The 56,633-nt window shown below is 71.8% G+C and carries 49 protein-coding genes and 1 tRNA gene (2 of these 50 cut by a window edge); 19 read left to right on the top strand and 31 right to left on the bottom strand.

Translation table 11 applies throughout. The annotated features are described in order from the left end of the window. Positions 1 to 308, top strand: partial view of a MarR family winged helix-turn-helix transcriptional regulator gene (locus ACIBCT_RS14065; protein WP_399188280.1) — the 3' portion only. It extends 187 nt beyond the left edge of the window; the window shows 308 of its 495 coding nt (coding positions 188-495); the start codon falls outside the window, past its left edge; its stop codon occupies positions 306 to 308. A 135-nt stretch (positions 309 to 443) separates the two neighbouring features. Here ACIBCT_RS14065 and ACIBCT_RS14060 read toward each other — a convergent pair whose 3' ends face one another. Beyond that, the gene (locus ACIBCT_RS14060) at positions 444 to 1,958 is read right to left on the bottom strand and encodes a ricin-type beta-trefoil lectin domain protein (protein WP_399188278.1); all 1,515 of its coding nucleotides are present in this window, start codon (positions 1,956 to 1,958) and stop codon (positions 444 to 446) included. Positions 1,959 to 2,166: 208 nt separating this feature from the next. On the opposite strand from ACIBCT_RS14060, the gene ACIBCT_RS14055 reads away from it, so the two are divergent. Then, a complete protein-coding gene (locus ACIBCT_RS14055) occupies positions 2,167 to 2,754 on the top strand; it encodes a helix-turn-helix domain-containing protein (protein WP_399188276.1) in 588 nt (195 codons plus the stop codon). Here ACIBCT_RS14055 and ACIBCT_RS14050 read toward each other — a convergent pair. From ACIBCT_RS14050 to ACIBCT_RS14035, 4 genes are all read right to left on the bottom strand, one after another. Then, positions 2,723 to 3,706, bottom strand: coding sequence for a hypothetical protein (locus tag ACIBCT_RS14050; protein ID WP_399188274.1), 984 nt, complete (start codon positions 3,704 to 3,706; stop codon positions 2,723 to 2,725). The two genes, ACIBCT_RS14055 and ACIBCT_RS14050, sit on opposite strands and share 32 nt — an antisense overlap. After that, positions 3,703 to 4,455 (bottom strand): MerR family transcriptional regulator, encoded by a 753-nt coding sequence (locus tag ACIBCT_RS14045; protein WP_399188272.1) that lies wholly within the window; start codon positions 4,453 to 4,455, stop codon positions 3,703 to 3,705. The genes ACIBCT_RS14050 and ACIBCT_RS14045 overlap by 4 nt, the downstream gene beginning before the upstream one ends. A 181-nt stretch (positions 4,456 to 4,636) precedes the next feature. Next, positions 4,637 to 5,281 (bottom strand): hypothetical protein, encoded by a 645-nt coding sequence (locus ACIBCT_RS14040; RefSeq protein WP_399188270.1) that lies wholly within the window; start codon positions 5,279 to 5,281, stop codon positions 4,637 to 4,639. Positions 5,282 to 5,559: 278 nt separating this feature from the next. Next, a complete protein-coding gene (locus ACIBCT_RS14035; protein WP_399188268.1) occupies positions 5,560 to 6,792 on the bottom strand; it encodes an AI-2E family transporter in 1,233 nt (410 codons plus the stop codon). Positions 6,793 to 7,026: 234 nt separating this feature from the next. On the opposite strand from ACIBCT_RS14035, the gene ACIBCT_RS14030 reads away from it, so the two are divergent. After that, positions 7,027 to 7,206: a hypothetical protein gene (locus tag ACIBCT_RS14030; protein WP_399188266.1), complete on the top strand. Its 180-nt coding sequence runs from the start codon at positions 7,027 to 7,029 to the stop codon at positions 7,204 to 7,206. On the opposite strand, the gene ACIBCT_RS14025 is transcribed toward ACIBCT_RS14030, so the two are convergent. Together ACIBCT_RS14025 and ACIBCT_RS14020 are read right to left on the bottom strand one after the other, a co-directional pair. Beyond that, a complete protein-coding gene (locus ACIBCT_RS14025; protein ID WP_399188264.1) occupies positions 7,193 to 8,428 on the bottom strand; it encodes a hypothetical protein in 1,236 nt (411 codons plus the stop codon). The two genes, ACIBCT_RS14030 and ACIBCT_RS14025, sit on opposite strands and share 14 nt — an antisense overlap. A 110-nt stretch (positions 8,429 to 8,538) precedes the next feature. Next, entirely contained in the window at positions 8,539 to 10,185 is a 1,647-nt protein-coding gene (locus tag ACIBCT_RS14020) for a dolichyl-phosphate-mannose--protein mannosyltransferase (RefSeq protein ID WP_399188262.1), read from the bottom strand. A 67-nt stretch (positions 10,186 to 10,252) separates the two neighbouring features. Here ACIBCT_RS14020 and rsmI point away from each other — a divergent pair, with 67 nt between their 5' ends. After that, positions 10,253 to 11,107 carry a 16S rRNA (cytidine(1402)-2'-O)-methyltransferase gene (gene rsmI / locus ACIBCT_RS14015; protein WP_399188260.1) on the top strand — a complete coding sequence of 285 codons (855 nt, stop codon included), beginning with the start codon at positions 10,253 to 10,255 and terminating at the stop codon, positions 11,105 to 11,107. Positions 11,108 to 11,161: 54 nt separating this feature from the next. Beyond that, positions 11,162 to 12,691, top strand: coding sequence for a dolichyl-phosphate-mannose--protein mannosyltransferase (locus tag ACIBCT_RS14010; protein ID WP_399188259.1), 1,530 nt, complete (start codon positions 11,162 to 11,164; stop codon positions 12,689 to 12,691). Between the two features lie 45 nt (positions 12,692 to 12,736). Here ACIBCT_RS14010 and ACIBCT_RS14005 read toward each other — a convergent pair whose 3' ends face one another. Further along, a complete protein-coding gene (locus ACIBCT_RS14005) occupies positions 12,737 to 14,338 on the bottom strand; it encodes a hypothetical protein (protein ID WP_399188257.1) in 1,602 nt (533 codons plus the stop codon). 101 nt (positions 14,339 to 14,439) lie between these two features. On the opposite strand from ACIBCT_RS14005, the gene ACIBCT_RS14000 reads away from it, so the two are divergent. From ACIBCT_RS14000 to ACIBCT_RS13990, 3 genes are all read left to right on the top strand, one after another. After that, a complete protein-coding gene (locus ACIBCT_RS14000; RefSeq protein ID WP_399188255.1) occupies positions 14,440 to 15,816 on the top strand; it encodes a glycosyltransferase in 1,377 nt (458 codons plus the stop codon). A 36-nt stretch (positions 15,817 to 15,852) separates the two neighbouring features. Continuing rightward, on the top strand, positions 15,853 to 17,634 hold the full coding sequence (gene metG / locus ACIBCT_RS13995; RefSeq protein ID WP_399188253.1) for a methionine--tRNA ligase: 1,782 nt from the start codon (positions 15,853 to 15,855) through the stop codon (positions 17,632 to 17,634). Between the two features lie 106 nt (positions 17,635 to 17,740). Next, positions 17,741 to 18,601: a TatD family hydrolase gene (locus tag ACIBCT_RS13990; RefSeq protein WP_399188251.1), complete on the top strand. Its 861-nt coding sequence runs from the start codon at positions 17,741 to 17,743 to the stop codon at positions 18,599 to 18,601. Between the two features lie 122 nt (positions 18,602 to 18,723). Here ACIBCT_RS13990 and ACIBCT_RS13985 read toward each other — a convergent pair whose 3' ends face one another. Further along, a complete protein-coding gene (locus ACIBCT_RS13985) occupies positions 18,724 to 20,118 on the bottom strand; it encodes an FG-GAP-like repeat-containing protein (protein WP_399188249.1) in 1,395 nt (464 codons plus the stop codon). Continuing rightward, positions 20,115 to 22,190: a serine/threonine-protein kinase gene (locus tag ACIBCT_RS13980; protein ID WP_399188247.1), complete on the bottom strand. Its 2,076-nt coding sequence runs from the start codon at positions 22,188 to 22,190 to the stop codon at positions 20,115 to 20,117. The genes ACIBCT_RS13985 and ACIBCT_RS13980 overlap by 4 nt, the downstream gene beginning before the upstream one ends. A gap of 225 nt (positions 22,191 to 22,415) precedes the next feature. Between ACIBCT_RS13980 and rsmA the strand changes: the two genes are divergently transcribed. The 3 genes from rsmA (at position 22,416) to ACIBCT_RS13965 (ending at position 26,307) form a co-directional block, all read left to right on the top strand. Then, positions 22,416 to 23,336, top strand: coding sequence for a 16S rRNA (adenine(1518)-N(6)/adenine(1519)-N(6))-dimethyltransferase RsmA (gene rsmA, locus ACIBCT_RS13975; RefSeq protein ID WP_399188245.1), 921 nt, complete (start codon positions 22,416 to 22,418; stop codon positions 23,334 to 23,336). A gap of 102 nt (positions 23,337 to 23,438) precedes the next feature. Then, complete coding sequence (locus tag ACIBCT_RS13970) at positions 23,439 to 24,341, top strand: 4-(cytidine 5'-diphospho)-2-C-methyl-D-erythritol kinase (RefSeq protein WP_399188243.1); 903 nt, start codon at positions 23,439 to 23,441, stop codon at positions 24,339 to 24,341. Between the two features lie 154 nt (positions 24,342 to 24,495). Beyond that, positions 24,496 to 26,307 (top strand): ABC-F family ATP-binding cassette domain-containing protein, encoded by a 1,812-nt coding sequence (locus ACIBCT_RS13965; RefSeq protein WP_399188240.1) that lies wholly within the window; start codon positions 24,496 to 24,498, stop codon positions 26,305 to 26,307. 157 nt (positions 26,308 to 26,464) lie between these two features. Here ACIBCT_RS13965 and ACIBCT_RS13960 read toward each other — a convergent pair whose 3' ends face one another. Further along, positions 26,465 to 27,016, bottom strand: coding sequence for a MarR family winged helix-turn-helix transcriptional regulator (locus ACIBCT_RS13960; RefSeq protein ID WP_399188238.1), 552 nt, complete (start codon positions 27,014 to 27,016; stop codon positions 26,465 to 26,467). 57 nt (positions 27,017 to 27,073) lie between these two features. Here ACIBCT_RS13960 and ACIBCT_RS13955 point away from each other — a divergent pair, with 57 nt between their 5' ends. Together ACIBCT_RS13955 and ACIBCT_RS13950 are read left to right on the top strand one after the other, a co-directional pair. Next, positions 27,074 to 27,838 (top strand): trans-aconitate 2-methyltransferase, encoded by a 765-nt coding sequence (locus ACIBCT_RS13955; protein ID WP_399188236.1) that lies wholly within the window; start codon positions 27,074 to 27,076, stop codon positions 27,836 to 27,838. A 315-nt stretch (positions 27,839 to 28,153) separates the two neighbouring features. Further along, a complete protein-coding gene (locus ACIBCT_RS13950) occupies positions 28,154 to 29,626 on the top strand; it encodes a CHAD domain-containing protein (RefSeq protein ID WP_399188360.1) in 1,473 nt (490 codons plus the stop codon). Positions 29,627 to 29,744: 118 nt separating this feature from the next. On the opposite strand, the gene ACIBCT_RS13945 is transcribed toward ACIBCT_RS13950, so the two are convergent. From ACIBCT_RS13945 to ACIBCT_RS13865, 17 genes are all read right to left on the bottom strand, one after another. Further along, complete coding sequence (locus tag ACIBCT_RS13945; RefSeq protein WP_399188234.1) at positions 29,745 to 30,761, bottom strand: NAD-dependent epimerase/dehydratase family protein; 1,017 nt, start codon at positions 30,759 to 30,761, stop codon at positions 29,745 to 29,747. Continuing rightward, entirely contained in the window at positions 30,758 to 32,230 is a 1,473-nt protein-coding gene (locus tag ACIBCT_RS13940) for a cation:proton antiporter (RefSeq protein WP_399188232.1), read from the bottom strand. Before ACIBCT_RS13940 ends, ACIBCT_RS13945 begins: the two co-directional genes overlap by 4 nt. A gap of 2 nt (positions 32,231 to 32,232) precedes the next feature. Next, the gene (locus ACIBCT_RS13935; RefSeq protein ID WP_399188230.1) at positions 32,233 to 33,492 is read right to left on the bottom strand and encodes a hypothetical protein; all 1,260 of its coding nucleotides are present in this window, start codon (positions 33,490 to 33,492) and stop codon (positions 32,233 to 32,235) included. Continuing rightward, positions 33,489 to 34,775 (bottom strand): phenylacetate--CoA ligase family protein, encoded by a 1,287-nt coding sequence (locus ACIBCT_RS13930; protein ID WP_399188228.1) that lies wholly within the window; start codon positions 34,773 to 34,775, stop codon positions 33,489 to 33,491. Before ACIBCT_RS13930 ends, ACIBCT_RS13935 begins: the two co-directional genes overlap by 4 nt. A gap of 3 nt (positions 34,776 to 34,778) precedes the next feature. Continuing rightward, on the bottom strand, positions 34,779 to 35,591 hold the full coding sequence (locus ACIBCT_RS13925; RefSeq protein WP_399188226.1) for a hypothetical protein: 813 nt from the start codon (positions 35,589 to 35,591) through the stop codon (positions 34,779 to 34,781). Further along, positions 35,588 to 36,802: an ATP-grasp domain-containing protein gene (locus ACIBCT_RS13920; protein ID WP_399188223.1), complete on the bottom strand. Its 1,215-nt coding sequence runs from the start codon at positions 36,800 to 36,802 to the stop codon at positions 35,588 to 35,590. Before ACIBCT_RS13920 ends, ACIBCT_RS13925 begins: the two co-directional genes overlap by 4 nt. Next, positions 36,799 to 37,755 carry a glycosyltransferase family 2 protein gene (locus tag ACIBCT_RS13915; RefSeq protein WP_399188221.1) on the bottom strand — a complete coding sequence of 319 codons (957 nt, stop codon included), beginning with the start codon at positions 37,753 to 37,755 and terminating at the stop codon, positions 36,799 to 36,801. The genes ACIBCT_RS13920 and ACIBCT_RS13915 overlap by 4 nt, the downstream gene beginning before the upstream one ends. A 94-nt stretch (positions 37,756 to 37,849) precedes the next feature. Next, the gene (locus tag ACIBCT_RS13910) at positions 37,850 to 38,602 is read right to left on the bottom strand and encodes a hypothetical protein (RefSeq protein WP_399188219.1); all 753 of its coding nucleotides are present in this window, start codon (positions 38,600 to 38,602) and stop codon (positions 37,850 to 37,852) included. Between the two features lie 136 nt (positions 38,603 to 38,738). Further along, the gene (locus tag ACIBCT_RS13905) at positions 38,739 to 39,611 is read right to left on the bottom strand and encodes a hypothetical protein (RefSeq protein WP_399188217.1); all 873 of its coding nucleotides are present in this window, start codon (positions 39,609 to 39,611) and stop codon (positions 38,739 to 38,741) included. Positions 39,612 to 39,680: 69 nt separating this feature from the next. Continuing rightward, a complete protein-coding gene (locus ACIBCT_RS13900; protein WP_399188215.1) occupies positions 39,681 to 40,043 on the bottom strand; it encodes a YybH family protein in 363 nt (120 codons plus the stop codon). A gap of 20 nt (positions 40,044 to 40,063) precedes the next feature. Next, entirely contained in the window at positions 40,064 to 41,053 is a 990-nt protein-coding gene (locus ACIBCT_RS13895) for a hypothetical protein (protein WP_399188213.1), read from the bottom strand. Further along, a complete protein-coding gene (locus ACIBCT_RS13890) occupies positions 41,043 to 42,596 on the bottom strand; it encodes a hypothetical protein (protein ID WP_399188211.1) in 1,554 nt (517 codons plus the stop codon). The genes ACIBCT_RS13895 and ACIBCT_RS13890 overlap by 11 nt, the downstream gene beginning before the upstream one ends. Positions 42,597 to 42,604: 8 nt before the next feature. Continuing rightward, a complete protein-coding gene (locus ACIBCT_RS13885) occupies positions 42,605 to 43,633 on the bottom strand; it encodes a UDP-glucuronic acid decarboxylase family protein (RefSeq protein ID WP_399188209.1) in 1,029 nt (342 codons plus the stop codon). A 753-nt stretch (positions 43,634 to 44,386) separates the two neighbouring features. Then, positions 44,387 to 45,298, bottom strand: a complete 912-nt coding sequence (locus ACIBCT_RS13880) for an NUDIX domain-containing protein (protein WP_399188207.1) — start codon at positions 45,296 to 45,298, stop codon at positions 44,387 to 44,389. Then, positions 45,291 to 47,354: an RNA degradosome polyphosphate kinase gene (locus ACIBCT_RS13875; protein ID WP_399188205.1), complete on the bottom strand. Its 2,064-nt coding sequence runs from the start codon at positions 47,352 to 47,354 to the stop codon at positions 45,291 to 45,293. Before ACIBCT_RS13875 ends, ACIBCT_RS13880 begins: the two co-directional genes overlap by 8 nt. 62 nt (positions 47,355 to 47,416) lie before the next feature. Beyond that, positions 47,417 to 48,505 (bottom strand): TetR family transcriptional regulator, encoded by a 1,089-nt coding sequence (locus tag ACIBCT_RS13870; RefSeq protein ID WP_399188203.1) that lies wholly within the window; start codon positions 48,503 to 48,505, stop codon positions 47,417 to 47,419. 264 nt (positions 48,506 to 48,769) lie between these two features. Beyond that, entirely contained in the window at positions 48,770 to 49,714 is a 945-nt protein-coding gene (locus tag ACIBCT_RS13865; protein WP_399188201.1) for an acyl-CoA desaturase, read from the bottom strand. A gap of 322 nt (positions 49,715 to 50,036) precedes the next feature. On the opposite strand from ACIBCT_RS13865, the gene ACIBCT_RS13860 reads away from it, so the two are divergent. From ACIBCT_RS13860 to pth, 5 genes are all read left to right on the top strand, one after another. Continuing rightward, positions 50,037 to 50,111: transfer RNA gene (locus ACIBCT_RS13860), tRNA-Gln, on the top strand. A 163-nt stretch (positions 50,112 to 50,274) separates the two neighbouring features. Continuing rightward, positions 50,275 to 51,729 carry a bifunctional UDP-N-acetylglucosamine diphosphorylase/glucosamine-1-phosphate N-acetyltransferase GlmU gene (gene glmU / locus ACIBCT_RS13855; protein WP_399188200.1) on the top strand — a complete coding sequence of 485 codons (1,455 nt, stop codon included), beginning with the start codon at positions 50,275 to 50,277 and terminating at the stop codon, positions 51,727 to 51,729. Positions 51,730 to 51,804: 75 nt separating this feature from the next. Then, positions 51,805 to 52,782, top strand: coding sequence for a ribose-phosphate diphosphokinase (locus ACIBCT_RS13850; protein WP_399188198.1), 978 nt, complete (start codon positions 51,805 to 51,807; stop codon positions 52,780 to 52,782). A 369-nt stretch (positions 52,783 to 53,151) separates the two neighbouring features. Then, the gene (locus ACIBCT_RS13845) at positions 53,152 to 53,766 is read left to right on the top strand and encodes a 50S ribosomal protein L25/general stress protein Ctc (protein ID WP_399188196.1); all 615 of its coding nucleotides are present in this window, start codon (positions 53,152 to 53,154) and stop codon (positions 53,764 to 53,766) included. A 72-nt stretch (positions 53,767 to 53,838) separates the two neighbouring features. Then, positions 53,839 to 54,435, top strand: coding sequence for an aminoacyl-tRNA hydrolase (gene pth, locus ACIBCT_RS13840; RefSeq protein ID WP_399188193.1), 597 nt, complete (start codon positions 53,839 to 53,841; stop codon positions 54,433 to 54,435). 195 nt (positions 54,436 to 54,630) lie between these two features. Here pth and ACIBCT_RS13835 read toward each other — a convergent pair whose 3' ends face one another. The 3 genes from ACIBCT_RS13835 to ACIBCT_RS13825 all read right to left on the bottom strand — a co-directional run bounded on the left by ACIBCT_RS13835 (position 54,631) and on the right by ACIBCT_RS13825 (position 56,209). Then, positions 54,631 to 55,122 carry a hypothetical protein gene (locus tag ACIBCT_RS13835; RefSeq protein ID WP_399188191.1) on the bottom strand — a complete coding sequence of 164 codons (492 nt, stop codon included), beginning with the start codon at positions 55,120 to 55,122 and terminating at the stop codon, positions 54,631 to 54,633. A 128-nt stretch (positions 55,123 to 55,250) separates the two neighbouring features. Further along, positions 55,251 to 55,697, bottom strand: coding sequence for a MarR family winged helix-turn-helix transcriptional regulator (locus tag ACIBCT_RS13830; RefSeq protein ID WP_399188189.1), 447 nt, complete (start codon positions 55,695 to 55,697; stop codon positions 55,251 to 55,253). Then, the gene (locus ACIBCT_RS13825; protein WP_399188187.1) at positions 55,694 to 56,209 is read right to left on the bottom strand and encodes an exonuclease; all 516 of its coding nucleotides are present in this window, start codon (positions 56,207 to 56,209) and stop codon (positions 55,694 to 55,696) included. Before ACIBCT_RS13825 ends, ACIBCT_RS13830 begins: the two co-directional genes overlap by 4 nt. A gap of 99 nt (positions 56,210 to 56,308) precedes the next feature. Between ACIBCT_RS13825 and ACIBCT_RS13820 the strand changes: the two genes are divergently transcribed. Then, positions 56,309 to 56,633, top strand: partial view of a sugar transferase gene (locus ACIBCT_RS13820; protein WP_399188185.1) — the 5' portion only. 1,172 nt of this gene lie beyond the right edge of the window; 325 of the gene's 1,497 nt are visible here — the first part of the coding sequence; it begins with the start codon at positions 56,309 to 56,311; the stop codon falls past the right edge of the window.

Below are 56,633 nucleotides of genomic sequence, written 5' to 3'. Positions count from 1 at the left end.
CCACCCTCTACCGGGGAGGCGGGGAGCTGTCCCCGGGCGAGCTGGCACCGGCGCTGCTGCTCTCACCGGCGGCGGTCACCAACCGCATCGACCGGCTGGAACGATCGGGCCACCTGCGACGGGAACCCGACCCGCAGGACGGCCGGGGCGTCCGCGTCCGGCTCACCGACACCGGGCGGGAACTGCTGGAGAGGGCGCTGGCCGACCACGTGGCCGGTCTGGCGAGGCTGGCCGCCGGGATCACCGAGGCCGAGCGCGCCCGGCTGGACGCGCTGCTGGAGAAGCTGGCCGGGAGCATGGAGGGGTGACGGGACGGCCACCGGGCCGCCCCGCCACACCGTGTCACCGGCCGCGAACGTCGCCGCTCGCGAACGTCGCCGCTCGCGAACGTCATCGGCCGAGAACGTCATCGGCGGTGAACGTCATCGGCCGCGACCACGGGGTCAGCCGCGACGCCACTTCTGGTTGGCGCCGCCGAGGCAGTCCCACTGCTGCAGTTCCGTGCCGTTGCCGCCCCAGCTCGTGACGTCCACGCACTTGTTGGACTGCGGGTTGACCAGGTCGCCGGCCGCGGTCAGGACGAACTGCTGGGCGGGGTTGCCGCTGCAGTTGGCGAGCTGGATGGCGGCGCCGTTGGCGGTGGAGCCCCAGGCCACGTCCATGCACATCCCCATGGCACGCACGGTGCCGTCACCGGGGAAGGTCCAGCTCTGGGCGGGGGTGGTGTTGCAGTCCCACACCCGCAGGCGCTTGCCGTCGGCGGGGATGCCGTCGGGGATGTCGATGCACCTGTCCTGCCAGCCGATGAGCCGGCTGCCGCCCCCGCCGCCGGTGGTGGTCAGGGTCAGCCCGTACACGCTCAGGATCTCGTTGAGCGGCTGGTAGAAGGTGTGGCCGCCGTTGGAGCAGTTGCCGGCGCCGCCGGAGGTCACGCCCTGGGCCTGGTCACCGGTGATGTAGGCACCGCCCGAGTCGCCGCCCTCGGCGCAGGCGCTGGTCTGGGTGAGCCCGTGCACCAGGGAGCCGGAGTAGTTGACGGTCACGTTCTTGGCCTGGATGACGCCGCAGCGCCAGCCGGTGGTCCGCCCGGAGCGGCAGATCGAGGCGCCGACCACGGCCTCCTGGGAACCGGCCACCGGCACGGTGCCGCCGCCGTAGTTGTTCACCCACGGGCGGGGCGTCCAGTTGCCGTTGGTGCGCACCCAGGCGTAGTCGTTGCCCGGGAACGACGAGCCCGCGAAGGTGCCCTGGGAGACGTTGTTGTGGCCCAGGGTGGGGCTGCCCGTGCCGCCGCAGTGCCCGGCGGTGACGAAGCCGCCGTTGTTGACGGAGAAGCCCACCGAGCACAGCGTGTTGCCGTTGATGACGTACTGGTCGCCGCCGCGGATGTCGTAGAGGGTCCTGGGCGCCTCGCTGACGGCGACGCGCACCGCGCCGGCGTCGACGGCACCGGCCTTGACGAAGCGCTCGGCCGCCGAGCGCTCGGCCGCCGAGACCACCACGGTGTTCGCGGCCACGTCCACGTACCAGGTGTGCACGTCCTTGCCCGCGCGGCCTGCGGCCCGGTCGAGCGCGTCCTTGGTGGCGGTCAGCTGCCGCTCGCTGCGCGGCACGGGCACCGGCACCGCGCCGGCGGCGCGGACCACGGCGGCGTCGGCGTCGTTCACGACTCCGACGGCCAGCCGTGCCTCACCGGGGGCGAACCAGGCACCGGCGAACCGGTCGGCCAGGCGGGCGCGAAGCCGCCGCTCCACCACGGAGGCCGCGGCCTCGTGCGCCTGGCGGACGCGGACCTCGGTGGCGGTCAGCCCGAGGTCGCGCTGCAGCGCCTGCTCGGCGGTGGCCGCCCTGGACGGGTCCGGGCCGGGTCCGGGCACCGTGACGGCCTGCGCCGGCACGGGCGGGAGGACGAGCGCGGCGGCGAGTACCGCCACGCCGGTCAGCATGCTGAATCTCACGACGGGTCCTTCGAGTGGGGGGTGGACGAGGCGTGAGAGCGCTCTCAGGAAAGAAACTTTTCATTTCTTACAGATGAAGTCAATAAGGGTCGGGGGTGCAATGCGATCAGCGCGCGGCCCGCCCGTGCGGGGGCGTGTCACGTCGTACGCCCCCGCACGGGCGGGCCGTCCGCGGGCGGGCCGATGAGGGATGCAGCACTATGGAGGAGTGGACGACCTCGACGACGTACTGCACGCGGTGGGCCCCCGGCTGCGGTCGTTACGGCAGAGCAGGGGGGTCACCCTCGCCCAGCTCTCCACGACGACCGGGATCTCGGTGAGCACGCTCTCGCGGCTGGAGGCCGGGCAGCGCAGGCCGACGCTGGAGCTGCTGCTGCCGCTGGCACGGGCCCACCAGGTGCCGCTCGACGAGCTGGTCGGCGCGCCCGTGACGGGCGACCCGCGGGTCCACCCGCGCCCCTTCCAGCGGCACGGCATGACGTTCATCCCGCTGACGCGCCGCCCCGGCGGCCTGCAGGCCTACAAGATGGTGGTCCCGGTGAACTGGCCCTCGCACGAGCCTGAGCTCCAGGTCCACGAGGGGTACGAGTGGATGTACCTGCTGTCCGGCAGGCTACGGCTGCGGCTCAACGACCGGGACGTGCTGCTCACCGCCGGAGAGGTGGCCGAGTTCGACACCCGGATCCCGCACTTCTTCGCCAACCCCGGGCCCGGGGTGGCCGAGATGCTCAGCCTGTTCGGGCCCCAGGGCGAACGGGTGCACGTCAGGGCCCGGCCGCGGCGGGACGCTCACTGAGGGGCGGCCGGCCCGCGGCCCGGCCGGTCGCGGTGCCGCCCGTCCCGGTGGTCCCGCCGGTTCCCGTGCCCGCGGTGTTCCCGCCGGTCCCACCGGTCCTGCCGGTTCCCGGGGGCACCGCGTGCTCGCCGGAGCGCAGCGCGCTCACCAGGACGCCGGGGGTGTCGGTGAAGAGGCGGATCACGGTCGCCTCGGCGAGCCCTCCGAGCGGGCGGACGACGGTGACCGGTTCGCTCAGCTCGACGACCACGTTGGTCTGCGACCCTACCGCCAGGCCCAGCCGGCCGTCCTTCACGGTGACCATGCCGCTCTCGTTGTAGCAGGGGGAGACCCGTACCGAGGAGATCAGGGCGCGCGGGACGCGCAGGTCGAGGTAGGCGCCGTAGCGCAGGCGCAGTTCCGTGGGGGTCACCACGTGCGGCCGGGTCACGCAGGCGGCGGCGAACGCCAGCACGTACACGATCCCGGACAGGTCGATCACCAGCACCGCGAGGCGCGGTGCGGCAGGGACGCCGGTCGAGAGCAGCACCAGGTCCACCACGGCGGTCTCCACGGCCATCGCGAAGACCAGCAGCAGCAGCGTCGAGGACTGTCCCCCGGAGTAGGGCACGGCGACGGCTCCGGGCGGCACGCCGTCGCGGCGGCGCGCGGCCCAGAGCACGAGGCTCACCGCGCCCTTCAGCTCGAACCCCATGATCCGGCGCACCCGTGAGGGCACCAGCCGCTCCACGGTGGCCCGCAGCGCGGCGCGCCGGTCCGCGCCGGCCCGCCGCCCGGCCCGGAACAGCCGGTAGGCGACCGTCGTCTCCAGGACGAGCACCGCCGCCACGGCCACCTCGGCCCCGACCAGCACCGGAACGGGCAGGGAGACCCCCGCCACGAGCAGGACCACCAGCAGCAGTTCCGCGGGGAGCACGGCGAACATCGCGGCACGCGCGATCCGGAGCATCATGCCCGCTCCCTCAGCATGGCCACGACCAGCCGGAACGTCTCGACCTGCGCGGGGGGCAGCATGTCGCCCATCGCCTCCGTCCACGTCTCGGCCTCCGGCTTCTCCAGTTCGGTGAGTATCGTCTCGGCCATCTCCGCGGGCAGGTGCGCGACCAGGTCGGCGGCGAGCACGGCCACCCGGGGGTCGCCGGGGTCCGCGTCGGCCAGCTCGTCGAGCCGCGCGTACAGGGCGTGCCCGCGCGCGAGCGCCTCGGGCTCGGTGAGCGGCCGGAGCAGGTCGAACAGCCGGGCGCGGCCGGCCGGGTCGGTCGCGGTGTCCATCAGCGCCAGCAGCTCGCGGTCGGCCGCGGCGAACGCCGAGCCCTCGACGGACAGGTCGCGCAGCACCGACGCCATCTGCGGGGAGACCGCCGAGTCGGGGTGCGGGTCCGCCTCCGCGAGCAGCGCGGCCAGCCGTTCCCGCCGGGCGCCGATCGCCCGCTGCTGCGCGGCCAGGTCGGCGTCCAGTTCCTCCAGCACCTCGCGCAGCTCCCGGCCCCGGTCGTCGGCCAGCACGTCGCGGATCTCGTCCAGCGACAGGCCCAGCTCGGCCAGCCGCCGTACGCGGGCCAGGACGACCGCGTCGCGCAGCCGGTAGGTCCGGTAGCCGTTGGCCCGGCGTACCGGCTCGGGAAGGAGTCCCAGGTGGTGGTAGTGGCGCACCGTCCGGGTGGACACCCCGGCCAACGCGGCGAGCTCGCCGATCCTCATGCCCTCATTAGAAACGTTGACGTCGCGGCAAGGTCAACCGCGTCCGCGCCGGTACGCCCTCCCGGGACGCGCGACGGCCGGGACGCGCGACGGGGCGCGGTCCCGGCCGAGGGCTCAGGGGTTCACGTGAGGGCCGGACGGCCCGGGACGAGGTCGAGGGGACGGACGTCCCGGGAAGGGGTCAGAGGTCGTGGTTCTCGATGGCCTGCTTCAGGGCGGCCTGCGTCGCCTGGTGGGAGGCGACCCCGTTCGCGACGGCGAAGTCGATCATCGAGGTGTCCGCCTCGAAGGTGAGGTACTCGGTGACCTGGGTCTTCGTGCCGGACAGCCTCGTGAAGACGATCCTCTGGTGGGTGACGACGCCCGGGAACGTCCAGCTGTCCGTCTCGTAGTAGTGGCCCTGGTAGTTGATGCGCTGCTGGGCGTGCGTGTTGATGGTGACGATCGTGCCCTGGTACGGGAGCTCCTCGACGGCCGTCAGGTCGATGTGGCGCTCGGCCCCCACGAACCGGTCCCTGTGGGTGACGACCCGCTTCAGGAAGGAGTGCTTGCCGATGTGGTTGCTGAAGTCGATGTACGCCGGGAACACCCGGGCGATCGGGGCGTCGATCGTGATGGAGATGCTGTCCTCGGCCTGGCTCCGGCCCGAGCCCGGTGCGGGCGGGGTGTTCTCGTAGAACCGGTGGGTGTCCCACGCGGCCTGCCATTCGGCGGCGATCTGGGCGTCGTCCACGGGGGTGTCGGCGCGGGCGGGGCCGGAGAGAGCGGTGAGGACGAGGGCGGCGGCGAACAGCTGGGCCGCAAGAAGTCGGAGGTGCTTCTTCACGTATACCCCAAGAGGAGACAGTAGTTACAAACGATCTTTTATCGCATGTTGTCGTGATCTACCGGCTTTTTGGGATTAAGAAGGGAAAAATCTTTGCGACACGGTCCCGGGCCGCCACCGCCCTCCGCCCGTCTCCGGCCCCCGACACGGCTCGGCGCGGCTCGACACGGCTCGACGCGGCCCTTTTCCTGCCCGGTCCGGCCCACCTGGTCCGACCGGTACCGGTTCGTCCAGGACCGGGCTCGATCGCGAACGGGCCGGGCCGGGGACCCGACCGGTCAGGAGCGTTCCTGCCGGGGCAGGACCACCTCCCGGACGATGAGCAGGACCGCGGCGACGATCGGGATGCCGAGCAGCGCGCCCAGCACGCCCAGCAGTGCGCCGCCCAGCAGGGCGCCGACGATCGTGGCGAGCGGCGGCACGTCGACCGAGCTCTTCATCACGGCCGGCGCGATCCAGTAGTTCTCGATCTGCTGGTAGATCGTGAAGAAGATCAGGCAGACGATGCCGACGGTCGGGGAGACGAAGAAACCCACCAGGGAGGCGACGCCCGCGCCGATGAAGGCGCCGACCAGCGGGATGAGGTCGGTGAGCGCCACGATCAGGGAGAGCGCCAGGGCGTAGGGGACCTCCATGATGCTCAGGAAGATGAAGGTCGTGACACCCGCGATGAGCGAGATGATCAGGTTTCCGGCGACGTACCCGCCGATGCTGTCGATGATCTGGTCGCCCAGCAGGGCCGCGCGGTTGCGGCGGGTCCGGGGGAACAGCCGGTAGGCCATCCGCTTGAGCGACTTGAGCGAGCCCAGGAAGTACAGCGTCAGCACCAGGACCGTCAGCGAGTTGAAGACCGCGCCGATGACGACCGACCCGATGCCGAGCACGCCGCCGAACATCTGGGTGCCGAAGGCCCCGCTCGTGACGTACTGCTGGAGCTTCTCCAGGATCTGGAAGCGCTGGTCCAGGTCGCGGATGAGCGGGTTGTTCTGCAGCTCCTGGACGTACTGCGGGAGCTCGGCGACGAACTGGGTGGACTGGGTGGTCAGCGGGGGGACGATGGCCAGCCCGACGACCACGAAGACCAGGATGACGCCCAGGAAGACGACGGTGATGGCGCCCGACCGCGGGACACGGCGCCGCTGGAGGAACTCGACCGCCGGGTTCAGGCCGATGGCCAGGAAGAGCGAGACGATGATGAGGATCAGCACCGAGCTCACCGTCACCACCGCCTGCACCAGCCACCAGGCGGTGAGCACGCCCAGGGCGGCGGTGAAGCCGAACACGAACGGGTTGCCGCTCATCGAGCGTCCGGGACGGCCGAACGGCAGCGCCGGGGAGGCGCCGGCCGGAGCCTCCGGGGGCACGACCCTGTCCGGGGTGACGGCCGCGGCCCTGCCGGGGGGCGCGGGCGGGACACCGGGCAGCACGAGGGGCCCCGCGGACGTCAGGATCGGTTCCGGAGCCGCCGTGCCGGTCTCCGGCACGGCCGCCCCCGCGGGCGCACCCGGCACGGTGCTTCCGTCCGGCACGGCGTTCCCGTTCGGTACGGCGCTCTCGGCCGGTGCGGTGGGGCGGGCGGGGGCCTCCGGTCCCGTCGGCGGGACACCGGAGGTGGACGGGGAGGATGCCGACGGGCCGCGGCCGCCGGAAGTGGACTCGGACACCCCTGGCCACTGCCCGTTCACGCGGGAGATAGTCGGCCTTCCCGGGAGGCCCTTCCCCTGGTCGCCGCCCTGACCGGCGTCGTGGTCGCCACCCCGGCCGCCGCCCTGGTCGTCGCGCGGACCGTGACCGCCGTCGTGACCGCCATGGTCGCCACCCGGTCGCCACCCGGTCGCCACCCGGTCGTCGCCCCGGCCGCCGTCGTGGTCGTCGGGCGGACGGGGATCGCGGGACGGCCGGGCCCGCGGGTCAGGTCATGTTGACGTACTGGCGGGGGCGCAGGGCGTGACCGCGCAGGGCGGCCAGGGCGGCGGAGCGACCGGCCGCGGTGAGGCGGCCCCCGGCCCGCAGGCCGAAGGCGTCCAGGCGCTTGCCCAGCTCGTTGAGCGAGGCGTCGACCTCCGCGGTCTGCCACTCCGTGCAGTCGATCACCGCGGCGACGTGGTCGCGGTCGGCCGGGGCTCCGTCGGCGAGCAGCATCAGCGCCACCTCCCTGGCCGAGGCGCGGAAGCCGTTCTCCCCGGACTCGGGGGCGAGCAGCGCGGCGGTGACGGTCTCCCAGAGCAGGTCGGCGTCGCCCAGCAGGCGCTCGCCCGCCTGGGTGGTCACCAGCCGCCTGCCGGTCCGGCGCAGCGCGCCCATCTGGTCCTGGGCCACCTCGCGGACGGCCGCCAGCTCGGCGCCGCTCCAGGGACTCTCCGCGAGCACGGAACGGGCCAGGTTGTGCCGCTGGGTCAGCGGGATGCCGCCGGTCCGCAGGCCGGCCTCCAGCAGCCAGCGCAGCGCGTCCAGGTGGGCCTCACGCGGTGCCGGGATGGGGGCGTGCAGCCGTACCTCGAAGGGCTGGGCGAGCTCGCGCCAGGCGGTGCCCCGGCCCAGCACCCAGCGGTTGAGCCGCTCGCCCTGGACGCGGTGGAGCCAGTTGTCGCCGCCCAGCTCGGGGCGGGGCGCGGTGAGCCAGCGGCTGGTGAGCCGACGGCGTCCCTCGGCGGAGGGCAGGGACTCGCCGGGGGCGGGGACGAGCTCGCCGGAGACGATGGCCAGCTCCAGCGCGGCCGAGCAGGCGCCGTGCGCGCCCAGCTCCTCCGGGCCCATGATCGAGCTCCACCGCAGCTCGGGGACGTCGGGCGGGAGCACGCCCGTGGCGTCCAGGGCACTCTGGTAGGCGGCCGTACCGGCGTCCTCGCCCAGGCGGGCGTAGGTGCGCAGGATGTGCGTGGTCGTGGACGAGGAGCAGAGCGCGGCGTAGCGCTCCAGGCCGCCCAGCCGCAGCAGGCGGCCCAGCGCCCGGGCGATCGCGGCGCGGTCCCCGGTGACCTTGCAGGGCAGGGTGTACCAGAGGAACTCGCACACGTTGAGCTGGGTGATCGTCTCCAGCGGCTCGCCGCCGGTGAGCCAGTCGATCGCGCTGCGGGCGTGCTCGGCGGAGGCGGGCTCGGAACGCTCCAGCTCGGACAGGAGTGCGGCCACGTCCGGTGCAGGCATGCCTCGAAGTCTGCCGTATACGGGCCTGCTCTGACGATGAACGTGACGTAATGGATCCTGCACGGCGCCTACCCTAAGAAATGTCTTCCAAGTGGCTCATATCCGGGCTCTCAGATCCAGCCCTTCTTGAAGAGCATCCGTGAACTCCACTCGGCGTACGGGATGAGCTCGCCGGTGAGCACCGGGTACAGCCACCAGAAGTTGACCAGCGCCAGCAGGGTGAAGGCGCCCACGACCGCGGCGCCGACCATCCGCCGGACCGGGGTGGCGCTCAACGGGCCCAGGATCAGCCCGGCCGCGAGCACGATCGCCAGGATCATGAAGGGCACCATGGGGATCGCGTAGAACAGGAACATCGTCCGGTTGTCGGCGATCGCCCAGTAGAACCAGGGCAGCCAGCCCGCGGCGTAGGCGAGCAGGACGGCCCCGGCGCGCCAGTCGCGGGTGGCGACGTACCAGGCGATCATGGCGATGAGCGCGGCCAGGCCGCCGTACCAGATGACCGGGGTGCCGACGCCGAGCACGGCCTGCGAGCAGCTGTCGGCGCCGCAGGAGCCCTTGGGGCTCTCGTAGAAGAACGCGACCGGTCGCAGCAGCAGCGGCCAGGTCCACGGTTCGGACTGGTAGTTGTGCGGGGTCGCCAGCCCGGTGTGGAAGCCCAGCACCTGGACGTGGTAGCTCAGCCAGGAGCGCAGCGAGTCGAAGACGAAGAAGCCCGGTCCCTGAGAGGTGGCCTGTGCCCAGTTGCGGCCCCAGCCGCCCGCCGAGGCGAACCAGCCGGCCCAGGAGGCGATGTAGGTCAGGACGGGTAGCAGGCCCAGGGACAGGATCGTCCCGGTCAGGTCTTTGTGGATCATGCCGGTGTAGGGGCGGCGCAGGCCGACGGCGCGGCGGGCCCCGGCGTCCCAGGCCAGGGTCAGTGCGGTGAAGGCGATCAGGAAGAAGACCCCTGACCATTTGACCGCGCAGGCCGCGCCCAGGCACAGGCCGGCGGCGATGCGCCAGGGGCGCGGGCCCAGGTGGGGGCCGCGATCGCTGAGGGGGGAGCTTTCGTACCAGTCGACCAGGCGGGTGCGGGCGTGGTCACGGTCGGCGACCAGGCAGGCGAAGCCGGCCAGGACCCAGAACATCAAGAAGATGTCCAGCAGCGCGGTGCGGGAGAGCACCAGGTGCAGGCCCTCGACCGCGAGCAGCAGCCCGGCCAGGCAGCCCAGCATGGTCGAGCGGGTCATCCGCCGGGCGGTACGGGCCAGGATCAGGATCGAGGCCACCCCGACCACCGCGGCGGCGAACCGCCAGCCGAACGGGGTCATCCCGAACAACTGCTCACCCGCACCGATCATCCACTTGCCCAGCGGGGGATGCACCACGTAGGAGGCGCACTTGTCGACCTCGGCCGGCGCGCACTGCTGCCAGATCCCGGTGCCGCCGCCCATGATGATCTTGTCGGCGTCCTTGACCACGTTGTGCTCGGCGCCGAAGGTGGTCAGCGCCAGGGCGTCCTTGGCGTAGTAGGTCTCGTCGAACATGACCGCGTGCGGGTGGCCGAGGTTGACGAACCGCAGGATCGCGCCGAACGCCGCGATGAGCAGCGGGCCCAGCCAGCCCCACAGGGCGCCGTCGGGCATCGGCGGCACCAGCCGGTCGCGCAGGGAGATCGTCGGCCCCGAGGGGGGCTTCGACTCCGGCTGATCTGACGCCTGGTCGGTGAAGTCGGTCACGGCCACCCGGACATCGTACGGGGACCTCGCCTTCATCAGCCCAGGAAATACCTCCTACAGGTCTAATTGGGGAATTTCTCCCCAGGCAGGGGGTCCATCCGGAATGCGGGAGGATGGAACGGTGACGGACAACGGCAGGCTTGTGCTGGCAGGAGCTCCGATCGGGCAGGCCGGCGATGTCTCGCCGCGACTGCGCCAGGCGCTGGAGAGCGCCGACGTGGTGGCGGCCGAGGACACCCGGCGGCTGCGGCGGCTGGCCGGGGAGCTGGGCGCGGAGATCGGCGGGCGGGTCGTGTCCTACTACGACGCCAACGAGGCCGGCCGGGCCGCCGAGCTCCTCGCGGCGCTCCAGGAGGGCAGGACGGTCCTGGTCATCACGGACGCGGGCATGCCCGGCGTCTCCGACCCCGGCTACCGGCTGACCCGCCTGGCGGTGGAGGCCGGGATCACGGTCACCTCGCTGCCCGGCCCGTCCGCGGTGACCACGGCGCTGGCCGTCTCCGGGCTGCCCAGCGACCGGTTCTGCTTCGAGGGCTTCCCGCCGCGCAAGTCCGGCGAGCGCTCCCGGCGGCTCGCGGCGCTCTCGGCCGAGGAGCGGACCATGGTGTTCTTCGAGGCGCCGCACCGGCTGCACGCCGCGCTGGCGGCGATGGCGGAGGCGTTCGGCGCGGACCGGCGGGCCGCGGTCTGCCGCGAGCTGACCAAGACCTACGAGGAGGTACGGCGGGGCGGGCTCGGCGAGCTGGCCGAGTGGGCGGCCGGCGGGGTGAAGGGGGAGATCACCGTGGTCGTCGCCGGGTACGTCCGGGCGGCGCTGCCACCGGTGATCGGGGACCTGGTCGAGGAGGTCGCGCGGCGCGAGGAGACGGGGACGCCGAGGAAACAGGCGATCGTGGACGTGGCCAAGGCGGCGGGGATACCCAAACGCGATCTCTATGACGCTGTCCATCGGGGCTGATTCATCATCATAATTCCCTGAATGGGAGTAATGCGGGATCGCCTCGTGCCGCCTATGCCGGAGAACACCCTCTGGGGCTGGCTGGGGCCGTTGCTGGTCGCGGCCCTCGGGGGCGTCCTGCGGTTCACCGGCCTGGGACGGCCGCACGCGGTCGTCTTCGACGAGACCTACTACGTCAAGGACGCCTGGGCGCTGATCCACCACGGCGTGGAACGGGCCTCGCTCGGCACGGTGAAGGACCCCGTCGCCGACCGGATGATCATCGCGGGGAACACCGACTTCCTGGTGAAGTGCACCCCGCCGGAGGCCGATCCCTGCCCGCTGTACGTGGCCCATCCTCCGCTGGGCAAGTGGATGATCGGTGCGGGTGAGCAGTTGTTCGGGATGACCCCGTTCGGCTGGCGCTTCGCCGCCGCGGTGGTCGGGGTGGCCTCGATCCTGATCCTGGCCCGTACCGCCCGGCGGATGACCCGCTCGACCATGCTGGGCTGCCTGGCCGGGCTGCTGCTCGCGGTCGAGGGCCTGCACCTGGTGCTCTCCCGCACCGCGCTGCTGGACATCTTCTTGATGTTCTGGGTCCTGGCCGGCTTCGCCTGCCTGGTCGCCGACCGCGACCACGCCCGCACCCGCCTGGTCGACTGGTACGAAAGCTCCCCCCTCAGCGATCGCGGCCCCCACCTGGGCCCGCGCCCCTGGCGCATCGCCGCCGGCCTGTGCCTGGGCGCGGCCTGCGCGGTCAAATGGTCAGGGGTCTTCTTCCTGATCGCCTTCACCGCACTGACCCTGGCCTGGGACGCCGGGGCCCGCCGCGCCGTCGGCCTGCGCCGCCCCTACACCGGCATGATCCACAAAGACCTGACCGGGACGATCCTGTCCCTGGGCCTGCTACCCGTCCTGACCTACATCGCCTCCTGGGCCGGCTGGTTCGCCTCGGCGGGCGGCTGGGGCCGCAACTGGGCACAGGCCACCTCTCAAGGGCCGGGCTTCTTCGTCTTCGACTCGCTGCGCTCCTGGCTGAGCTACCACGTCCAGGTGCTCGGCTACCACACCGGGCTGGAGGACCCGCATCCCTACCAGTCGGCCCCGTGGACCTGGCCCCTGCTGTCCCGGCCGGTGGCGTTCCACTACCAGACGCCCAAGGGACGGTGCGGCGCCGGCGACTGCGCCGAGGCCGTGCTCGGCGTCGGCACCCCGGTCATCTGGTACGGCGGCCTGGCCGCGCTCATCACCATGATCGCCTGGTACGTCGCCACCCGCGACTGGCGCGCCGGGGCCGTCCTGCTCGCCTACGCCGCCGGCTGGCTGCCCTGGTTCTACTACGCCCTGGCCGACAACCGGACCATGTACCTGTTCTACGCGATCACCATGGTGCCCTTCATGATCCTCGCGCTGACCATGGCCGCCGGGCTGGTCGTCGGCCGGGCCGGCGCCACGCCCAACCGCAGGGCGCTCGGCGCCGCGGTCGTGGGCGCCTTCACCCTGCTGGCGCTGGTCAACCTCTGGTGGCTGTACCCGGTGCTGGTGGCCGAGGTCGTCCCGCACTCGCAGTGGTGGGCGCGGATGATGTTCCGCGGCTGGGTGTGACGGACCGGGGACGCGCCTCCCGCCAGGACCGGTCGCGCGGGAGCGTCACGCGGGGTCCGGGGTGCCGGGCCCGGCCGAATCCGGCGTGACCGCCGCCGCGCCGGCGGGTGAGGCGGTGACCGGTGCGCCGGTGGCGGGCGCGGCAGGGTCGGCAGGGCCGGCGGGCCGGGAGAACCCGCGGCGCAGCGTGATCGCCGCGGCCATGCAGGCCAGCGGCACCGCGGGCAGCAGGTAGCGGTAGTCGAACTCGGCGGTCGCCGCCGGGGCCAGGATGAGCCCGAACGCGGCCAGCCACGGCAGCAGCACGGCCCCGCCCAGGGTGCGCCAGCGCACCGCCACCCCGGCCAGGCCGACCAGCAGCAGCGCGCCGATCACGATGCCGGGCAGCCGGACGACCCGCTGGTACCCCTGCATGAAGGTGGCCCAGGGGTCGTTGAGCTCGGTGCCGATCACGCGCGGCTTGTCCTGGATCGCCGCGACCCGCAGGCCGGGGTCGTACGCGCGCGCGTCGGTGTCGGTGCTGCCCCGGTAGGACGACCAGACCGGCAGGACCTTGATCGTCGGCGGGAACTCGTACTGCAGGTAGGTCACGGCGTCGGGGAAGCGCGGCCGGCCCCAGTGGAAGGCGCGGAAGAAGTCGCCGGCCACGATGCCGAGGTAGTCCAGCGGCTGGGACAGGATGGCCCGCTGGGCGAACGCGCCCGCGGTCTTGTTCATCTCCGGGGTGAACGTGCTGCCCACCCCGAAGGCGTGGAAGCGCTGGCCGTTCTGCGCCCACCACAGGTACTTCTGCCCGGAGAAGTGGCGCTCGCTCGGCGGCGCGCTGATGCACAGCAGCGCCAGGTCCAGCTCCTCGCGCGGGTCGATCCCCATCTTCGTGCAGTCGGCGAACAGCGACGTCCGCATGTAGAGGATCGCGCCGTCGCTGTTGGTCATCGCGAAGTTGCCGTGCGCCGAGGCGAACCAGGCCATGTAGCCGACCACCGGAAGGGCGCACGCGGTGACCATCGCCGCGATCGTCCTCCAGGCCGTGCGCTTGACCAGCAGGTAGACCACGACCAGCGCGAGGATCGGCAGGCCGATCGACCGGGTCAGGGCGGTCAGGGCCAGCATCAGCCCGATCACCGCGCCGAGCCGCCAGGACATCCGCCGGTGCCAGAGCACCAGTGTGATCACGCCCACCACGAGCAGCATGAACATCACGTCGGACATGATCAGGTGTTCGAGCTGGATCTGGTACGCGTCGAACAGCACCGGCACCGCGGCCAGCGTCGCCCCCCAGGCGGGCAGCCCGAACCTGCCGCGCAGCAGGGCGTAGATCAGCACCGCGACGCCCAGGCCCATCAGGTGCTGCAGGAAGGCCACCAGCGCGAAGCTGTGCAGCGGCCTCAGCAGCAGCAGCAGGAAGGAGTAGCCGTTCGGGCGCAGGGCGCTGGGACGGTCGGGGTTGACGGCCCCCGAGACGTACTCGTAGGAGTCGTTGAACCACAGGGCCGGACCGTAGCCGAGCATGGTGACCACGCGCAGCAGGAACGCCAGCGCGAGGACGGCCGCGAAGAGCCGATGCCGGTGCAGGAAGGCTCGCAGGCGGGAGCCCCGCCCAGGCGGGGGGGCGTCCAGGCGAGGGCGGTCGGTGACGGTCACCATGCATTACAGGATGCCAGCCGTTTCGGGGAGTTGACCCGGGCACCCGGCCGCAGAGGGCATCATGGTGAGATTGAGCTGTGCCGTGAGTGAAGGGTTGAGACGTGGAACTGACCGTGGTCATGCCTTGTCTGAACGAGGCGGAGACCGTGGAGACCTGCGTACGCAAGGCGCTCGCCTGCATGCGGGAACACGGGATCGACGGGGAGGTCCTGATCGCCGACAACGGCAGCACGGACGGTTCCCAGCAAATCGCGCGCGAGGCCGGTGCCCGCGTCGTGCACGTCGACGCCAAGGGGTACGGCAACGCGCTGATGGGCGGCATCCGCGCCGCCCGGGGCCGTTACGTGATCATGGGCGACGCCGACGACTCCTACGACTTCACCGCGCTGCTGCCGTTCGTCGAGCAGCTCCGCGACGGTGCCGACCTGGTCATGGGCAACCGGTTCAAGGGCGGCATCGCACCGGGCGCCATGCCCCCGCTGCACCGCTACCTGGGCAACCCGGTGCTCTCCTTCATCGGCCGGCTGTTCTTCCCCAGCGCGATCGGCGACTTCCACTGCGGCCTGCGCGGCTTCCGGCGCGACGCCATCCTGCGGCTCGGCCTGCAGACCGGCGGCATGGAGTTCGCCAGTGAGATGGTGGTCCGCTCCACCCTGTCCGGGCTGGACGTGCGCGAGGTGCCCACCACGCTCTCGCCGGACGGGCGTTCCCGCCCGCCGCACCTGCGCTCCTGGCGGGACGGCTGGCGCCACCTGCGCTTCCTGCTGCTCTACAGCCCGCGCTGGCTGTTCTTCATCCCCGGCCTGGTCGTGATGACCCTCGGCCTGGTCGCGGGCGCCGCGCTGACCTTCGGGCCGGTCTACATCGGCAAGCTCGCCTTCGACGTCGACACCCTGGTCGGCGCCTCCGCCATGGTGGTGATCGGCTTCCAGGCGGTGCTGTTCGCCCTGTTCGCCAAGGTGTACGCGGCCGAGGAGGGCTTCCTGCCGGAGAGCCCCCGGGTGCGCAAGCTCGTCGACATCGTCTCCCTGGAGAAGGGGCTCGTGGTCGGCGGCCTGCTGGCCCTGGCGGGCCTGGCGGGCCTGGTCGCCTCGCTGGTCCACTGGCAGACGCGCAGCTTCGGCCCGCTGATCCCCTCGGAGTCGCTGCGCATCGTCGTGCCCTCGGCCACCGCGCTGATCGTGAGCTTCCAGACGATCTTCGCGGCCCTGTTCATCAGCATCCTCGGCATCCGCCGTACCAAGGAGACGCCCATCGACGTGGCGGCCTCCGCGGCCGAGGAGGCCGCCGAGGCCGTCAGCCGGGCCGCGGCGGGCGACCCGGCCGACGTCCCGGTGAGCGTGGGCGGGCCCCAGACGCCGCTGGGCGCCTCCACGGCCGGTGCCGTGACCGCCGACGTCCCCGCGGCCGCGGTGCCGGTGACGGGCGTCACGGCGGACCGCAAGGCCGCCGACGGGCGGGCGGGCGAGGAAACCTGAGCGAGGTCCGAGCCCGCGTCCCTTAGGCTTGACACCATGTCCCAGCACATCCTGACCGCGGTCGCCTGGCCCTATGCCAACGGCCCTCGCCACATCGGGCACGTCTCCGGATTCGGCGTGCCGTCCGACGTCTTCAGCCGCTACCAGCGGATGGCGGGCAACAAGGTCCTCATGGTGAGCGGGACCGACGAGCACGGCACCCCGATCCAGGTGCAGGCCGACAAGGAAGGCCTCACCGCCCGCGAGCTCGCGGACCGCTACAACCGGGTGATCGTCGAGGATCTCCAGGCGCTGGGTCTCTCCTACGACCTGTTCACCCGGACCACCACGGAGAACCACTACGCGGTGGCGCAGGAGATCTTCAAGGGACTCCACGCCAACGGCTACATCTTCCCGCAGACCACGATGGGCGCCATCTCGCCCTCCACCGGGCGCACCCTGCCCGACCGTTACATCGAGGGCACCTGCCCGATCTGCGGTTACGACGGCGCCCGCGGCGACCAGTGCGACAACTGCGGCAACCAGCTCGACCCGGTCCAGCTGATCAACCCGGTCAGCAAGGTCAACGGCGAGACGCCGGTCTTCGTGGAGACCGAGCACTTCATGCTGGACCTGCCCGCGTTCGCCGAGGTCCTGGCGTCGTGGCTGAGCTCCAAGGAGGGCGACTGGCGGCCCAACGTGCTGAAGTTCGCCCTCAACATGCTCGGCGACATGCACCCCCGGGCGATCAGCCGCGACCTCGACTGGGGCGTGCCGATCCCGCTGGAGGGCTGGAGCGACCAGGCCAACAAGCGGCTCTACGTCTGGTTCGACGCGGTCGTGGGCTACCTGAGCGCCTCCATCGAGTGGGCCCGCCGCTCCGGTGACCCCGAGGCCTGGCGCGCGTGGTGGCAGGACCCCGAGGCCCTGGGGTACTACTTCATGGGCAAGGACAACATCGTCTTCCACGCGGAGATCTGGCCGGCGATGCTGCTCGGCTACAACGGCCAGGCCGCGCGCGGGGGCGAGCCGGGCTCGCTCGGCGCGCTGAACCTGCCCTCCGAGGTCGTCTCCAGCGAGTTCCTGACCATGGAGGGGCGCAAGTTCTCCTCCTCCCGCCAGGTCGTCATCTACGTGCGCGACTTCCTGGAGCGCTACGACGCCGACGCGCTGCGCTACTACATCGCGGTGGCCGGTCCGGAGAACCAGGACACCGACTTCACCTGGTCGGAGTTCCTCAACCGCAACAACGGCGAGCTGGTGGCCGCCTGGGGCAACCTGGTGAACCGGTCGATCTCGATGGCCGCCAAGAACTTCGGGGTCATCCCCGAGGCGGGCGAGCTCACCGACGCCGACCGGGCGATGCTGGAGCGCAGCCGCGGGGCCTTCCCCAAGGCCGCGGCCGAGTTCCAGCACTGCCGGTTCAAGAACGCGACGAACGAGGCGTTCGAGGTCATCCGGGAGGCCAACAGGTACCTGGCCGAGCAGGAGCCCTGGAAGATCAAGGACAACCCCGAGCGGGTGAAGACCATCCTGCACGTGGCGCTGCAGGTGGTGGACGACGCCAAGACCCTGCTGACCCCGGTGCTGCCCAACTCCTCGAACAAGATCTACGCGATGCTCGGCGGCACCGGCGTATGGTCGGGCATGCCGGAGATCCACGAGGTCACCGACGACGACGGCCGGACGTACCCGATCATCACCGGCTCCTACGAGGGGGCCGCGCGCTGGGAGTCGATGCCGATCCGGGTGGGCTCCCCGCTGGCCCCTCCCACCCCGCTGTTCGCCAAGCTCGACCCGAAGATCGTCGACGAGGAGCTGGCCCGCCTGGCGGAGTGACGGCCGGGCCCGTGTCCGTCGCGACGGCCCGTGCCCGCGGGTGCGGCCCGTCGCGGCGGCCGGGGCCCGGCGCGGGCCGTACCGGCTTCTCGGTAGGTTGGACGACGTGAGCGCCACGAAGCTTCCCGCCGCCCCCGAACCCCTGCCGGTAGAGGTGTTCGACAGCCACTGCCACCTGGACATCATGGTGGGCGACCGCCGGGCGTCCTCGGGAGACCCGGTCGCCCAGGCCGCGCAGGCGGCCCGGGTCGGCGTCGAGGGCATCCTGGACGAGGCCCGCGCCGTCGGGGTGAGCCGGCTGGTCACGATCGGCTACGACCTGCCCTCCTCGCGCTGGAACGCCGAGACGGCCGCGCTGCACGCCGACGTCTACGCCGGGGTGGCCGTCCACCCCAACGAGGCGCACTCCGCGACGCCGGAGACCCTCGCCGAGATCGAGGAGCTGGCCCGCCTGCCGCACGTCAGGGCGGTGGGCGAGACCGGGCTCGACTACTACCGCGACTGGTCCTCCAAGGAGGACCAGCACGCGAGCTTCCGGGCGCACATCGAGATCGCCAGGCGGACCGGCAAGGCCCTGGTGATCCACGACCGCGAGGCCCACGACGACGTGCTGCGCGTACTGGCCGAGCAGGGCGCCCCCGAGATCGTGGTCTTCCACAGCTTCTCGGGGGACGCCGAGATGGCGAAGCGGTGCGTCGCCGCCGGGTACTTCATGTCGTTCTCCGGGCCGGTCACCTACAAGAACGCCGGGTATCTGCGCGAGGCCGCGCGGGTCGCGCCTCCGGAGCTCGTCCTCGTCGAGACCGACGCCCCCTACCTGCCCCCCACGCCGCACCGGGGCAAGCCCAACGCCCCTTACCTCATCCCGCTCACGCTGCGCTGCCTCGCCGAGGTCAAGGGGATGGACGTCGCCGACCTCGCCGCCGCCGTCAACGCCAACGGGGAGACCGTCTTCGGCGCCTGGTGAGCGTCCCGGCCCGGAGCCGGGACGGAAGGCCAGGGAGGCACGGACGGCCCCGAAAGCGCGGCAGGCACGGAAGGCTCTGAAAGCGCAGGAGGCATGGGAGGCGCGGGAGGCGCGGAAGCGGGTCAGCCCACGCCGGCACCGAACTCGACGGGAACGGCGCCGTCGAGGAACGGGATCCTGTCGGTGCCCGGCGCGAGCACGACCCCCTCGGCGTCGTTACGGCCCAGCAGGACGACCGCCCCCGAACCTCCCCGGTCGGGGGCGCCGACGACCAGCCGGTTGCCGCTGAAGCCCACCGACCAGCCGAAATGGTCACCGGCCCCGCTCTGGGAGATCGTGCGGCCCGCCGTCCCGTCGCCCAGCGTCATCAGGTGCACGCCGCCACGCCGGTCGGTGCCGTCGAAGGGCACGCCCACGGCCAGCCGGACGCCTCCCTCGGCGGTGAGGGCCAGCGAGGAGCCGTACCCCTCCCCGGGGGCGGCTCCGGTGTCCTGGTGGAAGGTGGCCGAGGCGGTGATCTCCAGGGAGCTCGACGCCTGGAAGAGCTGGACGATGCCGGAGTTCTGCACCCCGTCGGCGTCGCCGAGCGGGGCGCCCACCGCCAGGTAGCCGACGTCGCCCTGCTCGGCGTAGGCCATCGCGTACCCGAACCGGTCGCCCGCCTCCGCGGCGACGACCTGGCGCAGGTCCCATTTCCTGCTCCGGTACTCGTCCCGCTCCCGGCCCACGTCGAAGACGACCGCGATCGACCCCGAGTCGAGCTTGCCCTCGCCCGTCTGCTGTCCCGCCCCGTCGTCGTTCTCGAACGGGGCCCCGACCGCGAGGTCGAGGTCGCCCGGCTCGCCGCCCATCCTGCCGATCGCCAGCGACCAGCCGAACATGTCGCCGTCCTCGCCGTTGCCCGAGACGCCCTCGGTCTGCTGGGAGATCCTCCTGCCCGTACCGGGCGCGGAGGCGTCGAACAGGTAGGCCGCGCCGGAGTCGGCCACGCCGTCGGCGTCCTCGTGCGGGGCGCCCACCGCCACCAGCGTCGCGCCGGAGGTCAGGGACCAGCCGAAGTGCGCGTCGGCCTCGGGCTCGGGGGCCACCAGCCGGGCCGTCCCGCCCTTGGGGCCGCCGCGGACCAGGTAGACCGCTCCCGCGTCCTTGACGCCCTCCACGTCCGTGTACGGCGCGCCGATCAGCAGGTCGGCGCAGCCGTCGGCGTCGAGCTCGGCCAGCCGTACCGACCAGCCGAAACCGTCTCCCGCCCCGGGCCGGGGCGCGGCCAGGGTCCTGCCGCCCTCCCCGCGGCCGAACAGCACGTGCACGGCCCCGGCACCCGCGAGCCCGCCGGGGTCGGCGAACGGGTCGCCCACCGCGACGTCGTCCACGCCGTCGCCGTTGAAGTCGCTCGCGCCCGTCCCGGAGCAGTCCGAGGCCGGGGTGGCGTTCAGGGGGGTCCGGGCGGCCAGGGGAGCCCCTGCGGGCCACAGGGCGACCGCGGTCGCGGCCAGGACGGCGAGCAGCGGCCTCACGAGAGCCTCACCTCTGTTCTGTTGCCTCCCTCGACCGTCACGCCGGTCAGCTTCGCGGGCCTGCGGGAGGGCGGCAGGTCGTACACGAGGACGCCGTCCGCCCGGGTCCCCGGCGGGAGGGTGGACGGCGGCACCGTCGAGACGTCGGCGGGCGAATGGCTCGCGCCGCGGTCGTCGAGGACGGTGGGCGGGGCACCGTCGAGCGTGACCGGCGTCCCGCCGGTGTTGACCAGCGTCCACGGGATCGTGCAGAAGCGCCCGCGGGCCGGGGAGACCCCCCGGTAGGAGGTCAGGCCGCAGGCCGGGGAACGCGGGACGATCAACCGGACACCCTCGACGGGGGAGCCGACGGCGATGCTGCGGCCCACGTCGGTGGCGCCGGTACCGGCGAGGTTGCCGGTCCGCGCGCTCGCCGGCCCGCCGTCGTCCGATCCGCTGCCCCGCCCGCCGGTGTTCAGCAGCACGACGATCGTGACGAGCAGTGCCGCGAGCGCGGCCAGCCCGGCGAAGAGCCAGCGCTTGCGGGGAGCGGTCCTGCCGGACTCCTCCTCCCGGGCGGGCGGCGCGGGTGACCCGGTCTCGGAGGGGAGATCCGGCCGGAACCCCGGGAACCCCCGCGAGGACGGCGACGTCGGGGACGACGGCGGCAGGGTGGTGGCCCTCCGGCTCTCCTCGCGGTCCTCGCCCCGGTCGGCCAGGGGAGCGGTGAACGAGCGCGAGGGCGAGGTCGCGGGGTCGGCACCCGGCGGGGACGACGACGGGGACGACGGGGACACGGAGGGGGAGAAGGGGCCGGAGGAGGGCCGTGCGGGCGCCTCGGGGGAGCCGGAACGCGAACCGGCCACCGGTCCCGGGTCCGTCCGCGTCCCCGGGTCCGTCCGCGTCCCCGGGCCTCCCGGGGTCTCGAAGGTCCCCGGGCCTCCGTGGGTTCCCGCCGTTCCGAGGATCTCCCTGGTCGGCGCGGGATCGGCGGAGTCCGCCGGCGCCGGCGAGGGCGCCGACGCCGACGCCGGGGGCGGTGTCGCGAGGTCGGCCGGACGTGCCGGTCCGCGTCCCCGCGACCCGGTGGGAACGGGGGTCGGTGCCGTGGCCGGATCGTCGAACCCCTCGGCCAGGTTCAGCGCGCTGAGGGTCTGGGTGGAATCGGGCTCCACGTTCGAGGGCGGACGCCACGACTCGCTCAGCAGGTCGGTGGCGATCAGGGTGGGCGGGTCGGCCGGGAGCGGGACCGGCATCGAGGGAGCGGCGATCTGACCCCCCACCAGGGCGATCAGCAGGTCCTGGGCGCTGGGCCGCCGGTAGGGGTCCATCGCGGTCGCCAGCCGTACCAGGTCGTTCAGCGGGGCCGGGAGGGCACCGAGGTCCGGCGGGCTGTTGAGCAGCCGGGTCGCCATCGTCATCAGGTCGCCCCGCCCGTAGGGGTGGCGGCCGTTGCCCGCGTACGCGACCATGCAGCCCCAGGCGAAGACGTCGGCGGCCGGGGTGATCTCCAGGCCGCGGACCTGCTCGGGGGCCCACCATCCCGGGCTGCCGAGCACCTCCCCGGAACGGGTGAAGCTGTGCGTGGAGTCCAGTGCCCTGGCGATGCCGAAGTCGATCACCCGGGGGCCGGACATGGACAGGATCACGTTGGCCGGCTTGAGGTCCCGGTGGACCAGCCCGGCGACGTGGATGGCGGCCAGCGCCGCGGCCACCCCCAGCGCCACGCCGTGCAGCGTCCCGGCCTCCAGCGCGCCGTGCTCGGAGATCTGGCGGGAGAGCGGCGTGCCCGCGATGTACTCGGTGACCATGTACGGCCGGCCGTCGTCGGCGGTGCCGTTGTCCAGCACCTGCGCGGTGCAGAAGGAGGCCACCCGCCGGGCGTTCTCCACCTCCGCGTGGAAGCGGGAGGCGAAGCCCTCCTCGATCGCGAACTCCGCCTTCACCACCTTGAGCGCGACCGGCCGTCCCGCGGGGGCCACCGCCAGGTAGACGGTTCCCATTCCGCCCTCGCCCAGGCGGCCGAGAAGGCGGTAGCTCCCGATCTGCTCGGGATCGGCGGGGCGCAGCCCCTCGACACCGGGCTGGTTCACGTCCTCTTCACCGGGAAGGGTCCCTTCCTCGCCGTTGGTCCCGAGTAGGGCAACGTTATCCACAACGGAACCCCTCGTGCTCCATCACGCGTTCTTGCACGGGCTTCGGTGCGGGAAACTTGTCGGATGGCATTGGAGAGCGACCTTGGGTGATCGAGACGGACGACGGGAAGAGCGCGGCGGTCCGGCGGGTGCCGGATGCGCGGCGCCGTGCGGGGAACCAGCATGAGCCTCCTCGGTCCAGCGGAGATACGTACTTTGGCGGATACGCTGAACATCCGCCCCACGAAGAAGCTCGGCCAGAACTTCGTGATCGACGGGGGCACGGTCCGCAAGATCGTGCGGGTCGCCGGGCTCGATCCCGACGACGTCGTCATCGAGGTCGGCCCGGGTCTGGGATCGCTCACGCTCGCGCTGCTCCCCGAGGTCAGCCGGGTCATCGCGGTGGAGATCGACCCCGTCCTCGCCGGGCAGCTGCCGCTGACCGTCGCCGGGCACGCGCCCGAGCTGGCCGACCGCCTGACCGTGGTGCTCGCCGACGCCATGCGCGTGCTGCCCGCGGACCTGCCCGCGGAGCGGCCGACCGCGCTGGTGGCCAACCTGCCCTACAACGTGTCCGTTCCGGTGGTGCTGCACCTGCTGGAGACGCAGCCCTCGCTGCGCAAGGTCCTGATCATGGTTCAGGCCGAGGTCGCCGACCGGCTGGCCGCCGCACCCGGCTCCAAGGTCTACGGCATCCCCTCGGTCAAGGCCGCCTGGTACGCCGACGTGCGCCGGGCCGGTCCGGTGGGCCGTACGGTCTTCTGGCCGGTTCCCAACGTCGACTCCGGCCTGGTCGCGATGACCCGGCGGGAGCCGCCCAGCACCGTGGCGGCCCGCGAGGAGGTCTTCGCGGTGGTGGACGCGGCCTTCGCGCAGCGCCGCAAGACGCTGCGCGCCGCCCTGGCCTCCTGGGCGGGCGGCGCCCCCGCCGCCGAGCGGGCGCTGCGGGCGGCCGGGATCGACCCGTCCGCGCGCGGCGAGCAGCTCACCGTGGAGGACTTCGCGCGGATCGCCGAGAACCGCGGCGCCGGTGCCAGTGCGGGTGCCGGCGCCGGTCCCGGTGACGGCGCGGCCGATGGTGATCCGTCTGGATCATCCCCTTGATTGCCGTACATAGTGTGATTCGTCGATCCGTCTGCGTGAGCGCGGAAGGAGCCCGTTACGATTTGTCGTCGTGACCAGTGAGCGAGCCTCCGTGAGGGACGCATGAACTCCGTGACCGTCCGCGTGCCCGCGAAGGTCAACCTGCAGCTCGCCGTCGGGCCGCTGCGGGACGACGGCTACCACGACCTCGTCAACGTCTTCCACGCCGTCTCGATCTTCGACGAGGTCACGGCCACCGCGGAGACCGGGATGAGCGTCCGGGTGGAGGGCGAGTCCGCCGACCAGGTGCCCGAGGACGGCGACAACCTCGCGATCAGGGCCGCCCTCGCGCTGGCCGGTCACGCGGGCCGCTCGTACGGGGTGAACCTGGTCATCCGCAAGGCGATCCCGGTGGCGGGCGGCATGGCCGGAGGCAGCGCCGACGCCGCCGCGGCCCTGGTGGCCTGCAACGAGCTGTGGGGCCTGGGCCTGCCACTGGAGGACCTGATGGAGATCGCCGCCGACATCGGCAGCGACGTCCCCTTCGCCCTGCTCGGCGGTACGGCCGTCGGCACCGGAAGGGGGGAGCGGCTGACCCCCCTGGAGGTGTCGGGCACCTTCCACTGGGTGTTCGCGCTGGCCGAGGGCGGCCTGTCCACCGCCACGGTCTACGCCGAGTGCGACCGGCTGCGCCAGGCCACCGGCGAGCAGGTCCCCTGGCCCCGCGCCGCCGAGCCCTTGCTGGCCGCGCTCCGCTCCGGGGACGCCGAGGCCCTCGGCGCCGGGCTCAGCAACGACCTGCAGCCCGCCGCGGTGATGCTCCGCGGTTCCCTGGCCCGCACCCTGGCCGCCGGGCGCGAGCACGGCGCACTCGGCTCGCTGGTCTCCGGGTCCGGGCCCACCTGCGCCTTCCTGGCCGGGTCGGCGGAGCACGCGGGCGAGCTGGCCGCCTCCTTGAAGGCGGCCGGCGTGGCGCGCGACGTGATCACCGCCTACGGTCCCGTCCCCGGCCCCGTGGTGCGATAGGCCGCGTCCCCGGGCGGCGTCCCCGGGCCGGGGCACGAGGGCCGGGGCGCGGGACCCGGGCCCCGCGGCGTGACCCGTCCCCGGTCCGCCGGCCGGGCGGGCGGCGTCCGCGGCGGGGGGCGCGACGGCCGGGAGCGGATACGCTTGTGTGGCGATGAATCTGGTCAATCTTGAGTCGGTCTCCCACTCCTACGGTCCCAAGCCCCTGCTCAGCGACGTCTCCCTCGGCATCGAGGCGGGTGACCGCATCGGTGTGGTCGGCCGCAACGGCGGTGGCAAGACGACCCTGATCTCGGTGATAGCCGGTGATCTCAAACCCAACAGCGGGCGGGTCACCCACAACCGGGGGCTCCAGGTCGGGTCGCTCTCCCAGGGGGACGATCTCGATCCGGCCCGGCCGGTGCGCGACATCGTCCTCGGCGACCGGTCCGAGCACGAGTGGGCCGGTGACGCGGGCATCCGCGAGATCCTGGCCAGCCTGCTCGGCGACATCGACCTGACCGCGCTCGCCGGGAGCCTGTCGGGCGGTGAGCGGCGCCGCACCGCCCTGGCCAAGCTGCTCATCGACGAGCACGACCTCATCATCCTGGACGAGCCCACCAACCACCTCGACATCGAGGCCATCGACTGGCTGGCCCGGCACCTGGCCGGGCGCAGGACCGCGCTGGTGGTCGTCACCCACGACCGGTGGTTCCTGGACGCGGTCTCCACCAGGACGTGGGAGGTCGTGGACGGCACGGTCGAGCGCTACGAGGGCGGGTACGCCGCGTACGTGCTGGCCAAGGCCGAGCGTGCCCGGGTCGCCGCGGCCTCCGAGGCCCGCCGGCAGAACCTGATGCGCAAGGAGATCGCCTGGCTGCGCCGGGGCCCGCCGGCCCGTACCTCCAAGCCCAAGTTCCGCATCGACGCCGCCCAGGCGCTGATCGCCGACGAGCCTCCGGCGCGGGAGAGCGTCGAGCTGGTCAAGTTCGCCGCCGCCCGGCTGGGCCGTACGGTCTACGACCTGGAGGACGTCACCCTGCACGCCGGAGGGCCGGGGCAGGGGCCGCTGGTGCTGGACCACACGACCTGGCAGTTCGGTCCCGGTGACCGGGTCGGCCTGATCGGCGTGAACGGGTCGGGCAAGTCCTCCCTGCTGCGCCTGCTCGCCGGGACCGTGCGGCCCGACTCGGGGAAGCTGGTGCGGGGCAAGACGGTCCGCCTGGCGCACCTGTCGCAGGAGCTCGGCGAGCTCGACCCCGAGCGCCGGGTGCTGGAGACGGTCGAGGAGGTCCGCAAGTTCATCCAGGTCGGCAAGAAGGAGTGGACCGCCTCCCAGCTGCTGGAGCGCCTCGGCTTCAAGGGCGACGCGCAGTGGAAGGTCGTCGGCGACCTGTCCGGTGGCGAGCGCCGTCGTCTGCAGCTGCTCCGCCTGCTGATGGACGACCCCAACGTGCTGCTGCTCGACGAGCCGACCAACGACCTCGACATCGAGACGCTCAACGAGCTGGAGGACCTGCTCGACGGCTGGCCGGGCACGCTGATCCTGGTGAGCCACGACCGGTACTTCCTGGAGCGGGTCACCGACAAGACCGTGGCGCTGCTCGGCGACCACCGGCTGTCGATGCTCCCCGGCGGGGTGGACGAGTACCTCGCCCGGCGGGCCTCGGGCGCGGCCGTGTCCGCGCGGGCGGCCTCGGGCGCGGTCTCCGGTACGGCGTCGGCGGTCTCCGCCACCGCGGCGAAGGATCCGGGCACCGGCCTGTCGGCGCGGGACGAGCGCGAGCTCCGCAAGGAGCTCTCCCGTCTGGAGCGCCAGCTTCAGAAGCTGGACGGCCGCGAGGCGAAGCTGCACGCGTCCATGGCCGACGCGGCCGCCGACTACGGCCGGCTGGCCTCGCTGGACGCCGAGCTGAAGGAGATCGTCGCGGAGAAGGACGCGATCGAGAGCGAGTGGCTGGAGCTGGCCGACCGCCTGGGCGAGTGAGCCCCCCGGGTCCTCGGACCCCTGGGCTCGCGGGCTCCGGGCCGGCGTCGCGATCGCGGGTCCCGGGCGGTCGGTGCGCTCCGGTGAGGCCCCCGGGTCCTCGGACCCCTGGCCCTCCCGGGCTGCGGGCCGGCGCGCGATCGCTGATGCCGGACGGTCAGTGCGCTCCGGAGTCGCCCGCGTCGAAGGGGACGAGCAGTGTGCGCAGCAGGTCCGACAGGACCTGACGCTCGCGTTCCCCCAGGCCCGACAGGAGCTCGCGCTCGCGGCGGAGCAGGTCGGCGAAGGCGCCGTCCACGCGGGTTCGCCCGGCGTCGGTGAGCGAGACCAGGACGCCGCGCCGGTCCTCGGGGTCGGGACGCCGCCTGACCAGCCCGGCCGCGGCCAGCCGGTCGATCCGGTTGGTCATGGTCCCCGACGTCACCAGCGTCGCGCGCAGCAGCGCCCCCGGGCTCATCTCGTACGGCTCACCGGCCCTGCGCAGGGCGGTGAGCACGTCGAACTCCCAGGTCTCCAGCTCGTGCTCGGCGAAGGCGGCCCGGCGGGCACGGTCGAGGTGGCGGGCCAGCCGGGAGACCCGGCTGAGCACCTGGAGCGGCTCCACGTCGAGGTCGGGCCGCTCCTGACGCCAGGCGGCGACCAGCAGGTCGACCTCGTCCCTCGTGCCGGCGTCGGGCCCGGCGTCGCGGTCGGCGTGGTGCAGGCTCATGGCGCCGAGTCTATCTGTCTTGACATCGAGATATTCCGACGGGTATCAATCATCTTGATGTCAAGAGATGTGTGGGATCCCACGGTTTACGGCCGCTACGCCGACGAGCGCTCCCGGCCCTTCTTCGATCTTGTGTCCAGGATAGCCGCGTCCGACCCCGGCAGCGTGGTCGACGCGGGCTGCGGCACCGGTGAGCTCACCGCGGAGCTCGCCAGGCGCTGGCCGGGCGCCCGCGTCCACGGGTTCGACTCCTCGCCCGCCATGATCGCGAAAGCCCCGGCCGGGGACTCCGTGACCTTCTCGGTGGACGACGTCACCCGGTGGCGCCCGTCCGCGCCGGTGGACGTGATCGTGTCCAACGCGGTCCTGCACTGGGTGCCCGGGCACCGCGAGCTGCTGGCGCGCTGGGTGGAGGCGCTCGCCCCCGGGGGATGGCTCGCCTTCCAGGTGCCCGGCAACTTCGACGCCCCCAGCCACGCCGTGGTCCGCGAGCTGTGCCGCAGCACCTGGCGCGACCGGCTGGGCGACCTGGCCCCGGGCTCCCCGGTCGACGACCCGGCGGGCTACCTGGCCCTGCTGGCCGGCCTGGGCTGCCGGGTGGACGCCTGGGAGACCACCTACCTGCACGTGCTCCCCGGCGAGGACCCCGTGCTCGGCTGGATCACCGGGACCGCCCTGCGTCCCATGCTCGACCGGCTGGACCCCGACGAGTCGACCCGCTTCCTGGCCGACTGCGCCGTGTCGCTGCGCGCGGCCTACCCTCCCGGCCCGTACGGCACCGTCTTCCCCTTCCGCAGGATCTTCGTGGTCGCCCGCCGGTGACGGACCGGCCCGGTTCCGCACCCGGCCCGGCCCCGCGCCCGGTCCGTCCGGCCCCGCGCCCGCACGCGAGACGGGACATCACCCGGCCCCGCACGCGAGACGGGGCCGGGTGATGTCCCGGCCGGTGCGCGGGCGCCGATCCCCTCGCGGGTCAACGCGCCCGTTTCCTGTCCTTGCGAGAACCATGGGCCCGGTTTCGGTTTCCGCCAGCCCTGGGGGAATGCGTCCGATTCGGGTTCCTGTGCGGATGACGGGGCATCAATGAATACCGCGAAGCGTACGGACATCTGAGAATCCAGGGGATGACCTGTGGCAATGGAGATCGAGGACAAGTTCGACGTCCCGGTGGACTACGAGGTGCCGGACCTCACCGGCCTTCCGGGCTCGGCCGATGTCGTGGGCCCCAAGACCCACCAGCTGGTCGCCCTCTACTTCGACACGCCCGATCTGAGGCTCGCCGCCCGGGGCATCACCCTGCGCCGGCGCAGGGGAGGCACCGACCCCGGCTGGCACCTCAAGCTCCCCAAGGCCAAGGGCGCCCGCCAGGAGATCGTCCACCCGCTGACCCGGAGTACCAAGATCGTTCCTGCCGAGCTGGCGGACCTGGTGCTCGCCTACACGCGGGGCGCGCCGCTGGTGGCCATCGCCGAGCTGGACACCCGCCGTGCCGTCACCACGGTGGTCAACGGCGCGGGCGTACGGCTGGTCGAGATCGCCGACGACCGGGTCAAGGGCACCGTGCTCGGGGAGAGTCCGCACGTCGAGCGCTGGCGCGAGGTCGAGGCCGAGCTGATCGAGGGTGACGAGAAGCTGCTGAGGAAGGTCGGCAGGCGGCTGACCAAGGCCGGGGCCGTCCCCGCCGAGTCGGCCAGCAAGCTCGCCCGCCTGCTCGGTGCCGCCGGAGCGGTGTCCGAGCACCCCCGCACCGAGGTCGAGCCGGGCTCGGCGGGCCAGGTCGTGCTCGCCTACCTCGGCACCCAGGTCGGCGCGCTGCTGGCGCAGGACCCCCGGGTCCGCAAGGCCGAGGAGGACGCCGTGCACCAGATGCGCGTCGCCGCCCGGCGGCTGCGCAGCGCGCTGAAGTCGTTCAAGGGGATCGTCAAGGGGACCGGGACCGTCCAGAAGGAGCTCAGGTGGCTCGGCGCGGTCCTCGGCGAGGCGCGCGACCTGGAGGTCATCCGCGACCGGTTCGCCGACAGGCTCGGCGCGCTGGAGGGCTCCCTGATCGTCGGCCCGGTCGGGACGCGCCTCAGCTCGGACCTGCTGGACGAGGAGCACGAGGCCCTGGACCGGATCAGGGACGTCCTCGGCGGTGAGCGCTACTTCGCCCTGCTCGACGCCCTCGACGACCTGGTCGCCACCCCGGTGCTCACCAAGGCCGCCCACAAGCCCGCCGACACCCTGGAGAGCGTCGCCGCCAGAAGCTGGCGCAGGGTCACCGACGCCTACGCCACCGCCCAGGCCATCGAGAACATCACCGAGCGCGAGCTCGCCATGCACGACGTGCGCAAGGCGGCCAAGGGCGCCCGCTACACCGCCGAGGTCATCGGCATGACCAGGCTGGCCAAGCTGGCCGAAGCCGTCCAGGAGGTGCTGGGCACCCACATGGACGGCGTCGTCGCCCAGGAACGGCTGGCGGCCGAGGCCGAGAACGCCCGGCGGGCCGGGGAGGACACCTTCACCTACGGCGTGTTGACCGGGCTGGAGCGGGCCCGGGCCGAGCGCGCGAGCGAGGAGTTCCCCCGGGTCTGGCAGGAGACCACGGAGGCCGTGGCGAGGCTCCTCTGACGTCCCGCGCCGCCCACCTCGTCCGGGCGGGACCCGGACGAGGCCCGGGCGGGACCCGGCCGCTTCCGCGATGCCGGGGTCGCGCACGCTTCCGCGGTGCCCGGGGAGGAGGCCGTCGTCAGGGGATCCTGGACACGGCCCGCCACGACGGCGGCATGTTCTTGTCGATCTCGATCCCGTCGAACACGGAGGGTTCCTGCGGTCCCTGCTTCCGGGCCCAGGCGGCCATCCTGGCGATCCCCTCCGCGAGCGGCACCGAGCCGGCGCCGACCCCCAGGACGTCCCGCGCCTTCTCGTGGGAGGAGTACGCGTGCACGACCTCGTGGCGCGCGGGAAGGTGCTCCACCCGCAGGGGCGCGTCCATGGCCGCGGCCACGGTGGTCGCCAGCTCGTTGACGGTGTAGGGCGTGTCGCCGCCGATGTTGAAGGTCTGTCCGTACGCCCGCGGGTTGTCCACCGAACGGGCGATGGGCAGCGCCACGTCGTCGATGTAGCTGAACGCGCGCGTCTGCTCGCCGTCCCCGAAGATCGTGCAGGACTCCCCGCGCAGGATCTGGTTCATGAAGATGCCGATGACGTTGCGGTAGCGGTCGCCGATGTTCTGGCGTTCGCCGTACACGTTGTGCGGGCGGAAGACGATGTACGGCAGGCCGAAGATCTCGTGGCTGACCTTCAGCTCCTGCTCGACGGCGTACTTGGCGATCCCGTACGAGTCGATCGGCAGGGGGGTGAGGTCCTCGCTCATCGGCGGCTCGGCGTCGCCGTAGACCGCGATCGAGGAGGTGAAGACGAAGCACCGCACGGTCCCCGTGTTGACCGAGGCGTTGATGAGGTTGACGCTGCCGATGACGTTGTTGGTGTAGTTGTACCGTTTGATGAAGTGGCTCAGTCCCTCCGCGGCGTAGGCCGCCAGGTGGAACACGTAGGTGAACCGCCACTGCGCGAACAGCGAGTCGACGAGCCCGGCGTCGCAGACGCTCCCGGCGACGAAGTGCGCGCCGTCCGGCACGTTGGCCGCGTCGCCTCCGGAGAGGTCGTCGAGGACGACGACCCGGTGACCCGCCCGCACCAGCTCGGCCGCGACGTGCGAGCCGATGAACCCGGCGCCGCCGGTGACCAGGGAAGTGATCGTCATAGGGGGATTTCCTTTCCGCCGGTCGTGATGACCTGGCGTTCCGAGGCGGGACGTCGCCCCGCCGCCGGCCGGGTGAGGCCGAGCAGGCGGAGGCTGGGAACGGTCATGACGGTGGTGACGAGCGCCATGATCACCAGCACGGTGAACGCGTTGCCGTTGATGACGCCGATGCTGAGGCCCGAGCTGAGCACGACGATCTCGGTGATGCCGCGGGCGTTCATCAGCACCCCGAGGCCGAGGGCGAGCCTGGGGGGCATGCCTCCGGCCAGGGTGACCAGCCACGCGCTGCCGAGCTTGCCGAGGATCGCCACCACCAGCAGCAGCGCGCCGCCCAGCAGCACCCCGGGATGGGAGACGGCGAACCGGACGTCCACCTGGAGGCCGATCGAGGCGAAGAAGACCGGGAGCAGCAGTACCTGGTTGAACGTGCCCAGGCGGGCCGGCACGGTACCCAGCACCCTGGCCTCCCTCGGCAGCACGACACCGGCGAGGAAACCGCCGAAGATGGCGTGAACGCCGATCAGGTCGGTGACCGCGGCCAGCGCGAACACGAGGCCCAGCACCAGGCCGAGGCAGGCGGGAGCGGGCAGTCTCCGGTGCGCGTACCGCAGCGCCAGGGCCCGCAACGCCGGTCGCACCACCAGCAGGAGCACCGCGCAGAGGGCGACGGTGAGCGAGAGCGCGACCACGACGCCGGACGCGCCCTCCGCGCGCAGGATGGCGAGCACCACGGCCAGCGCGCACCAGGCGAGCACGTCGGCGACGGCCGCGCAGATCATGGCGAGCGACCCGAGCCGGGTGCCGTCCAGCCCGGTCTCCCGCACGATCCGGGCGAGCACGGGGAACGCCGTGACGCTCAGCGCGGTACCGACGAAGACGGCGAACGGGACGAGCCCGACCGAGTCACCCGCGAACATGTCGAACAGCGGCAGCGCGGCGACCACGCCGAGGGCGAACGGGACGACCATCATCGCCTGGCTGGCCGCTCCGATGACCCCCCGCTGACGGCCGAGCACGCCGTGGTCGAACTCGGCGCCCACGGTGAACATGAACAGCGCGAGGCTGGCCTGGGCGATGAGGTTCAGATGCGGCAGGACGGTGTCCGGCAGGACGGCGGAGACCACGCCCGGGGCGAGCGAGCCGAGCACGGACGGCCCGAGGAGCAGACCGGCCATGATCTCGCCGATCACCGGAGGCTGGCCGACGCGCCTGGCCAGCACGCCGCCGAGCGAGGCCAGGCCGCCGATCACGGCGACGGCGAGGAAGAGGCGCGCCATCAGCTGGATCGGGGACGAGGCGTGCGCCGCGTCCGCGGCCGCCCGGTGGACCGCGGGCGACGACACGGAGAGCCCGACGACGACGAGCAGCAGCACGGCCGCCGCGGTCAGGCCGACGGCGACGGCGACACCTCGCGCGGGAGCGGGCATGAGCCGCTCTTCCGTCTCTTCGAGCGGTGTTTCCGGATGCATGGTCACACTCCTGGTGTGGGCCGGCGTCGTGACCGTCCGAGGGGGAGCCGGCGCAGGACGACGGCGGCGTGGACGAGTTCGCCGCAGCCGAGCACGGTCACCGCGCCGAGCGCGCCCGCCCAGGGCACGACGGCGAAGGCGAGCGCCCCCATGGCGACGAGGGAGACGGCCGCCCCGTACGCGGTCGTCCGGAGTGTCCGCGGGGTGGCGTTCTCCATCAGGTAGTTGACGCTGCCCATCGCGAAGAGGATCGGCACGCAGGCCGCGTACAGCACCAGGACCCCGGGCCCGCCCAGGTCCCTGAGCAGCAGGAGCGAGGCGCCCAGGGTGAGCGCCAGGTAGGGCACCCCGGCGAGCACCAGCAGCCGCAGCCAGCGGGCGAGCGTGCCGAGCATCGAGGTCAGGTCGCGCTGGTGCAGTTCGCGCGACACCTGCGGCTGCAGGATGCGCAGCAGGTAGGCGAAGGCGTTCAGCAGGACCGAGGAGACGATGACGGCCAGGTAGAGCCCGCCGCTCTCGTCCTCGGCACCCGTCACGGACAGCGCCAGGAACAGCAGGCTGACCGAGACGCCGCCCACCACGTCGGCGACCGCCATGAGCGCCGAGGTGCCGACCGAGACGCGGACCAGCGTCCTGCGGCGCAGCCCGGTGAAGTCGGGCCGCAACCCGGCCAGCAGCGCCGCGTTGAGCACGATCAGGGTGAGGGTGTACAGGGCCAGGAACGTGGTGGGCGGGGTGCCCGTCACCGCGGCGACCGTCAGCCCGGCCAGGACCGCCGCCAGGACGAGATGGTTGGCCACGTCCCTGCCCGGCCGGTCCACGGCGCGGCTCAGGCCGACCAGCACCTGGTTGCCCCCCGCGCAGATCGCCCACAGCCCGGCCAGGCCCGGCAGCAGCGGGTCGTCGCGGCCCAGGAGCAGCACGGCCAGGACGGCGAGCGAGGCCAGCAGCAGCACGGCGGCGAGCGCGACGAAGATCCCGATCAGCCGGTCGACGGTGCGCCGGGCCCGCGGGACGAGCTTCAGCGCGCACTTCTCGATCCCGAGGGAGGCGATCGGGAGCAGGAACGCCGCCCCGCCCATGGCCGCGGCGTAACCGGCGTAACCGGTGGGACCCCACGCGCCCGCCAGGGCGACGTTGGCGAGCACGACCGTCCCCCGGTAGCCCATGCGCGCGCCGACGAGCGACGCCATGACCTTCGGGGCGACGGCGAACAGGTTCCTGGCGGTCACCCCGGGACCGGTCGTTCCGGTGCCCGTCATCCGGGAGCGTCTGCGTAGTCGGAGGTGACGAACTTCCCCTTGCCCCCCGGCGTGATCGTCACGGACTCGGCCGTCACCACCTCCAGCGGGAAGTCGCCCCCGGCCAGCTCGAAGAGCCTGGCCCGTACGCTCTCGAAGAGCCCGTCCGCGCCGTCCGCGCCGTCCGCGCCGGGGACCACGTGCAGGCGGACCAGCCCGGTGGCCTCCTGGTGGACGAAGCACTCGCTGATCCCCGGATGGGTGGCGGCCAGGTGCAGGAACGCGTCGGGGTAGAGCCGCTCACCGCCGGGGAGGGTGACGAAGTCGTTGCTGCGCGCCTTGGTCAGCCGCAGGACGCGGAACCTGCGCCCGCACCCGCACCGGCCGGGCTCGATCAGGCCGATGTCCCCGAGGTCGTAGCGGATGAGCGGCATGGCCCGCTCCAGGAACGAGGTGACCACGACGTGGCCCTCCTCGCCCGCGGGCAGGGTCCGCCCCCGGTCGTCGACGATCTCGCAGTGGACGCGGTCCTCGCTCAGGTGCGCCCTGCCGTGCGTGCAGTCGTAGGCGACGTTGAGCACCTCGAACGCGGAGTACTCGTCGAACACCGGCGCGCCGAACCTCTCGGCGAACATCGCCCGGTGCTCGGGGAGCAGGAGCTCGGACTCGGTCATCACGATCCGCAGGGTCCGTCTCAGCCGGGTCAGCTCGGCGTCGGTGAGGGCGCGCAGCAGCGCGCGCAGGTGGACCGGGTAGCCGATCAGGACCTTGGGCCGGTTGGCCAGCAGCTCGGCCTTGATCTCCGCCATCGGCCGGTGCGACAGGATCACGTGCCTGCGGAACAGGTTGAGGCGCTCGAACATCCGGGCGGGCGGGGCGAACGGCCGGATGTGGGTGAGCCGGTCGGTCGGCAGGTAGCGTCCGGTGGCCAGGAACCGGCGGACGAGGGCGGCGCCGTGGTAGTCGTGGGAGGCATCGTCGTGCAGGATCCGCACCCGCCGGCCGGTGCTGCCGCTGGTCTGGAAGGACCTGCACGTCGCCGGGTCGACACCGTCGGCGAGCAGGTTCTCCAGCGGCCGTTCGCGCAGCACCTCCTTGTCGAGCACCGGCAGGTCCGACAGGTCGGCCAGGGCGGTCAGCGGCGGGCGGGAGTAGCGGGGGTCGTCCCGGTAGTACGGGACGCGGGCCCGGGCGTACTCGATCATCCGGTTCAGCTCGCGCAACTGCCGCCGTCGCAGGGCGGAGGGGCTGCCGTACTGCCTGGCGACGGTGACCGGGATGTAGCAGGCCTCGCGGAGGAACACCGGTCAGCCCCTGTTCGCGGGGGAACCGTCCGCTCGGGCGGCGTCCGTCCCGGAGGCGTCGGAGGTGCCGGGGGCGCCGGGGGCGCCGGGGGCGTCGGCGACCCGGGAGACCCCGGGAGCGGTGGAGGCGGCGGGGGCGTCCGGGCCGTCCGCCCGGGAGCGGGGCGAGCGGACCAGGGCCTCCCACCAGCGCTGCGGGGAGAGGAAGACCAGGAGCGCCAGGATCACGTGCACGACGATGAACGCGTAGGCCTCCATCTTGGTCGGCGGGTGGCCGATGAAGACCGTGATGTGCGAGGCCCACTCCCACACCTCGGGAATCGTGGCGTAGGCCGGGTCGGTGTGGTCGTTGACCGTGAGGAAGGCCAGGTCCTCCAGGCCGGACAACATCAGCAGCAGCATCCCGTAGGAGAGCCTGCGCACGGTCGCGGCCGTGCCCCCGCCGAGCCGGTAGGCCAGCGCCAGCGCCAGGATGATCATGGGCGTCAGCGTGAGGACGTGGTAGTAGAGGTTGCCGAAGGAGGTCGGGTCCTCGGAGATGGCACCGCCGAAGAAGAAGATCTTCGGTACGAAGTACAGGAAGTAGAGCAGGAAGGTCGGCGGGATGAGCAGGAGCGGGAGCCGCATCCGCTTCGCCCACTCCACGTCGAGCGCGGCCACCGCCTCCGCGGCCATCACGAACGGGACCAGCTTGAACAGGAAGAGCCAGAGCGACTTCACCTCGCGGTCGTGTGGCAGGCCGAACCAGACGATCGCCGCGGCGATCACCGCCAGCGAGGCGAAGATCGCGAATCTGCGGTGCTTGGGGGGGATCATTCTGACCCTTTCTCATCGTTCTCGATCACGAACCGCAGGGTTTCCAGCGCCCTGTCCCGGGCCGGCATCAGCGACTCCCTGGTGTCGGCGACCACCATCAGGTAGCCGAGTTTGTGCGCGGCCTGCCGGTAGGCGTGCACCCGGTCGCCGGGTGACTTGAACACCTGCACGTCCACCACCTCGGGCATCTGCAGCAGCGCGTCCATGCCGACCACGTCCCGCAGGACGCCGTCGGCCTCCGAGGTGAGGATCTGCAGCATGGCGGTGCGCCGGAAGGGGGCGTTGATCTCCAGCGGCTCGCCCAGCGCCAGCCGGATCGCCGCCTCGACCGTGTTCAGCCCGAACGCGTGCCGCACCATCAGCGGCATGCCGTTGCCACCGAGCCGGGCGCCCATCTCGATGAAGTGGATGTCGCCCTCGGGCGTCAGCACGAAGTCCAGGTTGACGGGGCCGTGCTCGTGCCCGGCCTCCGCGCAGATCATGACGATCGCCTCCCGGAGCCGCGCGTGGACGGACGCGTCGAGGTCGGCCGGCACCACGTGGGCGAGACTGATCATCTCCGGCGGGCCGGTGATCGTGCGGTCGGTCACCGCCATGAAACCCAGCCGGCCGCCGGTGAAGAAGCACTCCGCCGAGCAGTGCCTGCCGGACACGATCTCCTCGATGATCACCTGGTGCGAGAAGGAGTACTTCCAGGCGTGCTCGATCGCGCCCCGCAGGTCCGCCGGGGTGCCGATGGCCGTGATGCCCTTGCTGCCCGAGGAGTCGGCGGGCTTGACGATCAACGGGTGGCGCATCCGCCCGGCGGCGGCCAGCAGCACCTCGGTGCTGCCGTCCTGCACGTACGCGTGGCTCGGCAGGCCGAGCCGGGCGACCAGCGCGCGGAAGAACCCCTTGTCGACCGAGCAGCGCAGCGCGCCGGGGGACGGCTGGTGCGCCGTGCCGTAGATCCGGCTCAGCTCGGCGACGGACTCCTGGGCGGCGTCGCTGGCCGGTGAGATCACCGCCGCGACGTCGATGGGCCCGAGCGTCGCCGCGATGGCCGCGGGGTCCCTGCTGGTCATGCAGAGGAACCGGTCGGCCTCCGCGGCGCCGAGCGCGTCCGGCCGCTGGTCCACGCCGATCACGTGGTAACCGAGCCGCCGGGCCTCGCGGTAGGCGGGGATCTGGTCCTCGCCTCCGCCGAGCACGATGATGTTCCGGGCGCTCAACTGACGTCCTCCCAGATGTCGGCGGTGAGGTAAGGCGTCTCCTGGCCGTAGAGGGCCTCGTCGGCGCGGACGACGATGTTGGCCTCGCGGATCTGGTAGCGCGGCATCCCGATCGCCTGCACCCGCATGACGCGCACGAGATAGCGGGCCACCACGACCACGACGAGCAGCGTGATGAGGCTGGTGGCGAGCCCGGCCGTGGCCAGCGCGTCGTGCCCGGCGAAGCCCGTCCAGAACAGTTCGAGGAGCAGCACGCCCGCGGCCAGCATCGCCGTGGCCAGCGCGTAGAGCCAGACCAGCGGCCGGAAGGAGAAACCGACGAAGAGCTCGATGGCGTGCCCGGCGAGCTTGCGCAGGTTCCACTTGCCCTGGCCTGCCACCCGGGGCCGGTGCGAGGTGGGCAGGGTCGTGTACCGCGCGCCGAGCAGCGGGGCGGTGGCGGAGAAGTAGGGCGTGGACAGCCGGCTGTCGACGACCTTGCGCGCCACGCAGGTACGGGCGATCCGGAACACCGAGGCGCCCGCAGGGATCTCGATCCCGAGCCACCTGCGCGCGATCATCTGATGTCCCCAGGTACCGAGACGCCGGTACCACGGGTCCTGGCGGTTCTCCCTGACCGCGAAGACCACGTCGTAGCCCTCCAGCGCTTTTTCCACCAGGCGGTGCATCTCCTCGGGCGGGGACTGCAGGTCGGCGTCGAACTGCACCGTCCACGGCTTGGAGGCGTACTTGAAACCCGCCGAGAAGGCGGCCTCCAGGCCGAAGTTCCGCGCGAAGGAGATGTACTTGACCAGGGGGTCCTGGGCGGCGAAGGACTTGATCGCGTCCAGCGTGCCGTCGTCGCTGCCGTCGTCGATGAACAGGATCTCGACGTCGTCGTACCGCAGCAGCTCGGACCGGATCTCGCGGTAGGCCTGCTCGACGCAGGCGGCCTCGTTGTAACAGGGGATCATGGCTGTGATGCCGGGCCGCGGCATGCGAGCGTTCTGCGCGCTCGCACCCGCGGCCGCCATGGGCGTCGGCGACATGTTCGGCGGAGGGGTCGTGTCAGTCGAACATCGCGTTCATGGTCTCGTGGGTCGCTTCCTTCTTCAGGTCGGACTCACTTCCCCAGCACGTGTTGAGGATGATGCGCGTCCGGTCGGCGTTGAGGGGGATCGTCCGATGCAGGGTCGTGTCCGAGCGCAGGAAGTACAGGTCGCCGGTGACGTGCCCGTAGGTCTTGATCGGGTGCTCCAGCAGGTAGTCCTCGACCTGCGGGTCGTTCTTGTCCCAGTCGGTGTGCGGGATGCACTGCAGCTGGCCGCCGTACTTCGCGTCCGGCGCCTCGATGATCCAGATGACCGTGAAGCTGAAGTCGCCCCAGTGCCAGCCGTGGGTGTCGCCCTTCCTGTGCTGGCGGATGGCGATGTACTTCTCCTCCTCCCACGGGCACTCCAGCACCGGCTGCGCGGCGAGCCTGGACAAAAAGCCCATCAGGGCCTGCGACTCGTAGACGGCAGGGATGAGCTCGCTGCCCTTGGCGATCGCCTGCTGGCTGATGGTGGTCATGTACCGGGGCGTGTTGCCGGTCTCCTTGAGGTGGATGTCGATCCGCTGGCCGTGCTCGTCGAGGAGACGGTGCACCTCCTGGGAGACCTCCTGGAACAGGTCGTCGGGGACCAGGCCCCGCAGCTTCACGTATCCCTCCCGCCGGTAGTGCTGGGAGAGTTTGCGCACGACCTTGCCGTCGGCGTACCGGGTCTCGATGTGCTCGCGGATGCGCTGGTCGGTCTGCTCTTTCAGGGTGGGGTTCGCCATGGTGTCCGGGCGCCTTTCTCTGCGTTCACGGTGTCTGTCCGGCGAAAGGCGCGGCTCTCGGGGAGGACCGGCGCTTTTCACGATCTTCATGGGGCGGGTCGCGTCCGGGGCCGGCCCACCGGCTCCGGACGGGACGTCAGGTCTGTCCGCGGGCGACCAGCACAGGGGTGCCGTGCCGGGGGCAGAGTTCGGGCACCAGACCGGCGGTGCCCGGCGGGACGACGTTCACGAGCGTGGGACGGGTACGGCGCAGCATGGTGAACAGCGGTCCCGTGGCGTGCGGCCGGACGTGGACGCGCCGCCAGTTCGTGTGCATCCGGCCGCACTCGCGGTGCCGGGCCCCGAGGTAACCGAGACGGGCGTCCCACAGCACCTCGGCCGGCCGGCCGGCGCCCCGGTCACGCCCTCGCGGCCCGCCCGCGTCCGCGTCCCCTCCGCGGGGCCCGCTCCCGGCGGGCACGGCGTGCTCGTGCAGCTCGCCGAGGGGCCTGCGCAGGAACACGCGCACCTGCCCGGTGTGACCCCGGCGCAGTTCCTCGACCTGGCCGGGGTCACCGAGCAGTCCGGGCTCGCGGGCGTCGTGGAACGCCCGGATCCCGTCGGAGCGCAGCCTCGGGTCGGCCGTCTCGGCGTGCGCGCAGAGCAGCACCGCGTAGCGGCCACGCCGGGGTCCCAGCCGCCGCCAGTCCAGCAGCGCCGTCCGCACCTCGAACAGCGGGCGGTCGCTCCGGTGGACCCCGGTGAGCCGCAGCGCCTCGTACAGCTCGCCGGGCTCGCCGAGCCACGGCACCACGTCCGTACGCGGAAGGTGCGGGGCGGCGAAGGGGTACAGCGTGGGCAGCAGGTCGTCCAGGCCGGCCGCGGGCAGGGGAGCGGGATCGTCCAGGACGGCCCCGGCGTCGGCCCACATCTCCCGGTAGTGGGGCACGGTCGCGAAGGCCCGTGCCACCGCGGCCCGGTAGGCCCGCTCACCGGCGCGCCACGAGTAGCCGCGCGATTCCCCGAACATGCCCCGTCCCCCGTCGTTCCCCGTCGTTCCCGTGGTTCCCCGTCGTTCCCGCCGTGCCTCGCCGTCCGGTCAGTTGAAGGTGTTCTGGTCGTGGACGAGCAGCCAGCGCCCGTCGCTCCGGGCGAAGACCAGCGTGAGGTGGTAGGTCTTCCGGTACGGGGCGCCCTCGGGGTCGACGTCGTCGTAGGCGACGGCGAGCAGGGCGAAGGCCGAGTCGCCGGTCTCGCTGACGCGGACGGTCTCCGAGCTCATCGACCAGTCCTGGTCGGCGAACCAGTCGCGGTGGAACTTCGCGATCTCGTCCTTGCCGGTCAGCAGCGTGCCGTTGGGCAGGATCAGCGTCGCGTCCTGGTGGACGGTCTCCAGGTAACCGTCCAGGTCCCGCTCGTCGATCGCCTTCAGGTGCCGGGCGAGCGCCTCGTCGAACTTCATCGTCCTGTCCTTTCCACGGGTCACCACGGGGCGACCACGAGGGTCTGCGGTACGAGGTCGCAGCCGAACCGCTGCTTGAGCTCGGCCATTCCCTTGCCGAACTCGATCCCGTCCCGGCCTTTCCGGATCATGTAGTCGATCTCCTGGAGGTAGAGATCGAAGTAGAGGTCGCGACGGCCGCCGTCCCGGATGTCCAGGGAGCCGGTGACCGTGGTGATCAGCCGGTCGCCCGTGTCGAAGGCCAGGTCGAACGAGAGCAGCCGGTTCCCTTCGCGGTGCCCGAAGTAGCACACGCCGCCCTCGCCGTTGAGATGGCCGAAGTAGCCCAGGGGGATGGGGGGTCTGCCGCCGCCGTGCTTCAGGTCGGTCAGGTGCGCCAGCCTGCTGGCCTGGGCGGGGTCCACGGTGCCGACGGCGTGCAGCGGCTCGGTCGTCTCCGCGGCCTCGGCGTGGATCCGGCGGAACCGCTGCCGCCGCCCGCGCGGCAGCCCGGCGAGGTACTCCTCCGGGTCGGACCAGCGGTTGACCAGCAGGGTGTTCGGCGCGGTGGCCACCCGGGGGCGGGACCGGCCCGCCACCAGCGGCAGTTCGCCGGTGCCGACCTGCCGGTACACGATGCCCAGGCAGTGCCGGCCCAACCGGCGCCGCGTCGCCCTCTCGAACGCCCTCAGCACGGCCCGGCGCTCCACCTCGTCGAGCCTCGCCGCGAAGGCGAAGCCGGGGGTGAACCCGAGCGGCAACCGGCAGTCGAACCATCCGGCCGGGGGCAGCGACCCGGGCCGCGCGTAGCGGTCGCGGCGGGCGGGCAGGCCGCCCACGTCACCGAGGAACATGCCCGCCACCTGGCCGCCGTCGCGGACCACGGCGAGGCGGACCGGGCGCTGGGCGCACCAGGCGTACGCGGTGAGGGCGTCGGCCTGCCAGGCGGCGGCGAGCCGCTCCTGCTTGCGGAAGATCTCCCAGTCGGCGGGTACCGGCTCGGCCGTCGGGTCGACGATCTCAACGTGCACCGGGATCACCCGACCGTAACCGGGCCAGGACCCGTTCGCGCAGGGGACGCTCGCCGCGGTCGGCGTAGGCGCGGACCGCGGCCACGATCGCCTCCCGGCCGAAGACCTGCTCCAGCCGCCTCAGCGGCGGGCCGTCCTGTGTGCCGAACAACGTCAGGGTGAGCGTCCGGTACGCGTCGCGGGACCAGCGTTCCGGCAGGTCACCGGTCGCGATCAGCCCGGCGGCGTCCGGGACGTCGTCCCGCTCGGCGTCGATCCAGCAGCGGCCGTGCACCGCCAGCCACGCCCGCGCGTACCGCGCGCGCTCATGGGCCTCGGGGGTGCCGCCGAGCTCGGCGGCGACGAGGCCGGTGTCGTAGCACAGGCCGTGCAGCAGGCCGAGCACGGTCCGCATCCGCGGCGCCGGAGCGGGCACCTCCTCGTCGGTGGTGAGCTCGTGGAGCACGCGCGCCCGCCGGTCACCGCCGCGCGCCGCGTCGAGGAACGCGTCGTAGGCCGCGTAGCTCCCCAGGAAGCCCGCGCGTTCGGTGCTGATCCGGAAGTCGGCCTTGCAGTTGGTCCTGCCGTACAGCCAGAGGATCATGGCCGGAGGCATGATCGGGAGCAGGTCGCCGAGCGTGATGCCGCCACCGCGCGAGCCGGAGACCTTGCCCCGGTCGGCGAACTGGCGGACCAGCCCGTAGGGCACGATGACCGGCTGGCGGGAACCGAGGAACCGCCGGTAGATCACCCGGGTGCGGTCCATCGTGCTGCCCGCGCTGCAGTGGTCCTGCCCGGCGGGCTCGCAGTCGATCTGCTCGTGGGTGACCCGCAGCGTCCAGTCCAGCGCCCACGACGGCTTGACGACGCCGAGCCTCCCGGTCACCGCGATCGCGCCGCAGGACCGGCAGGCGTAGCGCACCCGCGCCGCGCCGAGGCCGAGGATGACGGTGGTGCCGCGGCCGCACTGCTCGCAGTAGACGTTGAACAGGCCTTCCGGCGCCTTGGCCCCGAGCAGCTTCGCGAGTTTCCCCGCGTGCCGCTGGTAGCGCCCCTGCAGGCGGGTGTAGGTCCCCGCGAGGTAGCGTTCGTGCTGGTAGTGGGTCTGCCAGTGCGAGCCGGGCGGGGTGCGGCCGTCGGCGTCCGCCTCGGGAGGGCAGATGCCGGCCTGCTTCAGCTCGGTGATGTAGCGGCGGCAGATGGCGGTGGAACGCGCCGGGACCGCGCCCAGCGGGCGCGCGGCGTACCCGGCCAGCTCCGGCTGCCGGGCGGCCTGGCCGGCGCGGATCGGGTCGAAGTCGTCGAAGCTCAGCAGGATCGCCGACCGGCGGCCCATCCGCCGCAGCGCGCGGTGCACCAGATGGGCGATCGCGGTGTCCCGGAAGTTCCCGACGTGGAACGGCCCGCTCGGCGACATGCTGGTCTGGATGAGGATGCGCCGCTCCGGCGGATGCCGCCTGGCCAGCCGGTCGGCGTAGTCGCAGGCCCAGTGCGGCTGGGACGCGTCCTGCCGGAAGAGGTCGGCGTAGTCGTCGTCGCGCGCGGCGCGGGTCCCCAGGTTCATCGCACCCCCTACTGGGCCGCGGGGACCGGGGCCGCCAGCGGCCCGGTGCCCGGCCGCCCGGGTGCCGTCCCGCCGGCGGACGCCTCGTCGTCCCACAGGCCCGGATGGGCGCGGAACCATTCCACGGTCCGTTCCAGGCCCTCCTCGATGGGGACGCGGGGGGTCCAGCCCAGCCGGGTGCGGGCCAGCGTGATGTCGGGGCACCGCACCGAGGGGTCGTCCTGCGGACGCGGGACGAAGGCGATCTCGGAGGACGAGCCGGTGAGCCGTTTGATCCACTCGGCGAGGTCCAGCATCGAGATCTCGTGCGGGTTGCCGAGGTTGATCGGCCCTTCGAGGTTGGAGTTGAGCATGCGGACGATCCCGTCGATCAGGTCGTCCACGTAACAGATCGACCTGGTCTGGCTGCCGTCCCCGGAGACGGTGACGGGCTCGCCGCGGAGCGCCTGCCGGATGAAGGTGGGGATGGCCCTGCCGTCGAAGGGACGCATCCGCGGGCCGAACGTGTTGAAGATCCGCACGATCGCCGTGTCGACGTCACCGGCACGCCGGTAGGCCATCGTCATCGCCTCCGCGAAGCGTTTCGCCTCGTCGTACACTCCCCGCGGCCCGATCGGGTTGACGTTGCCCCAGTAGCCCTCGGGCTGCGGGTGGACCAGCGGGTCGCCGTAGGCCTCGGAGGTCGAGGCGAGCAGGAACCGCGCCCCCTTCTCCTTGGCGAGCTCCAGCGCGTTGAACGTCCCGCTGGAACCGACGCGCAGCGTGTCGATCGGCAGCCGCAGGTAGTCGGTGGGAGAGGCCGGGGAGGCGAGATGAAGAATCGCGTCCAGTTCTTCGGGAACTCTGAGATGCAGGGACACGTCGGCGCGGAGCATCCGGAACCCCGTACGGGGCATGAGGTGCTCGACGTTGGTCGTCGATCCCGTGGAGAAGTTGTCCACGCAGGTGACGTGGTATCCCTCCCCCAGGAGGCGTTCACACAGATGGGAGCCGAGGAATCCGGCGCCACCCGTGATGGCGATGTGGGGATGGTTCATGTGCCCTTCCCGGAAGATAAGAGCGTGGCGCTCGCGGGGGCGAGCCCGAAAATCTTCGAGGAGGCCGTACGGCCTACGTGGCGGGTCTCAGTGAACTGTCGGGATTTTTGCGCATGCAGAAATCGAACGGTGAATCTTGACTCCCGGGTCAGTCGAGAAGACCGCACTGTCGGCTGTTCCGTGACGCGGTCCCGCAGGTGAGAAGCATTTTTTCACGTGAAAGTATCTTTTTATCGAAAGTCCCCGGACTCCGATATTTCGGGAGCGTATAGATTGCCGGTCATTCAATCAAGTAGGACATATGCCCACATAGTGCCACAAACTGCCTATTCATTGGTTAAAGCGGTCAGCCGATATGGACCTAAAACATCGACGTCCGGATGGGCGCGACGAAGGGGTGTCGCCGTTCCCGCCGCTCACGACGGGTATTCGCGGCGCCGGTGAATATGGCCGTGCACGTTCCAAAGCGCCTGCTCCTGTCCGGCCCGGAACGCGCGGACGAATGTTGCCGTTGATTCGGTCTGGTCTTACCGAAGTATTCGGCGATCCGTTTTCGGGGTCAGGTGACGGTGCCGGATCATCCGGCGGCGAGACGGACGAAAGGCGGGTTCCGGGCTGCGCGGCCCGGAACCCGCCTCTCGCACACGTGCCCGCAGGGGCGCCCTGCCCCCGAGGCAGGCCCGTGTCCCCTGAGGCGGCCGGTGCCCCCCGGAAGGCCCGGGAGGCGTCCGACGGCTCCAGGGGACGCGCGTGTCAGACGGGGTAGTCGTCCGCGGCCACGACGACGCCCCCGGTGTGGTGCAGCACCATGAACGCGCCCTTGCGCAGCTTCCCGTCGCCCAGCCGGCCGGGCCGGTCGCCGGTGCCGCCGCCGGCCAGGCCGTCGATCCCGGAGATCAGCTCCGGCAGGACCTTGCCGTGGCTGCACAGCGCCACGGACCGGTCCGAGGCCAGGGCCTCGGTGACCAGGCGCAGGCAGGCGTCGGGGTCGTAGCGGCTCTCCGACAGGGCCGGTTCCAGCCGCACCGGCAGGCCGGACCGTTCGGCGTACGGCTGTAGCGTCCGCACGCACCGCTCGCTGGGGGAGCTGACCAGTTCCGCCGGGCCGAAGGCGCCCAGCAGGCCCGCCAGCGTCTCGGCCTGCCTGCGGCCGTTCTTGTCCAGCGGCCGCTCGTCGTCGTCGCCCTTCCACTCCTTGCGGCTGCCGGCCAGGGCGTGCCGGACCAGGACGAGCGGGGTGGTCGCCGGGGAGACCTCGCCGAACGCGCGCAGCAGCACGACGTCCGCCTCGTAGCTCAGGCGCCGCCCGGCCTCCCGCACCGGCAGCCAGGCCACCTCGTCGACCTCGTCACCGGGGGTGAACGGCCCCTCGGCGACCATCCTGGCCACCCAGTGCTCGACCCGCTTGGGCCGCCCGCGGTGGATGTAGCGGGTCGGCGGCAGCGACCGGCCCAGCTCCACGGTCAGCCCGGTCTCCTCGGCCACCTCGCGCAGCGCCCCGGCGACGGCGTGCTCGCCGCGCTTGAGCTTCCCCTTGGGGAACGACCAGTCGTCGTACGCGGGCCGGTGGACGAGGGCGACCTCGGGGGCGTCCGGGGAACCGCGCCACACGAGCGCTCCGGCCGCGCGGATCAGGTCGTCCGGCTCGCGGCCGTCGTCAGTCATCGATCGTCCTCCACCTGCGCGTGCCGATCAGATAGGTCTGCAGGTCGTCACCGGGGTGCCGGGTCCAGGTCCCGTCCGGGTTGAGCCACCAGGTGGCGGTCTCGTCGGCCATGGCCCGGTCCAGCAGGTCGCTGAGGTAGTTCCGCTGCTGCTGGCTGGAGACCTTGACCAGCGCCTCCACGCGCCGTTCGATGTTACGGCGCATCATGTCGCCGCTGCCGATCCAGATCTCCGGGCGGCGCCCGTGTCCGAACTCGTAGATCCGCGAGTGTTCCAGGAAGCGGCCCAGCACGCTCCTGACCCGGATGTTCTCCGACATGCCCGGGACGCCCGGCCGGAGCGTGCACACCCCCCGCACCCACAGGTCGACCGGCACGCCGGCGTTCGAGGCCCGGTAGAGGGCGTCGATGATCGGCTCGTCGACCAGGGAGTTCGTCTTCATCCTGATGCTGGCCGGGCGGCCGGCCTCGTGGTGGGAGATCTCCCGCTCGATCCTGGCCAGCAGCCCGCCGCGCAGCGAGTGCGGGGCGACCAGCAGCCGCCGGTAGGCGGAGTGGTTGGAGTAGCCGGTCAGGTGGATGAACAGGTCCGTGACGTCCTCGCCGACCAGCCGGTCGGCGGTGAGCAGGCCCAGGTCCTCGTACAGCCTGGCGGTCTTGGGGTTGTAGTTCCCCGTGCCGATGTGGCAGTAGCTGCGCAGCTCGCCCGAGGACTCCTGCCGTACGACCAGGGCCAGCTTGCAGTGGGTCTTCAGCCCCACGACGCCGTAGACCACGTGGCACCCGGCCCGCTCCAGCTTGCGCGCCCAGGTGATGTTGGCGTGCTCGTCGAACCTGGCCTTGATCTCCACGACCACCACGACCTGCTTGCCCGCCTCGGCCGCGTCGATCAGCGCGTCCACGATCGGCGAGTCACCGCTGGTGCGGTAGAGCGTCTGCTTGATGGCCAGCACGGCCGGGTCGGCGGCGGCCTGCTCGATGAAGCGCTGCACGCTGGTGGAGAACGAGTCGTAGGGGTGGTGCAGCAGCACGTCCCGCTCGCGCAGCACCGCGAAGATGTCGTCCTCGACGTGCACGACCTCGGCCGGGACGAAAGGGCGGAAGCTCAGCTCGCCCCGGTCCAGGTCGGCGATCGCGTGCAGCCCGGTCAGGTCCAGCGGCCCGGGCAGCCGGTAGATCTCGTGGTCGGCCACGCCCAGCTCGTCCACCAGCAGTTCCAGCACCTCGGGCGTGATGGTCTCCTCCACCTCCAGCCGGACCGGCGGGCCGAAGCGGCGCTTGAGCAGCTCGCGCTCCAGCGCCTGCATGAGGTTCTCGGTGACGTCCTCGTCGACGTCGAGGTCCTCGTTCCGGGTCACCCGGAAGACGTGGTGCTCGACGACCTCCATGCCCTTGAACAGCTGCCCCAGGTGGGCGGCGATCACGTCCTCCAGCGGGACGAACCGGTTCGTGGACGCGGTGACGAAGCGGGGGAGCTGGCTGGGCACCTTGACCCGGGCGAAGACCGTGTTGCCGGTCGTCGGGTTGCGCACGGTGACGGCCAGGTTCAGCGACAGGCCCGAGATGTAGGGGAAGGGGTGGGCGGGGTCGACGGCCAGCGGCGTCAGCACCGGCCTGATCCGCTCCCGGAACAGCTTGCGCATCTCGGTGCGCTCGTCGCGGCCCAGGTCGTCCCAGCGCACGATCTCGATGCCCACCGCGCTCAGCTGCGGGCAGATCCGCTCGTAGAAGCAGGCCGACTGCCGCTGGGCCAGATCGTTGGCGATCGCCGCGATCCTGGCCAGCTCCTCGCGGGGCTTCAGCCCGCTCTTGGTACGCAGCAGCAGGCCGGTGGCCATCCGCCGTTTCAGCCCGGCCACCCGTACCCGGAAGAACTCGTCCAGGTTGCTGGCGAAGATGGCCAGGAACCGCACCCGTTCCAGGAGGGGCAGGGACGGATCCTCGGCCATCTCCAGAACGCGCTGGTTGAACTGGAGCCAGCTCTCCTCCCGGTTCAGGAAGCGGTCCTGCGCCAGGGGGAGCCCGTCAGGGGTGGGTTGGGTGGGTTCAGCGGACATATGACCAGAATGCCCGCTTTGGTTGAACGGAACGTTAATTTCGTCTCAACGGGCGCTGTTGCTTACCCGCTCGTCTCGATCTTTGCCCGTTCTTGGGAAAAGACGTCGGCCCCCTTGACCTCGCCGCGCCCGGCCGCCCTGGCCTCCTTCAGGCGCGCCCTCTCCTGCTCCTTGAGCTCACGCTCCCACGCCTTCTCCTGCTCGCGCAGGTCGCGCAGGCGGATCTTCTCCTGCTCGCGGGCGGCCTTCTCGGCCTCGCGCCGCTCGCGTTCACGGGCCTTCTCCTGCTCGCGCAGGTCGCGTAGCCGGGCCTTCTCCTGCTCGCGGGCGGCCTTCTCGGCCTCGCGCCGCTCACGCTCGCGGGCCTTCTCCTGCTCCCTGGACTCCCGCTCGCGCGCCTTGGCCAGCTCGCGGAGCTCCTTGTCCGTACGGGCCGGCACCTGGGACGCGGGACGCGCATGCGGCTGGGACGCGGGCGGCTCCCCGGCGCGCTGCGGCGCCGGGACCGGCCGCTGTTCCAGGTCGCGCGAGGTCGAGGTCAGCCGGGGGGCCGCGGCCAGGCCGGTCAGGCCGTTCCACGCCAGGTTCACCAGGTGCGCGGCGACCTCCTGCCGCGGAGGGGTCCGCACGTCCAGCCACCACTGGCCGGTCAGCGCCACCATGCCCACCAGCATCTGGGCGTACATCGGGGCCAGGGTGGGCTCGTACCCCCGCTCGGCGAACTCGTCGACCATGACGTCCTCGACCTGGCTGGCGATGTCGTTGATCAGGCTGGCGAAGGTGCCGGTCCCGGAGGCGGCGTGCGAGTCGCGCACCAGGATGCGGAACCCCTCGCTGTTCTCCTCCACATAGGCCAGCAGGGCCAGGGCCGCCCGTTCCAGCTTGATCAGCGAGTGCGAGGCGGACAAGGCCTCGGTCACCATGCCGAGCAACTTCTGCATCTCCCGGTCGACGACGACCGCGTACACGCCCTCCTTGCCGCCGAAGTGCTCGTAGACCACCGGTTTGGAGACGTTGGCGGTCGCCGCGATCTCCTCCACCGAGGTGCCGTCGAACCCCTTCTCCGCGAAGAGGGTCCTGCTGATCTGAATCAGCTGTTCCCGGCGTTCCTTACCTGACATGCGCCGACGGGGTTCACTCACGGTTCTCATAATGACCTGTTTCATTGCGACGCCAGCGCGTCGCGGTGAGGCCGCTCAGATCCGGCGCTGTGCTCATGGCGACGCTAGCGCGTCGCTGTGAGGCCGCTCAGATCCGGCTCCTTCCCTCGTCGAGGGGGATCGCTCGTTCCTCACGATTCCCCTCTCCTCGGTCCAGTCGCCGGCGCGGCCTCACGGGAGTCCCTCGGGAAAAGAGATCGGGGCGTTCGGAAGACCGGTGGACGGTCTGGTCCCAGGGGCCCGGTCCGTGTCCGGTCAGGTGGTGGCGATGCGCTTGGCGGCGAGGCGCTCGGGAGTGGGCCAGCGGACGTCGTAGGCCCAGCCGGCCTTCTCGAACATGCGGATGACGCCGGCGCTGAGGTCGATCTGCCCCTTCAGGGCGCCGTGCCGGGCGCAGGTGGGGTCGGAGTGGTGAAGGTTGTGCCAGGACTCGCCGAAGGACGGGATGGCCAGCCACCACACGTTGCGCGACTTGTCACGGGACTCGAAGACCTCCTCGCCGAAGACGTGGCAGATCGAGTTGATCGACCAGGTCACGTGGTGCAGCAGGCCGATCCGGACCAGCGTGCCCCAGAAGAAGCCGGTCGCCATGCCCCACCACGACCAGGTCAGCAGGCCGCCCAGCAGGGCGGGCGCGACGATCGTGGTGATCGCCAGCACCGGGAAGAGCTTGTGCAGCCGGACGATGTCCGGGTCCTTGACCAGGTCGGGGGCGTACTTCTGGCGGTTGGCGCGGTCGGTCTCGAACAGCCAGCCCATGTGCGCCCACAGCAGGCCCTTGGACACGGCCACGAAGCCGGTGCCGAAGCGCCACGGCGAGTGCGGGTCGCCGTCCTTGTCGGAGAACTTGTGGTGCTTGCGGTGGGTGGCCACCCAGTCGAGCACCGACATCTCCATCGCGAGGCTGCCCGCGATGCCCAGCGCGATCTTCAGAGGGCGCTTGGCCTTGAACGAGCCGTGCGTGAAGTGGCGGTGCAGGCCGACGGTGACGCCCAGCCCGGTGACCACGTAGAAGACGCCCGCGATCAAGACGTCGGACCAGCCCAGACCCCAGCCCCAGGCGAACGGGATCGCCACCAGCAGGGCGACCAGCGGGGCGCCGACGACCACGCCGAAGGTGATGATCTCGGGCAGGGTCTTCCGCTCGGGGTCGACGTCGGATTTGGGTCCTGGAGCAGGACGTTCTTCGATGACGGTCATGCGCTACCTCGCGGTGACTCGGAAAGAACAAACTCATGTGGCTACGCCACCGTAACCTACGCCATCGTAAGTTAGGAATGCATGAGCGCCGAAAGTATGAAAGACGGCTCCCCGGCCTGATGTCATGCCTGATGCCATGTCGGGTTCACCCTGTCTCCTACCCGCCCTCGACCTGCTAAACGACAGCACGCCCGCCGACGGGCGTCCGGGCCGGTCCCGATCGCCGGGGGACGGGCGTGCGAACAGGGGCGCGTACGGCGCGGAAGGCTCTGTATCGTAGGGGGGCCGGGTGTGCGGGCCCTGTCCCCGATCGCCTGGTCGGTCCGGCATTGGGTAATTGGCAGCCCGCAAGGTTTTGGTCCTTGTTGTCCAGGTTCGAGTCCTGGTGCCGGAGCCATCCCTCCTGTCTGGTTTATTGATCAGCCTGGTCGGCTGGGTGGGTCCCAGGGGGGAGAGGTATCCTCACGTTGTCGAGCAGGTGACGGCGCCGTGCCCCGGGGATGGCCATCCGTCATCGCGCTTCGCCATGTCTCAGCCGCGACGCCGAGGGAGCCTCGTCCGTGAGTGTGCCGCGCCCGGCAGCCGTCATCGTCCTCGCCGCCGGTGAGGGCACCCGGATGAAGTCGAGAACACCGAAGATTCTTCATGAGCTGTGCGGCCGCAGTCTGGTCGACCACATGCTCGCCGCCGCCAGGGGGCTCGAACCCGAACGGCTCATCGTCGTCATCGGTCACGAACGGGAACGGGTCCGGGCACACCTGGCCGGCACCGGCCCCGACGTGCAGACCGTCGTCCAGGCCGAGCAGAAGGGCACCGGCCACGCGGTCCGGACCGTCCTGGAGACCGTGGGCACCATCGGCGGCACCGTCCTGGTGACCTACGGTGACACGCCGCTCCTGCGGACCGAGACCCTGGCGGCCCTGCTGGACCGGCACGGCGAGGACGGCAACGCCGTCACCGTGCTGACCGCCGAGGTCCCCGACCCGTACGGGTACGGCCGGATCGTCCGCGACGCCTCCGGGGCGGTCCTGAAGATCGTCGAGGAGAAGGACGCCGACGCGCGGGAGCGGGCGATCCGGGAGATGAACTCCGGCGTCTACGCCTTCGACGGCACCCTGCTGGCCGACGCCGTCAAGCGGGTCTCCGCCTCCAACGCCCAGGGCGAGGAGTACCTCACCGACGTCCTCGCCATCCTCCGCGAGGACGGGCACCGGGTCGGCGCGCACATCGCGGCCGACTACGTGGAGGTGGAGGGCGTCAACGACCGCGTGCAGCTCGCCTTCGCCCGCAAGGTGCTCAACGCGCGCCTGCTGGAGGCGCACATGCGGGCCGGGGTGACCGTGATCGATCCCGCCACCACCTGGGTCGACGTGGACGTCGTCCTCGAACCCGACGTGGTGCTCCATCCCGGCACCCAGCTGCACGGCCGTACCCGGATCGCCGAGGGCGCCGAGGTCGGCCCCGCCACCACGCTCACCGACACGGTCGTCGGCGAGGGGGCGCTGGTCCGCAACGCCGTCTGCGTCGAGGCGGAGATCGGCCCCGAGGCCCTGGTCGGGCCGTACGCCTACCTGCGGCCGGGCACCGTGCTGGCCCGCAAGGCCAAGGCCGGCACGTACGTGGAGATGAAGAACGCCCGGGTGGGCGAGGGCGCCAAGGTCCCGCACCTGAGCTACGTGGGCGACGCCACCATCGGCGCCGGGGCCAACATCGGCGCCTCGGCGATCTTCGTCAACTACGACGGGGTCGACAAGCACCACACGACGGTGGGCGAGCACGCCTTCGTCGGGTGCGACACCATGCTCGTCGCGCCGGTGACCATCGGCGACGGCGCCTACACGGCCGCGGGCTCGGTGATCGACGCCGACGTGCCCCCCGGGGCCATCGGTGTGGCCCGCGGACGGCAGCGCAACATCGAAGGGTGGGTCGTGCGCAGGCGCGCGGGCACCAGATCGGCCAAGGCGGCGCTGGGCGCCGCCGAGACCGGGAAACAGCAGGGGAGCCAGAGTGAGTGAGCGAAGCGAGCGGCCCGGTGGGTACGGCGGCGGCATCGCGCGGACATCGGCGTGCCGTCAGGCGAGGAGGACGGCATGAGCGGTATCAAGCAGACCGGTGAGAAGAACCTGATGTTCTTCTCCGGTCGCTCGCACCCGGAACTGGCGGACGAGATCTCCAGTCACCTGGGGGTGGGCGCGACGCCGACCACGCTGCGCGACTTCGCCAACGGTGAGATCTACGCCCGCTACCAGGAGTCCGTCCGCGGCTGCGACGCGTTCGTCATGCAGAGCCACACCTGGCCGATCAACCAGTGGATCATGGAACAGCTGATCATGGTGGACGCCCTCAAGCGCGCGTCCGCCAAGCGGATCACCGTGATCATGCCGTTCTACGGCTACGCCCGCCAGGACAAGAAGAGCAAGGGACGCGAGCCCATCACCGCCCGGCTCATGGCGGACATGTTCAAGACCGCGGGCGCCGACCGGCTGATGTCGATCGACCTGCACACCTCCCAGATCCAGGGCTTCTTCGACGGCCCGGTGGACCACCTGTTCGCCATGCCCGTCCTGGTGAACTACCTCAAGGACAAGCTGGACCTGGAGAACACCACGGTCGTCTCGCCCGACACCGGCCGGGTGCGGCTCTCGGAGCGTTGGGCCGACACCCTCGGCACCCCGCTGGCCTTCATCCACAAGCGCCGCGACCTCGACGTGGCCAACCAGGTGAAGGTGAACGAGGTCGTCGGCCGGGTGCGGGGCCGTACCTGCGTGCTGATCGACGACATGATCGACACCGCGGGCACGATCTGCAAGGCCGCCGGCGCGCTCTACGAGCAGGGCGCCACCAACGTGGTCGTGGCCGCCACCCACGCGGTCTTCTCCGACCCCGCGGTCGACCGGCTGAAGAACTCGCAGATCTCCGAGGTCATCGTCACCAACACGGTGCCGCTCCCCGAGGACAAGCGGTTCGACAAGCTCACGGTCCTGTCGATAGCCCCCCTCATCGCCCGCGCGATCACCGAGGTCTTCAACGACGGCTCCGTCACCAGCCTCTTCGAAGGCGACAGCTGACCCCACACCCGATCGATCCTCACCACCGCCCGGGAGCGCCCAGCCTTTGTTCCCGGGCGCCCTCATGCTCTGCGTCGGTTACCCCCGCCCGATCAAGCCCCCCAGGGACCCCAGTGAGACCGCGCCGGCGACTGGACCGAGGAGAGGAGGATCGCGAGGAACGAGCGATCCTCCTCGACGAGGGAAGGAGCCGGATCAGAGCGGTCTCACCGCGACGCGCAGCGTCGCCATGAGCACATCTCACCGCGACGCGCAGCGTCGCCATGACACTGTATGGTTGAGGGATTGTGTGCGCTCGTAACGCCTTCCGCTAGGGCGGGTGAGGGGGAGCGCACCTTTTCCGCTCCCGAGATCCCTAGGAGATCAGCCGTGTCCGAAGTGGTAATCACCACCGAGCTCCGTGACAAGTTCGGAAAAGGCGCCGCGCGCAAGATCCGCCGCGAGAGCAAGGTACCCGTCGTCCTGTACGGACATGGCACCGAGCCCCAGCACCTGTCGCTGCCCGGTCACGACCTGCTGCTCGCCCTGCGTACGCCGAACGTGCTGATCCGCCTCGAGGGCGCGGTCACCGAGCTCGCGCTCCCCAAGGGCGTCCAGCGTGACCCGATCAAGGGCTTCCTGGAGCACGTGGACCTCATCCTGGTCAGGCGTGGCGAGAAGGTCACCGTCGAGATCCCGGTCACCGTGGTGGGCGAGGTCGCCGACGGCATCCTCGACCAGCAGCTCGTCTCCATCTCCGTCGAGACCGAGGCCACGCACATCCCCGAGGGCGTCGAGGTCGACGTCGAGGGCCTGGAGATCGGCACGCAGATCACCGCCGCCGACCTGAAGCTGCCCGAGGGCACCACCCTGGCCGCCGAACCCGAGGCGCTGGTCCTGATCGTGGCCCCGACCCCGGTCGCCGAGCCCGAGCCCGACGCCGACACCGCCACCTCCCCGGCCGCCCTGGCCGCCACGGGCGACGACAACGAGAACGCCGAGTAGCCTTCTCTGCCGGACCTGTCAGGGCGGCTCGCGTGCGAGCCGCCCTGACGCGCGCATGAAAGGGATCACATCGTGGACCGCTGGTTGGTCGTGGGTTTGGGAAACCCCGGGCCTGAGTACGCCGGGAACCGGCACAACGCGGGGTTCATGGTGCTCGACGAGCTCGCCGCGCGGGCCGGCGGGCGGTTCAAGGCGCACAGGTCGCGCGCGGAGGTGCTGGAGGGCCGTCTGGCGGGAGCTCCCGCCGTGCTGGCCAAGCCGCTCTCCTTCATGAACCTCTCCGGAGGGCCGACCAAGGCCCTGGCCGACTTCTACAAGGTGGAACCGGCCCGCGTGATCGCGGTCCACGACGAGCTGGACGTCCCGTACGGAGCGCTGAGGGCCAAGCTGGGCGGTGGCGACAACGGCCACAACGGGCTGAAGTCGATCACCAAGTCCCTGGCGACCAAGGACTACCTCCGGGTGCGGTTCGGCATCGGCCGTCCGCCGGGCCGGATGGACGCCGCCTCCTACGTCCTGCGTGACTTCGCCACCGCCGAGCGCAAGGACCTGGGGTTCCTGGTCGACCGGGCCGCCGACATGGTGGAGTCGCTGATCAAGGCCGGCCTGGAGCCGACCCAGAACGCCTTCCACGGCATCGACCTGAACGTCTCCGGCCCGCCCCGCTAGCGATAGACATCTCATGGCGACGCTGGCGCGTCGCGGTGAGTCCGCTCGGATCCGGCTCCTTCCCTCGTCGGGCGTGGTCGCTCGTTCCTCACGACCACGCCCTCCTCGGTCCAGTCGCCGGCGCGGACTCACCTGGCGCAGACTCACGGGGTGTCTCCGGCCTGGTCCCATGAGGCCACCGGCCGGGAGTAGTGCTCAGGGGTAGGCGCCCGGGCGGACGATCATGATGACCACGACGATCGCCCACAGCAGGTTGTAGATCCCGGCGAGCATGCTCAGGGTCCGCAGCCGTCCGCCGTCGTCGGGGTCGGCGAGGGCGTCGCGCTGACGCGGATAGATCTGCAGGGCGAGCAGCCCGCCCGCCCCGGCGGTGAGGATCATGGAGACGTTGACCCAGATCTCGTCCATCCGGCCCTGGACGAGGGCCAGGGCGATCCCCACGACGGGCACCACGACGCCGAAGACGCCGTACACGCGGGTGATGCGGTGCAGCGCGACGGCCACGGCCCGGCTGCGCTCCTCCTGGGGCTCCGGCCGCGGGCCCGCGGGCGCGCCCACGGCGGCCGGGTTCACCACGACGCCCGCGGCCACCGGGGCGTAGCGGGGGAACAGGCTCGCCGCGACGGCCGAACCCCCGACGAACACGATGCCGGCCAGTACATGGATCGACAGCAGCAGACCTTCCACGGGCTCTCCTCCTCTACCTTCAGTCAGGCTGAAGCCTAGCAGTGCTTTCAGTCGGCCTGAAGGTCGGGAGGGAACGGTGACGGAGGCCGGGGACGCCGTCGTCGCCCGGCCGGCTCCCGCGGCGCTGCTCAGGGCGGGAAGGGACCTTCGAAGGCGGCGCGTACGGTGTCGGCGATCCGCCGCTGGATCGGGTCGGCGTCCGGGCCGAACAGCCGCTCGTCGACCTCGGACACGGCCCCCATCGCCGCCCGCATCAGGCGCGTGCCCTCGGGGGTGAGCTCGATCGCCGAGGCGGACCCGGCGCGGGCGGTGGTGTCGCGGACGAACCCGGCGGCGGACAGCGCCTTCACCGCGGTGTGGACGCTCTGGACGGTGATCCCGGACATCCGCGCCAGGTCGCTGAACGACGCCCCGGGGACCGCGGAGACGTGGCCGAGCAGACCGAGCCTGCTGACCGTCAGCCCGAGCGGAGCCAGGGCGGCGCCCAGCTCGGACTCGATCCGGTGCGCCAGGGTGAGCAGCACGATGGAGGGGCTGGTCACCGGCGGCCCCGAAGGGCCTTTCCCGACCGTCACCCGTCCTCCCTCGTGAAGGCCATCAGGTTCTGCAGGAGCTCGGCCTGCTCGACCGCGTCGTCCAGGGCGTTGTGGGTGTGCGGGCGGCCGGAGTGCAGGTGGGCGGGCATCTGGCGCTTGGTGGCCCAGCCGATCGGCACGCCCGCCTTGGCCGCGTACAGCGTCTTGAGGTCGATGCAGCGCGAGTGCCCGAACGGCGAGGCGCCGGTGAAGCGCATGAAGTACCAGTACATCCACATCCAGTCGTAGGAGAGCGGGTAGGCCGCCAGCACCGGCGAGCCGTTCCCGCTCGCCTCGCGGATCCACCCCGCGGCCTCCCGCATCGCCTCGGCCGGGTCGCGGCCCTCGCGGACCAGCCTGTCCCGGTCCAGCCCGCTCACCGCGAGCGCCTCGGGGACGTGGTCGTCGCTGATCGGCCGCAGCTCCGCGTAGAAGGTGCGGCTCTGCGGGTCGACGGGCTCGAAGACCCTTCCGGTCATCCGCCCGGCCACCGCCATGCCGAAACTGATCATCGAGTACGGCCCCGGAATCGGGCCATCGGCCTCTATGTCCACAGAGATGTACGTTTCCGTCTTCAACCCTCGGGCCTTTCCAACCGCCGATAGCATTCCATGACTGTCTGTCCGCGAACGGTTACGCAGGGGGAGCGTGTGCGCGACGTGACCGCGATTCGTGCGGTGCCCGGGCCGGCCGCCGGCGGGGTGCCCGCCGTGCGCCGGCGCGAGCCGGGCTGGGTGCGGGGGCACCGGGCGATGGCCGTCGTCGCCGACACCGCCTGCGCCGCACTGGCCGGGGCACTCGCGCTGATCCTCCGATTCGGCGAGGTTACCGCCTACGTCTTCCCGTACGTCGTGATGAGCACGGCCCTGCCCGCGGTCTGGGTCTGCGTGGTGGCGCTGAACCGCGCCTACGAGGCCCGTCTCGTCGGCCTGGGCT

This window comes from Streptosporangium sp. NPDC050855, assembly GCF_044456585.1.
Taxonomy (GTDB): domain Bacteria; phylum Actinomycetota; class Actinomycetes; order Streptosporangiales; family Streptosporangiaceae; genus Streptosporangium; species Streptosporangium longisporum.
The sequence above is the reverse complement of the archived record's forward strand: the minus strand, read 5'-3'. Positions and strand labels throughout refer to the sequence as shown.

What these genes read in the sequence shown, in the direction of transcription:
- ACIBCT_RS13875 (WP_399188205.1), bottom strand. Translation starts at nt 47,354, where the DNA reads ATGTCCGCTGAACCCACCCAACCCACCCCTGACGGGCTCCCCCTGGCG.
- ACIBCT_RS13905 (WP_399188217.1), bottom strand. Translation starts at nt 39,611, where the DNA reads ATGTTCGGGGAATCGCGCGGCTACTCGTGGCGCGCCGGTGAGCGGGCC.
- ACIBCT_RS13850 (WP_399188198.1), top strand. Translation starts at nt 51,805, where the DNA reads ATGAGCGGTATCAAGCAGACCGGTGAGAAGAACCTGATGTTCTTCTCC.
- ACIBCT_RS13865 (WP_399188201.1), bottom strand. Translation starts at nt 49,714, where the DNA reads ATGACCGTCATCGAAGAACGTCCTGCTCCAGGACCCAAATCCGACGTC.
- ACIBCT_RS13910 (WP_399188219.1), bottom strand. Translation starts at nt 38,602, where the DNA reads ATGGCGAACCCCACCCTGAAAGAGCAGACCGACCAGCGCATCCGCGAG.
- ACIBCT_RS14045 (WP_399188272.1), bottom strand. Translation starts at nt 4,455, where the DNA reads ATGAGGATCGGCGAGCTCGCCGCGTTGGCCGGGGTGTCCACCCGGACG.
- ACIBCT_RS13935 (WP_399188230.1), bottom strand. Translation starts at nt 33,492, where the DNA reads ATGACGGGCACCGGAACGACCGGTCCCGGGGTGACCGCCAGGAACCTG.
- metG (WP_399188253.1), top strand. Translation starts at nt 15,853, where the DNA reads ATGTCCCAGCACATCCTGACCGCGGTCGCCTGGCCCTATGCCAACGGC.
- ACIBCT_RS13965 (WP_399188240.1), top strand. Translation starts at nt 24,496, where the DNA reads ATGAATCTGGTCAATCTTGAGTCGGTCTCCCACTCCTACGGTCCCAAG.
- ACIBCT_RS14005 (WP_399188257.1), bottom strand. Translation starts at nt 14,338, where the DNA reads ATGGTGACCGTCACCGACCGCCCTCGCCTGGACGCCCCCCCGCCTGGG.
- ACIBCT_RS14050 (WP_399188274.1), bottom strand. Translation starts at nt 3,706, where the DNA reads ATGATGCTCCGGATCGCGCGTGCCGCGATGTTCGCCGTGCTCCCCGCG.
- rsmA (WP_399188245.1), top strand. Translation starts at nt 22,416, where the DNA reads ATGAGCCTCCTCGGTCCAGCGGAGATACGTACTTTGGCGGATACGCTG.
- ACIBCT_RS13960 (WP_399188238.1), bottom strand. Translation starts at nt 27,016, where the DNA reads ATGAGCCTGCACCACGCCGACCGCGACGCCGGGCCCGACGCCGGCACG.
- ACIBCT_RS13950 (WP_399188360.1), top strand. Translation starts at nt 28,154, where the DNA reads ATGGAGATCGAGGACAAGTTCGACGTCCCGGTGGACTACGAGGTGCCG.
- ACIBCT_RS14010 (WP_399188259.1), top strand. Translation starts at nt 11,162, where the DNA reads ATGCCGGAGAACACCCTCTGGGGCTGGCTGGGGCCGTTGCTGGTCGCG.
- ACIBCT_RS13955 (WP_399188236.1), top strand. Translation starts at nt 27,074, where the DNA reads ATGTCAAGAGATGTGTGGGATCCCACGGTTTACGGCCGCTACGCCGAC.
- ACIBCT_RS14025 (WP_399188264.1), bottom strand. Translation starts at nt 8,428, where the DNA reads ATGCCTGCACCGGACGTGGCCGCACTCCTGTCCGAGCTGGAGCGTTCC.
- ACIBCT_RS13900 (WP_399188215.1), bottom strand. Translation starts at nt 40,043, where the DNA reads ATGAAGTTCGACGAGGCGCTCGCCCGGCACCTGAAGGCGATCGACGAG.
- ACIBCT_RS13880 (WP_399188207.1), bottom strand. Translation starts at nt 45,298, where the DNA reads ATGACTGACGACGGCCGCGAGCCGGACGACCTGATCCGCGCGGCCGGA.
- ACIBCT_RS14020 (WP_399188262.1), bottom strand. Translation starts at nt 10,185, where the DNA reads ATGAAGGCGAGGTCCCCGTACGATGTCCGGGTGGCCGTGACCGACTTC.
- rsmI (WP_399188260.1), top strand. Translation starts at nt 10,253, where the DNA reads ATGCGGGAGGATGGAACGGTGACGGACAACGGCAGGCTTGTGCTGGCA.
- ACIBCT_RS13870 (WP_399188203.1), bottom strand. Translation starts at nt 48,505, where the DNA reads ATGAGAACCGTGAGTGAACCCCGTCGGCGCATGTCAGGTAAGGAACGC.
- ACIBCT_RS13940 (WP_399188232.1), bottom strand. Translation starts at nt 32,230, where the DNA reads ATGCATCCGGAAACACCGCTCGAAGAGACGGAAGAGCGGCTCATGCCC.
- ACIBCT_RS13970 (WP_399188243.1), top strand. Translation starts at nt 23,439, where the DNA reads ATGAACTCCGTGACCGTCCGCGTGCCCGCGAAGGTCAACCTGCAGCTC.
- ACIBCT_RS13890 (WP_399188211.1), bottom strand. Translation starts at nt 42,596, where the DNA reads ATGAACCTGGGGACCCGCGCCGCGCGCGACGACGACTACGCCGACCTC.
- ACIBCT_RS13825 (WP_399188187.1), bottom strand. Translation starts at nt 56,209, where the DNA reads ATGATCAGTTTCGGCATGGCGGTGGCCGGGCGGATGACCGGAAGGGTC.
- ACIBCT_RS13885 (WP_399188209.1), bottom strand. Translation starts at nt 43,633, where the DNA reads ATGAACCATCCCCACATCGCCATCACGGGTGGCGCCGGATTCCTCGGC.
- ACIBCT_RS13915 (WP_399188221.1), bottom strand. Translation starts at nt 37,755, where the DNA reads ATGATCCCCTGTTACAACGAGGCCGCCTGCGTCGAGCAGGCCTACCGC.
- ACIBCT_RS13925 (WP_399188226.1), bottom strand. Translation starts at nt 35,591, where the DNA reads ATGATCCCCCCCAAGCACCGCAGATTCGCGATCTTCGCCTCGCTGGCG.
- ACIBCT_RS13945 (WP_399188234.1), bottom strand. Translation starts at nt 30,761, where the DNA reads ATGACGATCACTTCCCTGGTCACCGGCGGCGCCGGGTTCATCGGCTCG.